Source organism: Streptomyces niveus, assembly GCF_001723055.1.
GTDB classification, from domain to species: Bacteria; Actinomycetota; Actinomycetes; order Streptomycetales; family Streptomycetaceae; genus Streptomyces; species Streptomyces niveus.
The window spans coordinates 1-55794 of record NZ_MDCR01000161.1; the positions used below are offsets into that span (position 1 = coordinate 1).

Genomic DNA, 55794 nt, shown 5'->3' on the forward strand with positions numbered 1-55794 from the left:
TGGAGCCCCACCGCCCCGACCCGCCCGGCGATCCGGTCGAGCAGGCCGAACTCCCGCTGCTCACGCACCCGTTGGGCGCGGCGGGCGCTCTCGGTGCTGACGTGTCCCAGCAGCGCGGTGTCGGCGTCGGCGACCGCCCGCCGCAGCAGGGAGCGCAGTCGCTCGTACGCGCGTACGTCCTCGTGGTCGTGGCGTGGTGCCGGCAGTGACAGGGTGTCGACGGGGCTTCCCCCGCCGAGGGCGCAGCCCACCACGACGGCGGGCGGCAGCGCTTCGCCGAGGACTTCCAGTACGCGGCCCTCCCGCTGCGCGAACAGCAGTGGCCCGCCGCCGAGCATGAGCGGGTCGGACGCCCGCTCGGCACGTACGGCGAGACGGGCGATCGTGGCGGGCGGCAGTCGCAGGCCGTACGCGTCGGCGACCGCGCGTATCGCGGCGATGACGTCGCTGCTGGACGAGCCCATACCCAGCCCCAGCGGGACGTCACCGCTGAGGGTCAACTCCCCGCCTCGGCACGGTGCCCGGCCGCGCGGGGCCGCGCACTCCTCGATCGCCAGCGCCGCCGCCCGCAGCGCCTTCGTACGGTCGGCCGGGTACACCGTGAGCTGTCCGGGCGAGTTGCCGGGCCCGGGCGTGAACTCGGCGCGGGTGCCGGGTCCTTGCATCGGGATCGTCACCAGGCCGGCGCAGGGGCGGTCGTTCTCGTCGAGGAAGACGCCTTGCAGGATCTCGCCGTGGTGGCACGCGGCGAACCCGACACCGACGCGACCGGCGCCGCCGCCACCCGTACCGCCGTACGCCGTCACGAGTCGTCCGCCGCGCGGTAGCGGTACAGCGTCGTCGGCCCGGCGTCGAACTGCGAGAACGGGAAGGGCTCCGCGGACAGGGCGGCGACCCCCGCCCCCAGGAAGGCCCGCGCCACCGCGCTGCCCGTCTGCGCGTAGACGATCAGCGGTACGCCGCGTTCGCGGCAGCGCGACAGGACGGTGTCGAACGTGCCGTTGCTCAGCGTCATCCCGGTGGCGATCACCGCGTCGGCACTCCCGAGCACGTGCTCCATGTCGTCGCTGACCGGGTCTCCCCACTGCGTCCGCCGCAGGTTGAAGTCGCACGGCAGCGGGACCCCGCCCCGCTCACGGATCGCCGCCACCAACGGGTTGACCACACCGATGAGTCCGACCTTCGCGCCGTCCGGGCTGTCCAGCAGACCGGCGATGGCGGCGTCCCGTGCCTTCGCCCGGACCTCGGGAGAGCCGGCGGGCAGCGGCACGGCCTCGGCCCGTATCGCACCCCGGTGCGGCTGGACTTCGGCGAGGTAGGCGTCAAGGGCGGCGATCCGCAACGGGCGTGGGCCCTTCCGCAGGAGGACGTGCAACGGCATGCCCGACGCGTCCCGGCACACACCAGGATCGACCTCACCCGCCTCGAAGGCGCACGCGCCGAACGCACCTCCGAGCCGGACGAGTACGTACTGGTTGAGATAGGTCGTGTCACCGCCCGCCAGCCGCGTTCCGTGGTGCAGCCAGAACGCGCTCGTGGCGACGAGTCCGGCGGGGTCGGGGCCGTGTTCCCCGGCCAGTACGGCGGCGAACAGGTCCTCGACGGAGCCGGGGCGCGGGGGAGCGCCACCCGCGGTCATGCCCGGTCTCCTCGGGCCAAGGTGCAGACATCCAGGCGCACTTCGGGGAACTCCTCGACGGTAGGGGGCAGTGAGGGGGCGGCCGTCGCCGGTCGCGCAGCCCGTACTATAACGATAATCATTTTCAAGAAGCCAGCCCCGACCGAAGGAGCACCCCGCCGTGCCGACATCGCCCCCAGCGGTCCTCGCGAGAAACGGTCCGCCCCGCCCGCCGTCCGTTCTGCGCGACACCGCCTTCCTCAGGCTGTGGACGGGCACCACGGCGTCGGGTCTGGCGACCTGGGCCCTGCCGTTCGTACTCGGCCTCGCCGTGCTCGACCGCACGCTGTCCCCCACCGGACTCGGCCTGCTGCTGGCCGCCCGGACGGCCGGATTCCTGCTGGCCGTTCCCGTCGGCGGGGTGCTGGCCGACCGGCACTCCCGCCGGGGCGTCGTCCTGTGGTCGGGCCTGGCAGCGGCCGGCGCCGCCCCGCTGATCGCGGTCGGCCTCGGCACCTCGCTTCCGCTGATGTGCGTCGCCGCCGGTGTGGCGGGCGCGGGGCAGGGGGCCTGCCGGCCGGCCTTCCAGGCGCTGACCGCCGAGGTCGTCGACGCCGACCGCAGGCAGCAGGCCAACGCCGCCATGACCCTCTCGGTCCGCGTCACCACCCTCACCGGGCCCGCGCTGACGGCCCTGCTCGGCACGGTGCTCGACATCTGGGCGCTGCTGGTCGGCATCGCGCTGCTGTGGCTCGTCGCGGCACTCGTCCCGGGCGCCGGCACCCGGGGCGCGCCTGCCGCGCCGCGCCAACACACCGCGTTCTTCGCGGAGTTCGCCGACGGGATACGCGAAGCGCGCAGGCACCCCTGGTTCCTGACGACGCTCGGCGCGCTGACGGCGGTCATCGCCACCGGCTACTCCGCGACGGGCGTCGCCCTGCCGCTGGTCAGCCGCGACCGGTACGAGACCGGTGTCCTGCTCGCCGCGGCCACCACCGCGTACACGGCGGGCGCCCTCGGCGGCGCCCTGCTCATGGCCCGCTGGCGCCCGCGCGCCCAGGGCTGGGCCGCGCTCGCCGGGCTGGCCGCGTACGGGTTCGCACCGCTGAGCCTGGTGTTCCCCGTACACCCCGTCGTGGTCGTGGCCGCCTACGTCGTCGCCGGATTCGGGATCGAACTCTTCAACGTGCCCTGGTTCACGGCGACCCAGCGCGAGGTCGCGCCGGACCGGCTGGCCCGGGTCACCTCGCTGGACTTCATGCTGTCGTACGGGCTGGCGCCGCTCGGCCTCGTCCTCATCGCCCCCGCCATCGACGCGTTCGGCCCCCGGCCGGTACTCGCCGGCTGCGCGCTGGTCTGCTTCCTCGCCCCGGCCCTGGCCGCGCTCGTCCCCAGCGCGCGCCGCTTCTCAGCCGTGCGGTGACGGGGGCTCGCCGGGCGGCGTACGGAGATGGGCCCGCGTCCCCTGCGGGCCGAACACGATGAGCAGTTCGACCGCGCCGCCGTCGGCGCTGCCCAGCCAGTGCGGCAGGGACGTGTCGAACTCGGCCGCCTCGCCGGGCGACAACGTCAGATCACGTTCACCGAGCAGCAGCCGCAGCCGGCCGTTGAGCACATAGACCCACTCGAAGCCCTCGTGCGTCTGCGGGGTCGGTTCGAGCGGCCGCGGCCGGGCCGGGATGATCATCTTGAACGCCTGGGTGCCGCCCGGCCGCCGGGACAACGGGACGAAGACCATCCCGAAGCGCCGTACCGGCTTCAGATGGATCCGGGGATCGCCGGTGCGCGGCGCGCCCACGAGGTCGTCCAGCGGCACGTCGTACATACGGGCCAGCGGCAGCAGCAACTCCAGGGTCGCCCGGCGCCGCCCGCTCTCCAGCCGGGACAGGGTGCTCTCCGAGACGCCGGTCACCGCCGCGAGGTCGGCGAGGGTGATACCGCGCTCACGACGCAGCGCCCGCAGCCGGGGCCCGACGGCGTCGAGCACGTCCTCCGATTCGCGGTCCACCCGGTCATCTTGCCGGAACCGCAAGTTTCCGTGCGAGTTCGCGGGGGCCGGACGAGACTGCGACGCATGCCCGGACACCGCCCACCACCCGCGCACTCCCCTCGAACCCGACCGGGCGACCGTCCCGCCGCACCGCCTGAACGCGGCGCGGCATCCCGCGAGGAGGCACCATGCCCACCACACCCCGCCGCACCCGCCGCGACACCCCGCCGCCCCGGACCGGGCACACCGAGGCCGAGGTGCTCCGCGGCTTCCTCGACTACCTGCGCCACTCGATCGCCGCGAAGGTCGAAGGCGCCCCGGAACCGGCGGTCCGCACCGCGGGAGTGCCCTCCGGTACGAATCTGCTCGGCCTGCTCAACCACCTCGACGGCGTCGAGCGCGCGACGTTCCTCGGGGAGCGGGTCACCGACTGGCAGTCGACCTTCCACGCCACCCCCGCCGACAGCGTGGCCGACGTCGTCGCCCGCTACCGGGAGACGGTCGAGCGCGCCAACGACGTACTCGACGGATGCGCCGACCTGGGCGCACCGCTTCCCCGCCCCCGGCCGGACACCCCTGCCCCCAGCGTCCGTTGGGCACTCACCCACCTCATCGAGGAGACCGGCCGCCATGCCGGCCACGCGGACATCCTCCGCGAACTGATCGACGGCGCGACCGGACGCTGACCCGCCGCCGCCCCGCTGCCGCGAGCGCGTCCGGCCGACCCGGTCGGCCCCCGGCCTGGCCGCTTGTGGGGCATACCAGGCACACTTCAGTCATCGCGTTCCGGCCAGCAGAAGGATGAACCATGATCACGCTTACGAAGGAAGATGGTCCCGCGGATCTGGACGGGGTGACACATCTGTCCATCGGGGTGTCCTGGGACCCGACCGTCGGAAGCAGCGGTGGAATCCTTGGCAAGCTCCGCCAGAAGGCCGGCACCGACCTCGATCTGATAGCCATCGCGGTGCAGGGCGCCGACCCCGTACGGCTGGCCGGGCTGGACTCCCTCGACCCGATGGGCAACGGCTCGCTGGTGCACAGCGGCGACAACCAGACGGGGAAGGGGGACGGGGACGACGAGACGGTGACGGTCGAGTTCTCCCGCGTACCGACCAACATCACGTCGATCGTGTTCGTCGCCGCCGCCTACAAGAAGCGCAGTTCCTTCCAGAGCGCGCGCAACATCAGCTTCAAGGTGTACGACGCGACGGGCGGCAGCGTCCAGCAGGTCGCCGACATCTGGCCGAGCCTGCTCAGCGACGACAACGGCTGCGTGGTGGCCAAGGCGGTCCGCGAGGGCGCGAACTGGAAGCTCCAGGTCATCAACGAGACGGGCAAGATCAAGCAGGGCGACGAGCAGGCCCTGATGCGCTTCGCCGTCAGCAAGTAGCGCGGGCCGTCGCGCGCGGACCGGACACCGCGTAAGCGGCGGTGCCGGTGGCGAGCAGTACCGCACCGGTCCACGCGGCGGAGCCGGACCCGGCCGGAGCCAGCAGCCAGCCGGTGACGCCGCCGGGCGGGTGCGGGACGAACAGGGTGAGCGCCAGCCAGCCGACGGGCGGCAGCCACGCGTACGTGGCGCCGAACAGGACGGCGCCGAGCGCTGCCAGCCCGGCCAGCCCGGCGCTGCCCCGCAGCAGGAACGCGGCCGTCGGCTGCTGCCCGGCCGTCTGCGCCGCCAGCAGGGTGCCCGCGACGGCGGCGGCGATCAGCACCACGTGCGCCGCCCGCCTGGGCCACCAGCGGATCGCCGCCGTACGGTCCAGGCCGGCGTCCTGGCCGCCGAGTCCGGGGGCCGCCGCCGTCACACCGGCCACGACGGCCAGCGCGATCAGCCGGGGGTCGGTGGCGCCGTCGCCTGCCGCCACGGCCGCCCCGAGCAGGGCCGCCGTGCCGAGGAGGGCGGCGGCTGCCGCCGGGAGCCCGCGCGAACGCGCGTACAGGATCGGCCAGTTCATCATCGGCCGGTTCATCATCGGCCGGTTCATCGCGCCGAACCCCCGGCGAGTTCGTCGGGATAGGTGAACTCGCAGCCGAGCGCCGCCTCGCGCACCTCGGCCGCCCGGCTCCGCCGCTCGGCCGGACTCAGCGCCATGAACCGCTCCCAGGTCTGCCGCGTGGATGCGCGGTACTCGTCGGCGTCGTACACATCGGCGTCGATGACCCGGAACTCGCCGAGCGCCCAGCTCGCCAGCACGCTCTGCACCACGAGCGTTTCGCCGCTGCCGAACTCCCGGGCGGTGCTGGCCGTACAGCTCGGCGCGATCCCCTCGCCGACCAGCCTGCGCAGCAGTTGGCCGCCCTTCGCCGCGCCGATCTGCGGGTCCTCGAAGTTGAAGAGGACGGAGTCCGCTTCGAGCCGCCGGTTCTCCATCAGGGCACGGGGCGCGGTCTCTTCGCGTACGCGGCGGGGCGCGTCGTCGCCGAGAGCCTTGTCCAGCACCCGCAGTGCCTCGGTGGCCGTGGGCGCGAGGGCGGCCAGCCGGTCGTGCCGGATCTCGCTGACGCACACGGGTCCCTCGCACGCGGGCGAGGCGGCGGCGGTGTCCACCCGGTAGCTGCCCGCCGGGTCGCCCGGCAGCACCAGCAGAGCGAGTACGGCTCCGCCCAGCGCGGGCACCACGGCGGTCAGCCGGGCCCGGGCGCGGGTGGCGGTCAGCAGCGCGAACCCGGTGGCCGACAGGCCGAGCAGCCACAGCGCCTGGCCGAGGTGTACGGCGCCGGTGAGGGTGAGCAGCACCTGCCGGGGCTGGGCCACCACGGGGGAGAGCTGCGACAGGAGGTGGGGCGCGGTGTTGGCGGCGGGCAGCCGGCCGTCGCTGTTCTGCATCAGCGTGATGTTCACCGCGAGAAGCAGGACCACGACCAACGGCGGGGTCAGCGGTGACGGCAGGGTCCGCGCCGCCCCCATACCGAGCAGCGCGGCGGCCAGGAGGGCGAGGAGCGCGACCGCCGAGATGGGCAGCCAGCCCAGGGAGGTGACGGTGGTCGTACCGAGCGCCACCTGAACGCCGCCCCACAGCAGCAGTGCGACGAATCCGGCCGTCAGCGCGAGGGTGATCGCCGTCGCGGGCGCCGCCGCACGCTGCCAGGCAGGCCGCGGGGTGGACGTCAGCAGCTCCGGCATCCGGGAGCGGTGGTCGCGCAGCGCGTACAGGGCGCCGACACCGCCGACCAGCGGCCACACGTACGCGAGTACGACGCGGGTCCACAGCGCCATCGGAGTCCACTGGTCGGTCCACTGCACGGACGTGCCCCACCAGGGTCCGTTCAGGGCGTACAGGAATCCGAGGCCGCCGGCCAGGACGACGAGGCCGGCCCAGGGGGCGGCGGAGCGCAGGAGTTCGGTGCGCAGGACGCGGAGGTTCACCAACTGCCCTTTCCCTGGTCGGAGTTGCTGAGCAGCGCGGAGTAGCCGCGTTCCAGGGGGCTGTCGCCCGGCTGGTCGGGGGTGCCGGCCGAGGCCAGCGCGTCGGGGGTGCCCTGGAAGACGAGCCGGCCCCGGTCGAAGAGCACCACGTCGGTGCAGGCGGCGGCGACGTCCTCCACCAGGTGGGTCGAGACCACGACGCAGCTCTCCCGACCGAGTTCCTGCAACAGCGCGCGGAACTGGAGGCGCTGCGCCGGGTCGAGACCGACGGTCGGCTCGTCGAGCAGCAGCACCGCGGGGTCGTTGACGACGGCCTGCGCGATACCGACGCGGCGCACCATGCCGCCCGACAGCGATTTCAGCCGGTCGTCGGCCCTGTCGGCCAGCCCCACGCGTTCCACGGCGCGCTGGACGGCGCCGGGGATGTCGCGGTCGGGCAGCTCCTTCAGCCAGGCCATGTAGGTGACGAACTCGCGGACGGTGAACCGCTTGTAGTAGCCGAACTCCTGCGGCAGGTAGCCGATGCGGCGGCGCAGCTCGCGGTGGTGGCTCCGGTCGCGTACCGAGTGGCCGAACAGTTCCAGGTCGCCGCCGGTGGGGTGGAGCACCGTGGCCAGGGCCCTGATCAGGGTGGTCTTGCCGGCGCCGTTGGGGCCGAGCAGGCCGTGGGTGCCGGTGCCGAGCGACAGGTCGAGCCCGTCGACGGCGACGCGGTCGCGGCCCACCCGGACGGTGAGGCCGGTCGCGTGGATCTCGTGGGCGTAGGTGCGTGGCGCGGTGTCGGACATGCCGCTCGGCGTGGTCGTCCTCATCCGGTGCTCCTTCCGGGAGGTGAGGGAGGTGAGTGGGGTGGGCGAGGTGAGTGGGGTCAACGCGGGGCCCCCGGGGTGGTGTACGCCCGGCGCCGGGCGAGGATGACGCCGACTCCGACGGCGAGCACCGCCGCCCAGCCGGGCAGCCGCTCGGGCTGGAGGAGGGGTGCGCGGTCCAGGGCGACCGCCGGGGCGAGGACCGCGGCCGTCCACAGCGCGCCCAGCACGGCGGTGGCGCGGCCGACGCCGATGACGCCGCCGAGGGCGAGCGCCGTCGCGGTGAGGGCGAGCGAGGGCAGCAGCCAGTGCGCGAGGGCGACACCGGTCAGCAGACCGGCGGCGAGATGGACGGGGAGCAGGACGGCGAGGACGGTCAGTGTGCGCCGCAGCAGCAGGGGCAGTCCGGCCCGGGGCGTGACGGCGGTCAGTTCGAACGCCGGGTCCAGGCCGCGCGACCAGGCCGCGGCGACCCCGGCGAGCGGGAGGGCGGGGGCGAGCAGCAGTACGGTCGGTACGGTGCGGGTCCAGTCGGCGGTGCGGTCCAGCAGCACCGCGACGACACTCACGCCGATGACCATGGCCAGCCAGGGCCCGAGCACGGGGGCGGCCCAGATCGCGGCGCGGCGCCGGCGGCGCGGGGCGGGGGCCGGGCCGTCGAGGTCCGGTTCCAGGCCGGCGCGGACGGTGGCGAGCAGGGCGGTGACGGCGGGCACCTCGGCCGCGAGGGCGGCCAGCCGCCGGCGGCAGCCGGGGCACCGCTCCAGGTGGGCCTCCACCGCCCACGCCTCGTCGGCCGACAAGTCGGCGTCGCCGTGCGCGTAACCGCGGACCAGCCTGCCGGACGGATGCTCCGTACCTCTTCCCTCACTCCTGGCCGCCCTCATGTCAGTGCCTTTCTCATCGCGATCCGGGCCCGCCGGGCACGGGTCTTGACGGTGCCCTCGGGCATGTCGAGCAGGACGGCGGTCTCGCGCACCGACAGGCCGTCGAGCACCAGGGCCCGCAGCACCAGCCGCAGTTCCGGTGCGAGGGTCCGCAGCGCGTCCCCGACGTCGCCGCCGACGGTTCCGGCCAGCGCCTCGTCCTCGGCGGCCGGGGCGGTGCCGCGTTCGGCGGCGGCGACCGGCGGTTCGGCGTGATGGGCGCGGCGCCGGAAGGCGTCGACCAGACGGTGGGCCGCGATCGTCCACAGCCAGCCGACACCGCTGCCGCCGACGGCACTTCCGGCGAAGGCGCCCGCCGCGCGCCAGACGGCGAGATAGGTCTCCTGCATGACCTCGGCGACGATCTGTTCGTCGGCGCAGCGGCGCCGCAGCCGCACCGCCAGCCAGGGCGAGGTACGCCGGTACAGCTCGTCGAACGCGCCCCGGTCGCCGGTCGCGACCCTGCGCAGGAGCTGTTCCTCGTCCAGCTCCGAGAGCTTCCTTCTACGTGGTCTCACACCCGCCAGACGTGGGACCGGCGCGCCGGGTTCTCATAAACCAGTGACCTGTGTCACATAGTGGGTCCGTGGAGAAGTCCATGAGGTGGCCACCGACAACGGCTGATAGGCGCTGTTTCCCGGCAGTTGGGTCTGCGTTAGCGTCGACGGTCGAACACGGCTTTGCCTTGCACGGCTCCGGTGACACTCGTCACCGGACACCGATGGGGAGGTACCTGTGCGCGCTCTCGTGTATCTGGAACCGGGTTCGGTCGAACTGCGGGAGCACCCCGCGCCACGCGTCGGCCACGACGACGACGTGGTGGTGAACATCGTCGGCACAGGCATCTGCGGCACCGACCGGAAGATCCTGCTCGGCCGCTTCCCCGCCCGCCCCGGTGTCGTGCTCGGCCATGAGTCGGTCGGCCTCGTCGACGAGGTGGGCGCCGGCGTGCGGTCGCTCGCACCGGGCGACCGTGTGGTGGTCAATCCCACGCTGTACTGCGGCTGGTGCGTCCCCTGCCGGCGCGGCGCGACGAACTTCTGCCGCAACAAGGCGGGTACGGAGGTCGGCGTGGACAGGGACGGCACGTACGCCGACCGTGTGGTGCTGCCGGAGCGGTTCGTGCAGCGGCTCCCCGAGGACATGCCGTTCCGGCGGGCGGTTCTCATAGAGCCGCTGGCCTGTGTCATCAACAACGTGCAGGCGGCGTCCCTGACGGTGGACGACAGCGTCGCGGTGCTCGGCGCGGGCCCCATCGGCACGCTCACCGCGATGGTCGCGGCGAGGACCGCCCGCCGGGTCACCGTCGCCGAGAAGGACGGCTACCGGCTGTCCCAGGCACGCCGGCTGTTCGAGCGCGTCGCGGAGGTGTCCGTCGTGGATGTCTCCGGTGCGGAGGTGTCCGGCGCGGACTCGGCCGAGTCCGTCGAGTCCGTGGTGAAGGCGTCCGGTGGCGAGCGCTCGTCCGTGGTCTTCGAGACGACGGGATTCGCCCTCGGGGCGGCGCTCGGCATCGTCGACGACGGCGGCCGGATCGTCGTCATGGGCTTCGACGACAGCTACAGCGTGCCGCTGTCGCCCCTCCGGCTGACCAACCGCGGGATCCGCGTCATCGGCGCGGGGGACTTCCGCGGGGACACCTTCCCCGTGGCCGTCGACCTGGCGGCCGGGCTGGAGCTGGAGCGCCTGGTGACACACGAGTTCCCGCTCGACGCGTACGACGAGGCCCTCGGCGCGCTCGGCGGCGTCAGCGGGTCCGGTGACGCCACGGCGGGCCGGCGGTACGACGCCATGAAAGTGGTCCTGCGTTCCGACACGCGCCCGAGCGGCGCCGACGGCTGGCCGGTGGTCGCGTGAGTGAGCTGCGTCTGGGATCGATGGAGTCCGGCGGTACGAAGATCGTCTGCCTGGTCGGATCGGCACCCGACCGGATCGAGGACGAGATCCGGTTCCCCACCGGGGAACCGGCCCCCACCCTGGCCAGAGCGGTGGCCTTCTTCGAAAAGGCCGCCGCCGCCGCCCCGTTGGACGCGGTGGGCGTCGCGTCCTTCGGCCCCCTCGAACTGCGTCGCTCGCATCCCGGCTACGGACGCCTGGCGCCCACCCCCAAACCCGGCTGGACCGGCGTCGACATCGTCGGCACGCTCGCGGCGGCGCTCGGCGTCCCCGTGGGAATCGACACCGACGTCAACGGCGCGGCACTGGGCGAGGGCCGCTGGGGAGCCGCGCGGGGTTACGGCACGTACGTCTATCTCACCGTCGGCACCGGCATCGGCGGCGGCGCGGTCGTCGCCGGGCGCGTCATCAACGGCCTGGTGCACACGGAGATGGGGCATCTGACGGTGCCCCGGGTCAAGGGCGACGACTTCCCCGGCACCTGCCCGTTCCACGGCGACTGCTGGGAAGGCATGGCGGGCGGTGAGGCCGTGGCCGCCCGCTGGGGAAGCCCCGCCGAGCGGCTGACGGGCGAGACCCTGGACCGCGCGCTGCGCATGGAGGTGGCCTACCTCGCCGCCGGGCTGCGCAACATCGTCTACACGATCGCGCCCGAACGCATCGTGATCGGGGGCGGGTTGGCCGTCCTGTCCGGGCTCTTCCCGATGCTGCGCGCCGAGTTGGCACGCACCCTCGCGGGCTATCCGGGGCTGGCCGAGCACTCGTCCGACGACTTCGTGGTCCCCGCCGCGCTCGGCCGACTGGCCGGTCCGGCGGGCGGTCTGGTCCTGGCGGAGCTGGCCGCCCACGGCGAAGGCTGATCCGCATGGGGAAGGGCGACCGATTCGGTCTGGACGGTCCCACCTGGCGGTGGCTGGCGGAAGAGGCACTGCCGGGCGTCGGCATCACCGGTATCAGCCCGCTCAAGGGCGGCTCCACCAACGAGATGCTGCTGCTCACCACGGTGACCGGGCGGAATGAGCCGTACGAGCGCTGCGAGCGGTACGTCCTGCGGCGCCACCGCCCGAGCGGGACCCGTACGCGCAGGAACACCTGCGCCGTGGAGGCGGCGCTGCTGCGGCGGGTGGCCGCCACCGTACCCGTGGCCGATCTGGTCGCCACCGATCCGCACGGGCACGCCACGGGAGTTCCCCTCCTGCTGTACCGCCATGTCGAAGGTGTCCCGCTCGACGCGCTGCTGGCCCGGCGTCCCGGAGCGGCCGACGCGGCCGAACTGGGCGCCGCCGTCGGCGAGACGCTGGCCCGTATCTCCCTGGTGGAGGTGGCCGGTCCCGGCCACTTCCACGACGAGACGCTGACTCCGGCCGGCCGCGCGAGCGACACGGAACTGCTCCCCTTCGTCGAGCGGTGCCTCGACAGCGCCCGGCCCGGCTGCCCGCTCACCGCGGCCGACGCCGACGCCCTGCGCGGACTCGCCGCCCGCACCGCTCACCATGTCGCGGCCGTACGCGGCCACGACCGGTTGGTGCACCACGACTTCAACCCCAAGAACGTGCTGGTCAGTCAGGAGAAGGGCCGCTGGCGGGTAGGGGCCGTACTGGACTGGGAGCAGGCGTTCAGCGGATCACCGCTGTACGACGTGGGGAACATGCTGCGCTTCGCCCATCTCTACCCGCCGCAGTTCGCCGACGGCTTCGTCGCCGGCTGCCGGAACGGTGACGCAGACGGGGGCGGTCTCCTGCGGCCGGGTTGGCGCGCACTCAGCAGGGCTCTCGATCTCTTCACCCTGGCCGACATTCTCACGGCGCCACCGGACGAGGCCTATTTCCTCCGCGCGCGCGACGCTCTGCACCGGCATCTGGCCGAGGAGTTCGGCCCCGCAATTGATAACTGAATATTCCGGTCCGCGCTTTTGGCCGGTACTCGCTCATTGATGGAGAGATGCGCTCTGTTCCTCGCATACGGGAGCGGTTACTCTTCCGTAAGACCGAATGATCCTTTGCGTAGGAGAGGATTTCCGCAGTGGATATCGAGGCGAGGCTGACTCCGACTCCGACGGTCAAGTGCAATGGAACTCCGCCCACTCCGGAGCAGCAGGAAGGGCCGTACTACAAGCCCGACACCCCGCACAAACCCAACTTCCGGGCAGACGTCGACGGGGGTACGCCGCTGCTTCTCCACGGCAGTGTCGTCACGTCCGACGGAAAGCCCGTGGGCAAGGCCCTCCTTGATTTCTGGCAGGTCGGGGACGAGGGGGAGTACGACGAGGAGGGCTTCCGTCTCCGCGGCCATCTCTTCGCGGACGACGAGGGAAAGTGGCAGCTGGAGACCGTACTGCCGGCCGTGTACCCCGGCCGGACGCGCCACGTGCACGTCAAGGTCCAGCCGCCCGGCGGAGAGGTGCTGACCACGATGCTGTATTTCCCGCAGGAACGACGTAATCACCTCGACAAGTACTACCGACCGGAATGCCTGATGGATGTGACGGACTCCCCCGAGGGGTGGAACGCTTCATTCACCTTCGTACTGGACATCTGAGCCGGTACGCGTGGTCGACGTGAGGCGCGTCCAGGATTCGATTTACTACCCGGTCAGTGACTATTTGATGGACCGCGGCGAAGGTGTCTATCTGTACGACGCCGACGGCCATCAATACATCGACTGCGCGTCCGGCACCTTCAATCTCAGCCTCGGCTACAGCCATCCCGAAGTCGTCAAGGCGCTGCGTGACCAGGTCGAAAGACTGGTCCATGTGACGTCGACCTTCCAGACCGGACCGGTCAACGAACTGGTGAGACGGCTGGTCGAAGTCACGCCCGAGAATCTCACCAAGGTGCATCTCAAGGTCTCGGGAGGATCCACCGCCAACGAAGGCGCGGTGAAGATGGCTCAACTGGCCACCGGGCGAAGGGATGTGGTCACTCTCTTCCGCAGTCATCACGGCCAGACCATGATGACGACGACCATGTCGGGCGAGTCCTTCCGCAAGGCCCCCTTCCCGCACCTCATGCCGGGCGTCCTCCACGTGCCGGACCCCTACTGTCTGCGGTGCTTCTACCGGCAGACCCCGGACAGCTGCGGACTGCTCTGCGTCGAACGCCTCCACGACTTTCTCGACCACGCCAGCTCGGGCAGTGTCGCGTGCGTCGTGGTGGAGCCGATATCGGGCAGCGGCGGGAACATCGTGCCGCCCGACGGGTATCTCGCCGCGCTCCGCGCCCTGTGCGACGAGCGGGGGATCGCGCTGATCTTCGACGAGATACAGACGGGCATCGGGCGGGTGGGCCGGATGTTCGCGGCGGAGCACTACGGTGTCCGCCCCGACATCCTGACCACCGGGAAGGGGCTGGGCGGCTCCGGTGCCCAGGTCGCCGCCATCGTCGCCGACGAGCGGATGTCCGGGCTCGACGCCGACCACCACTCCTTCACCTACGGCGGCAACACCCTGGCCGCCGCGGCCGCCGTGGCGACCCTGGACGTCATCGCCCGGCCCGGCTTCCTGGAGAACGTGCGCGACGTCGGGGCGTACGTACTGACCCGGCTCCGGGAACTCGCCGCGGCCCACCCCCACATCGTCGACGTCCGGGGCCTCGGCCTGATGATCGGCATCGAGATCGGGGACGCCGACGGCCGCCCGCACAGCGAACGGGCGCAGGCACTCGCCAAGCGGGGCATGGAGCACGGCCTGATCCTGCGGACCTCCCGCTACGGACGCGGCAACGTCATCAAGATCCGGCCACCGCTCGTGCTCACCCGGGCCGAGGCCGACCTGCTCTGCGACCGGCTCGACGCCCTCTTCACCGCGGACGCGGCATGAAGGAACGCGGCATGAAGGAACGCGCGATGAAGGAGCGCAGCATGACGGAACGTGGCATGAAGGACTATGTCGTCGCCCTCGCCTCGTGCGTACGCGAGGCGGTGCTGGCCGCGCGGGACCAGGCGGGCAGCCGGCTCGTACGAGGCCATTCGCCCGGCGGCGACGCGCAGTTCGGGCTGGACGACGTCGCGGAGGCGGCCGTCTGGAAGTACGTCGCCGACGCCGGCCTGCCGGTCGCCGTCTACTCCGAGGACCGCGGGCTCCAGTTCCACGGCGAGCGCCCCGAACACCTCCTGGTCGTCGACCCCATCGACGGCACCCGGCCGGCCGTCGCCGGGCTCGAATCGGCGACCGTCTCGGTGGCCGTCGCCCGGATGTCCGACCGCCCGCGTATCGCCGACGTCGAGCACGCGCTCCTGATGGAGCTGGGGACCGGCGCCTATCTGTACGGCGACCTGGACACCGACACCGTCCAGGCCCACGGCTACGGCCCCGCCGCCGTACCGGCCCTGACCACGAACACCGATCTGACGCGGATGTTCTGGTCCATCGAGTTCAACGGCCACCCGGCCCGGCTGATGACCGGCGCCTACGGCCATCTCATCGACCGCTCCGCCAACACCGGCGGCGTCTTCGTCTTCAACAGCGCCACGTACTCGATCTCCCGGCTGCTGACCGGTCAGCTCGACGCGTACGTCGACATCGGCAACCGGCTGCTGCGGGACACCCCGGCCCTGCTGCCCGAGTTCGAGCGCGCCGGAAACGGACGGGTGCTCCATCTCTTCCCGTACGACATCGCGGCGGCGGTGTTCCTAGCCGAGAAGGCCGGCGCGGTCATCACCGACGCGTACGGCGAACCGCTCGGTGAGACGGCGCTGACGGATCTGAGCGTCCTCAACCAGCGTTCCTGCGTGGCGGCTTCGACCCCCGAACTGCACCGGGCATTACTGGAGGGCATCACATGGCAGGTCTGACCCGGCAAGGAGGAGGGCCCGCCGACGGCACGGGCGAAGCCACCGACGACAGCGCCGAGTTCCGCGCCCTGCTGGACCGTCTCTCCGACAAGGCCACCGAGGACTACTACAACCCCTTCACCACCTTCGACTGGCCGGAGACGATCCCCACCGACGAGTTCTGGATGTCCCCGGAACTGCTGACCGTCCACGGCACCGACCTGATGGACGCGCTGACTCCCCGCCAACTGCTCGATCTGAGCCGCTGGGAGAGCGTCCACTTCTACAGCCTGAACGTGCACGGCATCCGGGACCTGCTCATCGAGGTCATGCGACGCGTCCACACCCCGGGCTTCCGGGCGCCCTCGGAGTTCTTCCACCACTTCATCGGTGAGGAGAACGACCACATGTGGTTCTTCGCGACGTTCTGCCTCACGTACGCGGACAAGATCTACCCCGACAAGAAGCTGCGCCTGCCCGAGCCCCCGCGCGACCCGGCGGTCGAGAACTTCCTGGTCTTCGTACGCATCCTGGTCTTCGAGCAGATCGTCGACCACTACAACGTGCGTCTCGCCGGTGACGAGAGGCTGCATCCCACCATCCGCCACATCAACCGCCTGCACCACCAGGACGAATCCCGGCACATCGCGTTCGGCCGGCGCCTGGTCGAGCTGCTCTGGCAGCGCCTGTGCGCGGCGGAACCGGACGAGGCCGTCCGCCGGGCCACCGGTGACTACGTCGGCCGCTACCTCACCACGATGATGGAGTCCTTCTACAGCCCGGCCGTGTACCGCGACGCGGGCATCCCCGACGGTTTCGCCGTACGGAAGCGACTGCTCGCGCACCCGGCCCGGCACACGGCCCACGCCCAAGTCCTGCGCAAGACCACGGACTTCCTCACCCGGATCGGGGTCCTCGATGCCGCGCGCTGACGCCAGGGGCCGGGGAGCGTCCTGGACCGCCGAGCACGGACTGGCCATGTTCCGCGAGCCCGCGACCGCGCTGATACGCGCGCTGGACGACGTGTTCGCGGGGTGGGGCGCGGAGGCCGGCGCCGAGCGGATGTCCTTCCCCCCGCTGCTGCGGGCGGAGGACCTGCGTACGCTCGACTACTTCGCTAACTTCCCGCATCTGGGAGCGCCGGTCTCCCGCATCCGGCCCGACCGGCTGGAGCGCCACACCACGGCGGCGACCGAGGGCCCCGTCGCGGCCGACGACCTCGTGGACGCCCACCATCTCCTGCCGTCGGCCGCCTGCTACGGCGCCTTCCTGCACCTCGCGGACACCGCGGCCGACGACCCGCTGCTGATCACGACCGTCGCCCAGTGCTTCCGCCACGAGGACCACTACGACGGACTGCGCCGCCTCTGGGGCTTCACCATGCGCGAGATCATCTGCGTCGGCTCGGCGGAGCACGCCCGCGACCACCTCGAACGACACCACAAGCGGCTCGCCCTCTTCACCGCGGCCCTCGGACTCGACCTGGCCCGCCGGCCCGCCACCGATCCCTTCTTCCAGCAGGACGGGGCGCGCGGCGTCATGCAGCGACTGGCCCCGGTCAAGGAGGAGTACGCGCATACGGACGGCACCGCCGTCGCCTCCATGAACCAGCACCGCAACTTCTTCGGGGAGCGGTGCGCCATCGGTTACGCGGGAAGGCCCGCCTACACCAGCTGTGTCGCCTTCGGACTCGAACGGTGGGTGCACACGCTCGACGAACACTTCGAAGGCGACCTGCGCGCCGCCGCCGAAGCCGTACTCCGGGCCGGGGACGCCGGATGAATCGGCTGCGGGCCCTGCTCGGCCTTCAACTCCCGCTGATCCAGGCCGGAATGGGCGGTGTCGCGGGCATCCGGCTGTGTACGGAGGTCTCCCGGGCGGGCGCCGGGGGCACCCTCGCGCTCTACAAGGAGCCGCCCGACCGGATACGCGAAGCGGTCCGCGAGATCGCCGCCGCCACGTCCCGGCCGTTCGGGGTCAACGTCATCCCCGAGGTCGCATCCCCCGAGCTGTGCCGTGCCCAACTCGACGCCGCTCTGGGCGAGTTGCCGGACAACGGCTACGTCACCACCTTCGGGCTCCCCGGCGCCGACGCCGCCCGGGACGTGACACGCACCGGCCGCCCCCTCGTGGTGCAGATCGGCACACCGGACGACGCGAGTGCCGCGCTCCGGCTGGGAGCCGACGTACTCGTCCTCCAAGGCACCGAAGCCGGCGGCCACCTGCTGGGCGAACTGCCGGTGGCCGAGCTGCTGTACGCCGTCCGGACCCGGCATCCCGACGCCGTGATCGCGATGGCGGGCGGCGTCGCGACGGGCGCGGATCTCGCGCGGGCCCGGAGCGCCGGGGCCGACGGCGCGATGGCGGGCACCGTGTTCGTGCCCACCACCGAGTCGATGGCCCACCCCCTGTTCAAACGCCGGATCGTCGAAGCCCGCGCGGACGACACCGTCGTCACCGGCCGCTACGACATCGGCTGGCCCGCCCGGCCGCACCGCGTCCTGCGCAACGCCCTGACCGAGGAGAACCGCCGCCTCCCCGCGACCTTCATCGCCACCACCCGCCTGGGCGCGGCCCGGATTCCCGTCCCGCGCTACAGCGCCACCGTGCCGGGAGTCCGAACCGAAGGCCGTATCGACGAGATGGCGATGTACTGCGGCACCTCGTGCGACCGGGTCACCGCGCAGGACACGGCAGCGGCGGTGGTCAGGAAGCTCCGCCACGAGTACGAGCACGAGCTCTCCTACGAGAGGGAAGGTGGCACATGGACAGCGCCCTCGAACCGATAACCGACTGGCTGCGCGAGAGGAACCCCGAGGCCGGGGACATCCCCCTGGACCTCGACCTCGTGGAGAGCCGGATGGTGGACTCCCTGGGGTTCATGGAGTTCATCCTGCTCCTGGAGGACCTGGTCGGGCGCGAACTGCCCCTCAGCGACCTGAACGTGGACCACTTCCGTACGCTCCGCGCCATTCAGGACAACTTCCTCTCGTCCGCGTCGAGTTCGCGGCGCCCTTCCTGAACGCCCCTCCTGAACGCGGGAGCCCCACCCATGAGGCACGGACGGATCGTCTCCCTGCACATCGCCGGCGCCCCCGGGGCGCCGACCCACTCCCCGACCCGGGCCACCGCCGTGACCGGCCGTGGTCTCGAAGGGGACCGCAACTACTGGGCGGGCCAGGGCCCCCGGCCGCGCAAGCGCGGCACCGGCCGCGCCTCGGGCGTCTGTGACATCACGCTGATCGAGTACGAGGCCCTGGACGCCCTCACGCGCGAGACGGGCATCGAGCTGTCCCCCGCCGAATGCAGACGCAACGTCGTGTGCCGGGGAGTGCGCCTCAACCCCCTTGTGGGAGCCACGTTCCAGGTGGGGGAGACGGTGCTGCTCGGGCTGCGGCTGAGCGAGCCCTGCGCCCGGCTGGAACAGCTCACCCGGCCCGGACTGATCCGCGGCCTGATCCACCGGGGCGGACTGCGCGCCGAGATCCTCCAGGGCGGGCTGATCCGCGTCGGCGACGCCGTACACCCGGCATCCGCGACTCCGCCCGACCTCCTTCAGACCGAACGGAGAAGCAGCCGGTGACCGAGACCTGGGAAGCCCGCGTCCACATCCCGGCCGCGTCCCCCGCCCCGCTGCGTAACGCGGTGGGGCACGCACTCGCCGCCGCGACCGCTGTGCGCGCCGAGATCTCCATGTCGTGGGAGGGGCCGCATCTGCGCCTCGTGGGGCCCGGGGATCTGGGCGGCTCGAAGGCCGTCGGCGCGCTGCTGGCGGACATCGCCCGACGACTCGCCGCAGCGGACGTCCTCACGCGACACAGCCCGCCCCTGCCCCCGCCTTTGACCCCCGCCGCACAAGTCGGCACAGCCGTACGGCCGTTCCCGCCCGGTGACGGCCGGCGCTCCCCGGCCGAGGCCGGGGCGCCGGCCCTGCGACGGCTGATGCGCGAACAGGGCCTGGACCCGGTGACCGACCTCGCCGTACTGATCGACAGTGGACTCGTCGGCGTCGACGGGGCGCCAACTCCGTCACACCCGAGGGTGGTTCTCGACACGACGGAGCCGCCGACGGTCCCGTACGGCTGGCTCCTCCAGTCCTGGACGTACCTGGCGGCGGACGCCGTGCACTGCGCGGTGCGCGGCACCCGCGGGCGCCGCACCCTGTGCGTGACGGCGCCGCGGGCCCTGATGCCCTTGCCACGCCTGGACCTGTACGCCGCCCTGTGGGCGGACGCCCTGTTCGGTCCCGGGACCCTCGCGTTTGTCGCCGACCCCCTGCGGGTTCGTCAGTGATCGGTAACAGACAGATCTTGCAGGGCTTTCGTATGTCTTCATGGGTGCACGGCATCGACGGGGACGGCGAAGGGGCGGGCGACATGACACGGCGTAAGGCACGGGGATGGCACGGCCGGCTTCTCGCGGCGGCACTCGGGGTGACGGCGTTGGCCGCGGCGACCTCGATGTGGACCGCGACGGCCAACCCCGCGGGCGGGCGGCCGTCGCAAGCGGGTGTCTCCGTACCGGACGGCGAGGACCGGAAGGTGACCAAGGTGGCGGCGGACATCGCGCACGCCTCGGAGGCCGGTGACCAGGGCGTCAACATCACCATCGACGACGGCCCGGACCCCAACTGGACGCCGCAGGTGCTGCGGTTGCTGAAGGACAACGACGCGAAGGCCACGTTCTGCCTGGTGGGCCCGCAGGCCGAGGCGTACCCGGACCTGGTCAAGGAGATCGTGGCGGACGGTCACCGGCTCTGCAACCACACCGTCTCCCACGACACCGCCATGGACGGCAAGTCCGAGGAGTACCAGTCCAAGCAGATCCTGGACGCCGAGCGCATGATCATGAAGGCGTCCGGCGGCGTACGGTCGCAGTACTACCGGGCCCCCGGCGGCGCCTTCACCCCGTACAGCCGTCAGCTCGCCGCGTCCCACGGGATGCGACCGCTGGGCTGGAACGTCGACTCCAGGGACTTCGAGCGCCCCGGCGCCGACACGATGGTCGCCACCGTCAAGAACGAGATCGCCAACGGGCCGACCGTCCTGTTCCACGACGCGGGCGGGGAGCGTTCCCAGACCGTGGCCGCGCTGGGCGAGGTCCTGCCGTGGCTGAAGCAGGAGGGCTACACCTTCGGCTTCCCCGTGCGGTAGTCGAGACCCGCTCCCCCCTCAGGCGGCGGTCGCCTTCCTGAGGGTGCGCAAGCAGAGGGACAGCGCGGTGTGCTTGGGAGTGTCGTACTCGCGGGTCTGCTCCCAGGCCGCGTAGAGCATCGCCCACAGGACGGTGTGCAGCCAGGTGTCGTCGACCTCGGGGTCGAGCGTGCCCTCCCGCTGCCCGCGCCGGACGAGGGCGAGCAGCTCACGGTCGGACGGGGCTTGTGCCTCGTCCTCCTCCAGACCCGACCAGGCCCAGAACTGCGGCACGTCGTCCAGCAGCATCAGCCGGTCGCCGAGTTCGAAGAACTCCAGGCACAGCCGGTCCAGGGCCGCCGGAGCGGGCCCCTCGCCGAGCCGTGCGCGGGCGGTCGCCGCCTCGATCCGCTCCCGTACGTCCGTGCCGATCGCCGCGAGCAGGTCGGACCGCTCGGGAAAGTACCGGTGGACGGTGGTACGCCCCACCCCGGCCGCCTCCGCGACATCGGCCAGTGAGGCCGTGTGGTCGGCGGAGAGCGTGGCCACGGCGGCGTCGATGATCGCGCGCCGGGTGCGGGCGCGGGTGGTGCTCTCTTGCGTCGCTGCGCGGTCGGCGCGGTCGGAACCCATGCGCGACACGGTAGTACGTCACGGCTACGGCGCGTACCGAATCGAAACCTGATTGAACTTTTCGGAACAGTCATGTTCCACTATGGATATGTCCGCCTCCGTGTCCACGTCACCCTCGTCACCCTCCGTGCCCTCCTCGCCGTCGTCACTGGCCGTACCGCGTCTGCGCATCCTGTGGTCGTTCGCCCGCCCCCACCGGCGCACCCTGGTCCTCGGCCTCTGCCTGGCCCTGTTCGTGTCCGGCCTCGGCCTCGCCACGCCCATGGTCACCAAGCAGGTTCTCGACGCGCTCGGCACCTCGGCGTCACTGACGGGCCCGGTCACGACGCTCCTCGTGCTGCTCGTGGTCGGCGGCGCGGTGTCGTTCTGGCAGTGGATCCTGCTGGGGACGCTGGGCGAGCGCGTGGTGCTCGAAGCGAGGGGGTCGCTGGTACGGCGCTTCCTGCGGGCCACCGTGCCCGCCGTCACTTCGCGCCCGACCGGCGAGCTGGTCACCCGCGTCACCTCCGACACGGTGCTGCTGCGCGAGGCCACGTCGGAATCGCTGATCGGCCTGATCAACGGGGCGGTCATGCTGGTGGGCAGCCTCGCGCTGATGGGTTACCTCGACCCGGTGCTGCTCGGCACGACGCTCGCCGCCATCGCGGTCACCGGCCTGCTCTTCGCGTTCCTGATGCCCGGCATCGCGCAGGCGCAGCAGCGGGCCCAGGAGCATGTGGGGCGGCTCGGCGGCGTACTGGAAGGCACGCTGCGCGCGATCCGTACGGTGAAGGTCAACCGGGCCGAGGACCGGATGGAAGACCGGATCATGACCGACGCGCGCGCCTCGGCCGAGCAGGGCACCCGCGTGGTCCGCCGCGAGGCACTGGCCTGGACGATCGCCTGGTCCGGCATCCAGCTGGCCATCATCGCGATCCTCGGTGTGGGGGCCTGGCGGGTGGCGGAGGGCCAGCTCCCGGTGTCGAGCCTGATCGCGTTCCTGCTGTACGCGTTCGCGCTGATGGATCCCGTCACCGAACTCAGCCAGAACGTCACCACGCTCCAGGCCGGCATCGCGGCGGCCGAACGCATCCGGCAGGCCGACGAGCTGTCCACCGAGGCCCCCACGGCGACTCCGGGCGCCGTCCACCGTGCCCGCGCCTCCGACGAGACTCCCGTCCTGCGCCTGAGCAAGGTCACCGCGGCGTACGGCCCCGGCCGGGCACCCGCCGTACGGGACATCGACCTCGCGATCCCCCGGCGCGGTCACACCGCCATCGTCGGCCCCTCGGGCGCGGGCAAGACCACCCTGCTCTCCCTCGTCCTGCGCTTCCTCGAACCGACCCACGGCGAGCTGCTCCTGGACGGCCGCCCGTACCGCGACCACACCCACGACGGCATCCGCGCCCGCCTCGCGTACGTCGAGCAGGACACCCCCGTCGTCCCCGGCACGATCCGCGACAACCTCCTGCTCGCCCGCCCCGACGCCACCACGGACCAGCTCCGCCGGGTGCTGCGGGACGTACGGCTCGTCGACCGGATCGACGCACTCGACGACGGCCTCGACACCCACCTCTCGTCCACGAGCGTCTCGGGCGGCGAACGCCAGCGCATCGCCCTGGCCCGCGCCCTGCTCGCCACCCCCGACGTCCTGCTCCTGGACGAGGCCACCGCCCAGCTGGACGGACTGACCGAGGCCGCCGTGCACCACTGCGTCCGCGCCCGCGCGGCCACCGGCGCGGTCGTCACGATCGCCCACCGTCTGTCGACCGTCATCGACGCGGACACCATCGTCGTCATGGAGGCGGGCCGCATCCGCGCCCAGGGCCGCCACGACGACCTCCTGGCGTCGGACACGCTCTACCGCGACCTGGTGAGCTCCCTGCGCATCTCCACGGCCCGGGAGGGCGAAGTTGCGGGGGCCGAGAAGGCTGCGCAAGGTGGACGGGTCGGGTACTGACCCGTATCGCACGCCCGTACCCCACGCACGTCCGTTGCCGTCGCCGATGCCGCCGAGCGGAGGACCGCGCACATGGCTATGACGGAATCATCCCTGGCCGGGACGGTGTGGCCACGGCTGCGCGTCGACGACTGGACCGAGACCCGCGACACGCTCCACATGTGGGTCCAGATCGTGGGCAAGGTCCGGCTGGCACACGCCCCCCTGCTCAACCACTGGTGGCAGGTGGCCCTCTACGTCACTCCGCGCGGGCTGACCACCTCCGCCGTGCCGTACGGCACCGGGGCCTTCGACGTCGAGTTCGACTTCGTGGACCACGTGCTCCGGCTGCGTACCAGCGACGGCGGCGCCCGCCGTATCGCCCTGGAGTCGATGCCGGTGGCCGTCTTCCACGCCCGGGTCGGGCAGGCGCTGGAGGAGCTGGGCGTCCCCACCACCATCCAGGACCACCCGAACGAGGTCGAGCAGGCGGTCCCGTTCTCCGAGGACTACGAGCACCACACCTACGACCCGCGTGCGGCCTGGCTGTTCTGGCGGCAACTCCTCCAGGCCGACCGGGTGTTGGGCGCCTTCCGCGCGCACTTCGTCGGCAAGGTGAGCCCGGTGCACTTCTTCTGGGGTGCCATGGATCTGGCGTGCACCCGGTTCTCCGGCCGCCGCGCCCCCCGGCACCCCGGCGGCGCGCCGAACTGCGGCGACTGGGTCATGGAGGAGGGGTACTCGCACGAGCTGAGCAGCTGCGGATTCTGGCCGGGCGGCGGGGAGGAGGGGGCGTTCTACGCGTACGCCTACCCCGAGCCGGCCGGGTTCGCCGACAGCCGGGTCACCCCGTCCGAGGCGTTCTACAGCCGGCCCAACGGCCAGTTCCTGCTGCCGTACGAGGCGGTACGCACCGCCGCCGACCCGGACCGTGCGCTCGCCGGCTTCCTGCGGAGCACGTACGTGGCCGCGGCGGACGGGGCCGGCTGGGACCGGGCGGCGCTGGAGACGGACCCGGGCCGCTGGTCCGACCGATGAGGGGTCCGCACAGACCACCCCCACCAACTGGAAGGACGACACCATGACTTCCCGTGACGACTGGCCGACGCCCGCGCAGGGCCTGGTGCTGACCCACTTCCTGACCGTGCGGGACGTCGCGGTCTCACGCCGCTTCTACGCCGACGTGTTCGGCGGCCAGGTGGTGCTGGAGGAGAACCCCTGCATCGTGAAGATCGCCAACGGCTGGATCATCATGAACCCGGGCGGCGGCCCCACCCCCGACAAGCCCGACGTCATCCTCACCGCCCCCGAACCCGGAGACCCGGTGTCCTCCTTCCTCAACGTCCGGGTGGCCGACATCGCGGCCTTCCACGAACAGGCGGTCGCCAAGGGCGCGCGATTTCTCACCGAACCACTCGACCGCAAGGCCGAGATCCGCTGCTACGTCAAGGACCCGGACGGCTATCTGATCGAAGTCGGCCAGGCCACCGGCATGTTGGAGGGCATCTTCGCGGACCGCGCCACCCCGCCGGAGAGCGCGTCGTGACCTCCTGAAGGACCGTCGTCCAGGACGGTACCGGGTGGCCGATTTGTGTGGGGTGGAGGTGATCCGGGCGGGGAAAGGTGGAGGTGTGTCCATCACCAGCGATGCCTTGCACGAGGCCCAGGAGCGCGTCCGGGTCTGCCGGGAAGCCGGCGACCGCCCAGGACTGGCGCACGCCCTCGTCATCCTCTCCTCGGAACTCCAGAACGTGGCCCGTCACGACGAGGGCGTGGCGGCGGCGCGCGAGGGCGCCGCTCTCTACCGCGAACTGGGCAACAGCGGCGGCCTGGTGTGGGCCCTGGAGAACGTCGCCGGCCGCTGCACCGCCGCCGGCCGGCACCCGGAGGCGGTGGAGGCCACCCAGGAACGGGTCGACATCCAGCGCGCCGCCCCGGACCCGCCCGGTCTCGCCCACGCCCTCGTCACCCTCGGTTCGAACCTCGAAGCCGCCGGGCGACTGGACGACGCCATCGCGGCGGCCCTCGAAGGCACCGCCGTGTACCGGGAGTTGGGCGGGCCGGGCGGAATCGCGTGGGCGCTTCAGAACCTGGCCCGCCGCTACCAGACGGCGGGCCGGCACGCGCAGGCGGCGGAGGCCACCGGCGAGGAGGCCGCCATCCACCGGGCCGCCCAGGACCGTCCCGCGCTGGCGCACGCCCTGGTCACCCTCGGTTCGAACCTGCTGAACGCGGGTGAGCCCGAGCGGGCTGTCGTCCCCGCGCGGGAGTCCGTCGAGCTGTACCAGGCGCTGAAGAACCTCGGCGGGTTCAACTGGGCGCTCCAGAGCCTGGAGCGGATCGGCGTCGTGCTGTCGGCCCGGCAGCCCTTCGAGTACACGGTGCCCCGCCCGTACACCGTCGAGGCGTCCTTCCCGCCTGGCGGGCCGTTGGCCACGCTCTCGCGCAACGACAACCACATGGAAGTGTTCGCGGTCGACACCGACGGCCGGATGTGGACCTCCTGGTGGTGGCACGGCACGTGGGAGGGCAGCTTCCCGCTCGCGGGGCATACCTTCCTGCCCGGCGCCCATGTCGCCGCCCTGACGCGCAACGACGACCACATGGAGGTCTTCGCCGTCGACGGCACGGGTCGGGTGTGGGGCAACTACTGGCACGGCGAGTGGCGCGGCTGGTTCGAGATCCCCGGCCACCTCTTCCCGCCGGGCGCGCCGCTGGCCGTCATGTCGCGCAACGAGGACCACATGGAGGTGTGGGGCGTCGACGGCGACGGCAAGGTGTGGGGCAACTACTGGAACGGCGAGTGGCAGGGCTGGTTCGAGATCCCCGGCCATCTCTTCCCGGCCGCGGCCCATCTGGTCTCGCTGACGCGCAACGACGACCACATGGAGCTGTACGCGGTCGACGGGCAGCGGAGGCTGTACGCCAGCGCCTGGGGCGGCGAGTGGGGGCAGTGGGCGGCCATCGGGTCGTACGAGTTCCCGCCCGGCTCCCCGCTGGGCGGCATCTCCCGGCACGAGGAGCACCTGGAGGTCTTCGGGATCGACAAGGACGGCCAGTTCCGCGCCAATTGGTGGGACGGCGACAACTGGCACGAGTGGGTGCCCATCGGCACCCGTCTCTTCGAGCCCGGTTCGCCGCTGACCACTGTCTCGCGCCACGAGGACCACATGGAGGTCTTCGTCGTCGACACGCAGGGCCAGACCTGGGGGAACTACTGGGACTCCGAGGACTGGCACGAGTGGTACGAGATCAGGGCCCAGCGCCCCTTCGCCGGCCCCGCCCATCTGGCCACCCTGACCCGCGACGACGACCACATGGAGGTCTTCGGCATCGGCGGCTCGGGGAAGCGGACGGCCGGGTGGTACATGGACGGCAACTGGAACGACTGGTTCCTGCTGCCCGCGGCCACCACACCGCTCCCGGACGAGGAGATCCCGCCCGGCGAGGAGCGGATCTTCACGCTCGGCAAGGAGATCTGGGTCTACAGCACCGTCGGCATGCGCCTGCCGCTCTACTGCTCCGAGGCGCGGCTGGTCTGCCGGCAGGACGGCAGTTGGCAGTTCAACGCCTTCATGCGCAACACCGAGACCGACGGCGACTGCAGCTTCGATCTCTACCTGCGGCTCCACGACGTGTCGCGCCCGTTCGACTTCCGCCTCTCGGGCGAGCTGGGCGCCCCCGGCGACAAGGAGGCCGCGCAACTGGGCCGCCTGACCCAGGGCTTCCTCCCGGAGGCGCGCTTCCAGGAGGAGGGCCACTACGACGCACTGACCGACCAGGCCTTCTTCCGCGAGGTGTTCACCTGCTCGGCGACCTTCACGATTCCCCCGCCGGGCTGGAGCAGCTACATCACACCCCCGACGGAGGATCCCGAGTAGCGGTGTCGGGCATCCGGCCCCACCGGGCTCGTCGCCCTCCCTGCTTCGCTCCCGGAGTCTCTCTTCTACTCTGTTGACCCTGACTGCCGTACGCGCGGGGGGATTTGAGCGATGGTGCTCAGCAAGGACGATCCGCGGTCGATCGGCGGGTACAAGCTGGTCGACCGTCTCGGTTCCGGGGGCATGGGCGTTGTCTACCTCGGCAGGGCCCGCTCCGGGCGTGAGGTCGCGGTCAAAGTGGTCCACGCCCAGTACGCCGAGGACCAGGTCTTCCGTACCCGCTTCCGGCGGGAGATCACGGCCGTGCGCGGGGTGAGCGGAGCCTTCACCGCGCCGGTCATCGACGCGGACCCGGAGGCGGCGCGGCCGTGGATGGCCACGCAGTACGTGCCCGGCCCGGATCTGGCCGACCGGATCCGTGTGGACGGTCCTCTGGGCGGCACCGAATTGCGGCGGCTCGCGCTGGGGCTCGTCGAGGCGCTGCGCGATATCCACCGCGTCGGGGTGGTGCACAGGGATCTCAAGCCGGCGAACGTGCTGATGGCCCACGACGGACCTCGCGTCATCGACTTCGGGATCTCGCGTGCGGCGGAGAACCAGACCCTGACCGGGACGGGGGACCTCTTCGGCACGCCGCCGTTCATGTCTCCCGAGCAGTTGCAGGACCCCCGCTCGGTAGGACCGGCCTCGGACGTCTTCTCGCTGGCGGCCTTGCTGGTGTACGCGGCGACCGGATCCGGGCCGTTCGACGCGGACAGCCCGTACATGACGGCGCACCGGGTGATCAACGAGGAACCGGTGCTGGAGGAGGTGGAGCCGCCGCTGCGGGACATCGTGGCGCTCTGCCTGGCCAAGGAGCCGGCCGCCCGGCCGGAACTCGGCGAGCTGGCACAGCTGCTCGCCACCCTGCCCGAACCGGCAACGGACGACGTACCGGAGCCGGGCGACGTACCGGACGACGTACCGGACGACGTAACGAGCACCACTCTCAACGGCGGGCGACCCTCAACTTCTCGGGCCGTGGACGCCGCGGCGGCACGCGACGGACGTCGGCGATGGCTACGCCCGGCGATGGCCGCGACCGCTGGTGTCCTGGCGCTCGGCATCACCGCCTACGTCACCCTTGAGCAGCACGGCGAGGACGTGGCGGACGGGACAGGGGTACGGCAGTCCGCCGATCCGTCGCCGTCCGCGAGTTCGAGTCCGCGATGGAAGCCCGTGTCCAGCGGCTGGCAGCCCTGGCAGACGACCGTGCACGAACCCGCGGCGAACGGCGTCCCCAAGGCGGTCAACAGCTACGAGACGGGGGGCGGTGCGAACTGCGTGACGGACGACGGCTCTGTCTACTGCGGTGGCGATGGCGCGCTCCCGGTGCGTATCGACGCGACGACCGGTGAGACCGTCTGGCGTGCCACCTCCGTGCTGTCCGGAGAGGAAACCACTGTGGGCACCTACATGATCGGTGTTCGGGACGGCGCGCTGATCGTGCTGGAATCAACATTCGAGGGCGGCGTCGGCCAGGGCAACGTCGCCGGTCTTGACGCCGAGAACGGCAAACGGCTCTGGACCCACCCGGCGGAACCGGGCGGCAACACCGGGCTCCTGTCCGGGGACCTCGTCCTGATCGTGGACAAGGGCGGCCGGTCGGTGACGGCCAGGGAGCCCCGCACGGGGGTCAAGCGCTGGACGGGACAGCTGCCCGCGGACCACATCTGCGATCCCTTCAAGACCGAGGGTGACCCGTACGTGGTCTGTGAGCCGGTCTTCGAGGGCTCCACCAAGCCGATGCTTCTCGTCTTCGACCTGGACGACGGCAGTTCGCACCGCGTGACCAACCTGCCCGACGGGAGCCCGGCCGGAACTCACGACGGTCAACTGGTGTTCCTCGACTGGCGTTCGGACGGTACCGGCACCTCGCTGGAGGACATGATCTACACCCAGGCGGCCCTGTTCGACCCCGATGCCGGCTCCGCGAAGACGAAGGCCGTGCGGTTCCCGGACGAGCATCGGGGAACAGCGACGCTGCTGAACGGCACGCTCTACTTCGTGGCGTCGAAGGGCGAGGTGACGGCCGTGTCGCTGGAGACCGGCAAGCAGCTGTGGGTGACTCGGACGACCGTGGAACGGCTGGGCGAGCCCTTGCTCGACGAAGGCGGACGCACCCTCTACCTGACCAGCGGGAGCGGGCGCGTCCTGGCGCTCGACGCCCGTACCGGCAAGGAGTTGTGGCAGACCCAGCCGCGCGCCAGTGCGGTCGACGACGGAAGCGACCCCGTGCTTCTGCTCAACAACGGGGCGCTGATCGTCGGCACCCTGGACGCGACTGTCTTCACGCTCGACCCCAGTCGGCCTCAAATGAAGGCGGTGCCCGCCGTGTCGCCCTCGTGACTCCCCCTTCCCGGCAGCGCCGTTGCCACGTACCGCCGTCAGCGGCGCCGGCCGGTCTCAGCGGAACGCGGCCACATGACGGGCGGCCCAGTCCGCGAAGGGCCGTGGGGCGCGGCCGAGGACGCGCTCGACGTCAGGGCTGACGCGCGACTCGGCCGGGCTCGGGGAGCCGAGGATGTCCAGGGTGTCGTCGGCGAGTTCCGCCGGCATGCTCCGGCTCATGGCCGCCTTGGCCTCCTCGCGGGTGAGCTGGTGGAACCTCACCGGCGTGCCCAGCGCGGCGGCGATGGCCTCCGTCTGCCGGCGCGGGGTGATCACCTCCGGGCCGGTCAGCTCGTACGCGGCCCCGGTGTGCCGGTCCTCCAGCAGGCAGGCCGCCGCGACGGCGGCGATGTCCGCCGGGTCGACGACCGGCACCCCGATGTCGCCGAAGGGCGCGGCGACGGCCTGTCGCGCGCGGACCGACTCGGCCCACCACAGGGCGTTGGAGGCGAAGCCGCCCGGCCGCAGGATGGCCCACTCCAGGCCGGACTCCCGCAGTGTGTCCTCCAGCGCGCGCATAGCTATCCGTGTTTCGCCGAAGGGCCTGGTCACCACGCCCAGCGTGGAGAGCAGGACGACTCGGCGGACCCCGGCGGACGCGGCTTCGCCGATGATGTCGGCGGGGGCGGCCCCGGTGGCGTGCAGGTCGCCGGAGAGCAAGAGGAACAGCGCCTTCGCACCGTCCAGCGCGGGCCTGAGTCCGGCCGGCTCGGCCAGGTCGGCCACCACGTGGCGGACGCCGTCCGGCACCGCCGCCGTATGCCGTGACACGGCGGTCACCTGCTCGCCGGCCTCGGCCAGCGCCTGTGTCAACGGTCGGCCGATGTTGCCGGTAGCTCCGGTCACCACGATCATGATCAGCTCCTTGTCGGTTGTCCCCGGTCGTTCTCGGTGCCCGTCACGCTAGGAGCACCGGCTAACTTTTGGTAAGGACATACCTTGAGGTAAGCTCCTGGCATGGTGGGAGGCGTGCAGTTCAGAGAGGCCGAGTCGGGCAAGCGCTATGACGTGTTTCACACCGACTGCGCCGCGCGCGATGTGGTCGACCATGTGACCAGCAGGTGGGGCATCTGGGTGCTGATCTCCTTGCGGAGCAACGACCTTCGGTTCTACGAGCTGCGCGAGAGCATCCAGGGCATCAGCGAGAAGATGCTCGCCCAGACCCTGCGCGCGCTGGTCCAGGACGGCCTGGTCCGGCGGGAGGTCGAGCCGACGACACCGCCCCAAGTCACCTACGGGCTTACCGAGTTCGGCCGGGACATCGGCGAGCCGCTGAAGGAGCTGTTCGACCGCATCACGGGGCGGCTGTCGACGCACGGGGCGGCGGCGCGGGATGGCGACGGTCAACCGCGCCGGACGTCGTCCCGGTAGCGCGGGGCGAACTCCTCCTCGACGAACCGTTCGATGGACGTCGGGGTGGATGTGCGGCCGGTACGCGGCTGCTCCATCCGCGTGTGCCGGGAGTTAACGGCTTCGCCGACCTCGGCCATCATGTCCGCGACGTCGACGGACACACCGCTGTCGCGGAGTTCCGCGTGGAAGTCGGCGATGCCGCTCTGCTCGTACGTCAAGTCGTCGGCGCCCACGGCCTTCGCGATCACGGCCACGGCTTCCCGCATGCTCACGTCGCGCTCGCCCTGGAGCTCCAGGATCTCCGTACCGTGCCAGGTCCCCGTGGCGAGTTCGTCCCCGGCCCGGGCCCCGATGTCGGAGGTCGAGACGAAGGGCAGAGGAAGGTCGGGGTCGAAGGGAGCGCTGATGCGGCGGTGGGTCGCGGCGTTGTGTACGTGGCTGAGCAGGTTCTCCATGAAGTAGCCGGCCCGCAGCCACAGCGTGTCGACTCCGGGAACAGCCGAGAGGCGCTGCTCGAAGCGGTACAGCCCCTTGACGGGACCGGTGCCCTCGGGGTGCCCGGCCCCCCAGCTGCTGAGCCCGACGACACGGGTCACGCCGGACTCGGTGACCGCCCTGGTCAGGGAGGCCGCCACCCGGTCCTGGAACGCGCCGAAGTCCGGGTGATCGGGAAGGTAGTTGGGCTGGATCACCGCGTAGATCCCCTCCGCACCACGGAAGGCATCCGTCAGCGCGACCGGGTCGAGCGGGTCAGCCTCCCAGACCTCGGCGCCCTGTGCGGCAAGGTCGGCGAGACGCTGGGTGGAGCGGCCGACGGCGCGGACGCGGTGGCCGGCCGTGAGCAGGCGCAGTGCGGTGGCCCGTCCGGTGCGGCCACCGGCGCCGGTGATGACGAACATCGAGGTATCTCTCTTCCGTGGGGGTTGATGTGCTGGTGCTGCCGGGCCTTTCGGCAGGCGTTCGGCACGCTAGTCATCCGCCGAAGCGGGCGGGTAGGAGTGACACACCCACCCCGGTCCGCATGAGCACTCTGTTGCTTAGGCTGGTGGCATGAAGGTTTCAAGTGCGCACAAGAGCGGCGAACCGCTTGCGGCCTTCCTGCGTGCCAGACGGGACCGGGTGCGGCCCGAACATCACCGGCTGGCTCCGGGGCCGCAGCGCCAGGTGCCCGGACTGCGACGGGACGAAGTGGCGTTGCTGGCCGGTATCAGCACCGACTACTACGTGCGCCTCGAACAGGGGAGGGAACGCCGGCCGTCCCCCGCGGTGGTGAAGGGCCTGAGCCGGGCGTTGCTGCTGGACGCCGCGGCGGAGCGTTATCTGCGTGAACTCTCCGACACGGAGACTGTCCGGGGCGGCGAGGACGACGAGGCCGGCGACGCGTCCGGCATGGCGGCGGACCGCCTGGACGCCGTGCACCAACTGCTCGGCTCCATGACCGTGCCCGCCCTGCTGGTGAACCGATGGCTCGACATCGTGGACAGCAACGCACTCGGCGATCTTCTCCACGAGGGGCTGGAACCCCGGGACAACTACGCCCGCATGGTCTTCCTCGCCCCCGGAGCGCAGGAGTTCTTCACCGACTGGCCCGAACTCGCCCGCTGCGTGGTGGCGGCCCTGCGCGCCCAGGTCGGCTCCGAAGCGGGTTCGGCCCGCCTGGCACAGCTCCTGCCGGAACTGCTCGCGCACAGCGCGGTCTTCAAAGCCGCCTGGGGCGAGCACCACCTCTACGAGAAGGCGATCGACCACAAACAGTTCCAACACCCCAGGGCCGGATCGCTCGCGCTCGATCAGCATGTCCTGGAGCTGCCGGGAAGCGAAGGCCACCGAATCTGGGCCTTCCACCCGGCGGACGACGCGACCTCGAAGGCCCTGCTCCGCCTGACGACCGTCAGGCCGCGTCGGCGCGCTGGATGACGCGCCACGACTGCCATCCGCGGCAGGCGACGTAGGCGAAGATCGTGAGTGCGGCGACGGAGGTGTCGGTGATGGAGGACTGCATGCCTTCGGTGGTGTCCAGGATGGTGAAGGCGAGCACGGTCGCGGCGACCTTGTGGAAGATGACCATCTCCCAGATCGCGGGTACGTGCCGGGGCCGGTAGGCGAGCATCGCCCACATCGCGCTGAACACCAGATACCCGAACGTCCGCCAGCCCTCCACCATCATCCGGTCGTCACTGGCCGCGGCCATCAGGAACAGCCCGTTGACGAACACCGCGAACGTCACCGCGGAGTTCAGGCCCATCAGACCGCGCCCGACGAGATCCCAGCGCCGGGAAGGGGCGTCGTGGACCGTGACGGTGGGTGTGGTGGTCGCTGCGCTCATGACGAGACTCCTCTGACTTGGGAAGATCCGGAAGGTCCGGAAACTGAGAACACTGTTCTCTGTCGAGGGAGACGATGCCCCACCCCCTGGGTAAAGTCAAGAACAGTGTTCTCGTTTACGGTGCGACCTGACCGCCGCCCCGAAACCACGACGTCAGGGCCCTGCCCCTTAGGCTGAGGCCGTTGGCCGGTGCATCAAGTGGGGGGAGCGGGCCGATGGACGAGATGAGGGATGTCTTCCAGCCTCTTCAGGCGGCTGACCCGGCCGAGGTGGCGGGTTACCGGCTCGCCGCCCGGCTGGGGGCCGGTGGCATGGGGCGGGTCTACCTCGCGCATACCCAGGGCGGCCGGCCCGTGGCGATCAAGGTGGTGCGGCCCGAGCTGGCGGACGACCCGGACTTCCGGCGACGGTTCGGCCGGGAGATCAGGGCGGCCCAGCGCGTACGCGGGGCGTACACCGCCGAGTTGATCGACGCCGACGCCGACGGTGTACCGCCCTGGCTGGCCACGTTGTACGTGCCCGGGCCCTCCTTGGCGGAGGCCGTGGCACGTCAGGGTCCGCTGTCGGTGACCGCCGTGCTGTGGCTGATGGCGGGGATGGCCGAGGCGTTGCAGGCCATCCATGCCGAGGGCATCGTGCACCGGGACCTCAAGCCGTCGAACGTGCTGCTCGCCGCCGACGGGCCGCGCGTGATCGACTTCGGCATCGCACTCGCCGCGGCCGACGCCACTTCGTACACGGCGACGGGGCACACGGTCGGCACGCCCGCGTACATGGCACCGGAGCAGGCATCCGGACAAGAGGTCACGGCGGCGGCCGATGTCTTCGCTCTCGCCCAGACGGCGGCGTTCGCGGCGCTGGGCAGGCCGCTGTACGGCGACGGCCCGGGTGTCTACGTGCTGTACCGGATCGTGCACTCCGGCCCGGACCTGTCCCTGTTGCCCGAGGCTCTGCGTCCGCTCTTCGCCCGTTGCCTCGCCGCCGATCCGGCGGAGCGGGCGACACCGGCGGAGATCGTGGAGTGGTGCCGGCAGCGGTTGGGGGCGGACGCCGACGCGGGCGGGGCACCGGCCGTGTGGCGGGAGATCAGCGGACCGGAGGTCGCAGTTCCGCCACCGGTGCCCGACCCCACCCCGGTACAGCCACAGCCGCTGATCGCGCCTCCGCACCCCCCGGCCGGCTCGCTGCGGCCGACGCGGGCGGGTGGGCAGGCCGGCAGACGGCGTACCGCGCGGATCATGGTGATCGCTTCGGCGGTGGGCGCGCTGCTCCTGACGGTGCTGGCCTGGCGGGTCCTGGACGCGGAGGGCCGGAACGACCACCGGGACACCGCCGGCCCGTCGGCGTCCGTGACGGGCCCGGAGTCGCGGCCGTCGGACGCCTCGGACGCCCCGAACTCGGGGGGCTCCTCGGACTCGGGCGGCTCAGCGGCTCCGGGCGCCGGAGAACCCGTGGCCGAGGCGTCGTCCCAGGAGCCACAGCCCGAGCCGTACCCCTTGGTGATGCTGGACCGGAAGAACTCGATGAACCTCGAAGACCCGCACGCGGATGCGAAGCGAGGCGCGGGGGACATCCGCTTCGACTGCCCGACGGTCGGCTGCCAACTGGAGAGCGACACAAGCGTGTTCGTCCAGTTGCACCGCAAGCCGGGCGGCACTCTCGAAGATTGCCGCCTGCTGCTCAAGAACGCGAAGGACAACAGCCTCCCGCTCGCCGGCGCGGCGAACGGCAGCGAGATCTGCGTCAAAGGCCCCTCAGGGGACATCGGGCTGCTCGTGATCTCGACGAAGTCGACCGCGATGCCGGACATCGCCTTTCTCCAGGGTGACCTGACGATCTGGCGAGACGCGGCCTAGAGCCGTTGTTCAGGCCGTGCGAGCGGCTTTCTCGACGGCGGACCGCAGCTCGTCCACGCCGATCCCGACGGCTGCGGCGTGTTCCGCGAAGGCGTTCTCGACGGCGGCCGCAGCTTCCACCCACGGTCGCCACTCCTGCGGCGACGAGCCGCGCGACCGTGCCTCCTCGGCCGCGGCGTTCAGCGTCCGCTGAAGGTCGATCAGTGATTCCGGAGGTCCGCTTTCGTTGCTCACGGGGGCATCGTAGGCGGCGCCGCCACGGCAGCGGCGGTTATCCATCGTTCTCTTCTCTGCCGCCGAAGTGCTTCTGTCGCGCGGCGACAGCGGCCCGCCGTTCATCAAGCCGACGTACGGTATTCCATAACCCGTAATCTTCAATTCTCCATTGGTTACCGGAAGTTGCCTATTGGCTGCCGGCGGCGGGCTCCGTAATGGCCCGCACTAAACGCGTACGGGAAAAGACTTCACGGAATCGTGCAACCATTCACCGATTCTCCATGTCTGATCAGTGGAGTCAGCGGACTTCAGAGACTGACTGGATCGGGCGTCCCGTGCGCCCCTTTTGCAGACGTGGGGAAACACATGCGCATTCGTGCCTCTGTCGCGGTAATGACAGGCGCCCTGGCCCTTTCCGCTCTCGCCGTCCCGGCGGCGCAGGCGGATGACAGCAACTCCGTCTCCAAGTTCACGCGGAGCGTCAAGGCCGACGCGGCGGTCGGCCCGTCCGACGACGTCAGCGGAGACACCACCATCTCGAACGTGGTCGTGAACGGCGGCAAGCCCGTCGTCATGGGCGCGACCACCAAGAACACCTTCACGGTCAGCTTCACCGCCGCGGACGACTCGGGCATCGACTGGGCCGCCGCGGTGGTCTGGCGCGGTTCGACCTTCGACGACCTCGACGGCGGCATGGTGCCCAACGAGGAAGAGGCCGTCTGCACCAAGGTCAACACCACGACCTCCACCTGCAAGCAGACCTTCACCTTCGACGCCAACTACGACCTGGTGAACAGCCTGGCCGGCGGCTGGAAGGTCTGGGCGCTCGCTCAGGGCACGGACTTCGACTTCGTCCAGAAGGACAACGCCAAGGGCTTCAGCCTCCAGCGCATGTCGAAGCTGACGGTCAACGCGTCGCCCGAGCCGGTGGTGAAGGGCAAGACCATCACCGTCACCGGCGCGCTGACCCGTGCCGACTGGGAGACGAACAAGTACGCGGGACTCAGCGGCCAGTCGGTGGTTCTCCAGTTCCGCAAGGCGGGCACCACCAACTACACCAACGTCAAGGGCATCAAGTCGGCCACGGGCGGCGCGCTGAAGACCACGGTCACGGCGTCCACCGACGGCTACTACCGCTTCACCTACGCGGGCATCGCGTCCACGGCGGCGGTCAGCGCCGCGGGTGACTACGTCGACGTGAAGTAGCCCGTAGCCCCGCAGACCACTGAACCCCCGGGCCGTCGGCCCGGGGGTTCGTCGTGGAGCCCGTGAGACAGACCTCGCGCGGTTATCCGGCGAGGACGTCGCCGAAGTACGACAGGCCCGAGGGTCCGCCGACCGAGGCGGCGCCGAAGGAGGTCGAACCGGTGGCGGTGACGCCGCTCGTACCGGACTTGAAGAGCCAGACCGAACCCGCGCCCCCGTTCTCGGCGAAGGCGCCGGCGATCAGCTCCGCGCGGCCGTCGTTGTTGCTGTCCGTGAGTTCGACGGAGGAGCCGAACTGGTCGTCGGCCTCGGCCGCACCCGGTACGCCCGCCGTGTCCTGCGTGAAGCTCTTGGAACCCGTGCCGGTCAGGCCCTTGGCGGAGCCCCGCAGCACGGTGACCGTACCCGTGGCCCGCTTGCTTCCCGTCGCCTCGGCCGGTGCGCCGATCGCGATGTCCGCGTAGCCGTCGCGGTTGGTGTCACCCGCGGCCAGACTCCACCCAAAGCGGTCACCCTTCTTGGCGGTGCCGGGAACCGCGGTGGTGTCCTGGGTGATACGGACCGGGGTACGGGTGGACAGCCCGGCCGCGCTGCCGTACGTCACGGTGACCGCGCCTCCGAGACCGCCGTTGGGTTCGTCGGTGGACTTCTCCATGAAGTTGCCGGTGACGATGTCGCCGTAACCGTCCTTGTCGACATCGGAGATGACCGCCGCGTAGCCCCCGGCGACCTTGCTCGACGCCTTGAGACCGGTCGTGCTCCCCTTGTAGAGGACGCTGCGGGTCCGGTACGCGCTACCGCTCTCCTCCTGGCCCATGACCAGGAGGTCGGTCGCGCCGTCGCCGTTGACGTTCCCCGCGACGATCCTGTCGGCGTTGATGCCGGTCTGGCTCATCGTGTCGATTCCGACGAGGCCCGCCGCCTTGCCGGTCCGGGAGATGGGTCCCTTGAAGATGTTCAGCTCGGGTGCGGCGATGTTGACGGCGGCCAGGTCGGTGCGGCCGTCCCCGTCGAAGTCACCGGAAGCAAGGCCCCAGCCGAGCTCGTTGCGGTACTTGGGCAGCGGCGCCGAGATGTCGACGGCGGACTTCAGCCCGCTCGCGCCGCCCCAGACGACGGTGATGACGCCGGAGGAGTCTGTGCTGCCGATCCGCTCGCCGTGCACGCCGACGACCAGGTCGGTGTATCCGTCACCGTCGAGGTCACCGGTGGTGAGACGGTCGCCGAAGTAGTCACTGGTCTCCGGCGTTCCCGGAATGCCGGTGGTGGCCTGGCTGATGATGGTGCGCTTGGACTTGTCGAGCCCGTTCTTGGTGCCGTAGACGACGGCCACGTACCCGGCCCCCGCCTTCCCACTGATCTTCCCGAGGGGCGCGGCGATCGCGAGATCGCGGTAACCGTCGCCGTTGAAGTCGCCCTGCATCCCGGACGGCGCCGCGACGGCGCTGCCCCCGGCGGCGAGAAGCAGCCCGCTGACGAGGGCGGCCGATGCGGTGGTCGCGAGGATGGTGCGGAGGTTCTGCTGCATGCGTGTCTTTTTCTCCTACGGCACGCCGGACGCCGTGACGGCTGTCCGATTCGGTGTTCCGATCCGACGACGTGCCGAGGGGGCCGGCTCCTGCCAAGCTCCCGACCCCGTACACACGCATCGCTCGATGCAGGTGTGACCACCGAAGGGGCCCGGGGGTTGTACGGGCTCCGCCGCTGCTAGCCCGCCGGTTCCGGGGAGGGGCGGAAGCCGTTGGGGGCGGTGGGGGACGTGTAACCCTGTTCCATCGAGAGCGTGCGGGCCGCTCGCAGGGCCGTTTCGGTGGCGCGGGTGCGGGCCAGGGGGTCGCGCATGCGGCGGCCCGCCGCGGCCAGGGTGATGCTGGACGTCGTCTGTCCGGTGGAGCCGAACACCGGGGCGGACACGGCCCAGACGTCGTCGTCCAGTTCGTTCTCGCACACGTCGAAACCCTGCATCCGTACCTGCACGAGATGCGCGGTCACGTGCTCCTCCGTGTGCGGGGTGTCCGCCGTGTAGGCCGTCAACTCCTGTGCGCGCAGCACCCTGGCGACGGTCTCGGGGGTCTGGTACGCGAGGATGCTGCGCGCCGAGGCGGCGGCGTGCGGTGGCATGTCCTGGCCGACGCGGACGAACAGGCGCAGCGGGTGTATGCCCTCGACCAGGGCCACGCAGAGCAGGCGGGTGCCGGTGAGTTCGGTGAGGAACACCGTCTCGCCGCTCTCCCTCGCGGCCTCCTCCATGGGGCGCGGTGGGCTGACCGCCGTGCCCTGGGAGGCGACGGCCATCGTGGACAGTTCGGTGAAGGCCGGTCCGAGGAAGTAGCGGCGGTTGGTGGGGGAGCGGGTCACGTAGCGTTCTTCGACGAGCGCGGCCATCACCCGGTGCAGGCTGCCTATCGGGATGCCCAACTCCTCGTGCAGCTGTTGCAACGACATACCGCGCGAGTGGGCCGCGATGGCCCGCAGGACGCGCAGCGTTCTGGTGTAACTGTCGGTACTCAGCGGTCTGTCCGTTCGTTGAGGCCAAGGAACCACCCGGCGCCTGCCGGGCGCTGTTCAGGACGTGACCGCGGAGTCACGTGACCGCGGAGTCCGCCTGCGGAGCGTCGTCGTTCGAGAGTAGCTCCGCGGCGCTCACGGCCACCCGCAGCATGGCGAGTTGGGCGGGACGGTAGTCCTCCAGCCAGTCGTCGGTGGCCCGGTTGGCGTGCGCGACCAGGACGGCGCCCGCCCGTACGCCGAGGGCCCCGGCCACCGCCAGCACCGTCTCGGTCTCCATCTCCACTCCGTCGACGCCCAGTCCGCGCAGGACGTCCATCCGCGCGGCGGCACGTTCCTCGTGTCCGGGGAGCGGTCGTCCCTGCCCGAGGTAGTACGAGTCGACCGTGGCGACGGTGATCTCGGTGAGCGGTACGTCGAGGCCGAGCGCCGCCCGCCGGAGCGCGGTCAGTACGGCCGGATGGGCCGCCGGTCCTGCCGGGCCGGCGGGATAGTGCGAGGCGGCGCCGCTGCCCGGCACCGCCCTGGTGGCCGCGCAGACGGTGCCTGGCGGTATACGGCCCGTCAGGGCGCCCATGCCGCCGGTGCGCAGCACGGTCCTGACGCCGAGCCGGGCGAGTTCGACGACGGCGATCTCGGTGGAGGGCCCTCCGATGCCGGTCGAGCAGACCGCGATCCGCCGGCCGCCGGGCGCCCGGCCGACGCCGACCCTGAACTCCCGGTTCTGGCCGAGGATCCGGAAGTCGTCGAGCACCTCGGCGGTCAGGTCGACCCGGGCGGGGTCTCCCGGGAGCAGGCAGACCGGTGGGAGGGCTTCGGCGGCGGCGCCGGCCGGGAGATGCGGCGGCGCCCCCCTGTGCCATGGATCCTGCGCGCTTCTCGCCATCGGCGACAACCTCCGTATGAGTTGGTGGGTTCAACAGGTGGAAAAGGGATGTGACGGGGTCATAACTTTTCGGCATCCGGGCCGTGATCGCACGGGCTCGTACGGGCCTCCGTGCGGCCGTGTGCCGCGAGTTGCCGCGAAAAAATCGAACCAGCATCACGGTATACACCGAATTGCGGGCCAGATCTAGGTCTTGACTGTGGCCGGAAAACAGCTCAACCTGCTGAACAGCGCAGTGGAAACGCCATTTCCAGATACGGAAGCTGCGAGGCGGTGGTGTGCCGGTGCCCGGAACGATCCCGCCGGGCTCCGTACGGCCACCGAGCCGCCGTGACTATTGAGGAGATCTTCATGCCAGACCACCCCATATCCGCCGATGGCAGGTGTCACCGCGGCGCCGGCGTCCTGGTCCGCACGACCGCGTGGGCGTGGTCCGCATGAGCCCCCTCCTGTCGGTGCGCGGTGTCCACAAGACCTACGCCGCCGCCAAGCGCTCGAAGGTGGTGGCTCTGGAGGACGTCGACCTGGACGTGGGCGAGGGCGAGATCGTCGCGCTCATCGGCCCCTCGGGCTGTGGCAAGTCGACGCTGCTGAGGATGATGGCCGGCCTGGACACGGACTTCGAAGGTGACCTGAGCTGGAGCGTCCCGCCCCGCCCGGGAAAGGACATCGGCTTCGTCTTCCAGGAGCCGGCGCTGCTTCCCTGGCGTACGGTGCGGCGCAACGTCTCCCTGGGTCTGGAGGCGCAGCGCGACACCTCGGAGCAGGGGCGCGAACAGGTGACGACCCTGCTCGACCTGGTCGGTCTCACCGACTTCGCCGACTCGTTCCCCAAGGAGCTGTCCGGCGGCATGCGCCAGCGCACCGCCATCGCGCGGGCGTTGGCCTACAACCCCCGGATCCTGCTCATGGACGAGCCCTTCGGGGCGCTGGACGCGATCACCAGGGACCGGCTCCACGACGACCTGCTGCGCATCTGGGAGACGACCCACAAGACGATCGTCCTGGTCACCCACAGCGTCGAGGAGGCCACCTACCTCGCCGACCGCGTGGCCGTGATGTCGGCGCGGCCGGGCCGTATCAAGGCCGTCCACACCGTCCCCCTGAGCCGTGAACGCACCCCCGAGACCCGGCAGTTGCCCGAGTTCGCGAAGTTCGCCGGCATGCTCCGTCAGGAGCTGGTGTGAGCATGGAGACCCTCACCCGCCGCCGGGGCACCGACCGGGATGTGAAGGGTTCCGCCGCGTCCGGCCCCGGTGACAGCGGCACGGCCCGCACGGTGGCCGTACGCGTACTGACACCGCTTGCCTATGTGGCGGCCGTGCTGGCCGCCTGGAGCGCGTACGTCTCGCTGGCCGACGTACCGTCCTATCTGCTGCCCGCGCCCGGTGACGTGCTGGACGCGGGGGTGAAGCTCGTACAGGACGGCACGCTCTGGCCCAACCTCACGTACACCCTGCGCAACATCGTGCTGGGGTTCGTCGGCGGCTCGCTGATCGGTATCGCCCTGGGCTGGGTCCTGTGGGCCTCCCGCACCGTACGGGAGATCCTCGCCCCCTACATGGTGCTGCTCCAGGCGGCTCCCAAGATCGCCGTCGCGCCCCTGCTGGTGCTGTGGTTCGGTCTCAGCCTGACCTCGCAGTACGCGCTCATCCTGCTGCTGGTCTTCTTCCCGATGGCCATGGCCACGGTGCTCGGGCTGAAGGACGTTCCCGCGGACATCGGCACGTTGGGCCGGCTGCTGCATCTGTCCCGCTGGCAGTACCTGCGGATGATCCAGCTCCCGGCGGCCGTGCCCGCGCTGCTGGCCGGCGCCAAGATCGCCGTCATCGACGCCATGACCGGCGCGTTCCTGGCGGAGTACCTCGCCTCCGAACGCGGCCTCGGCTACCTCATGGTGCTCGGCAACACCTCCAGTGACACCCCCCTGTTGATCGCCGCGGTCCTCATCACGGTCGCCGTCGGGCTCCTCGGCTTCGGCCTCGTCTCCCTGGCCGAGCGCAGGCTGCTGCGCGGACGCCGCTGAGTCCCACTCCCACCTCGCCCTAAGGAAAGATCATGAACAGAAGGCCCCTGAAGCTGGCCGGCATCCCCGCCGTCGCCGTCGCCGCCGCTCTCCTCGCCGCGTGCAGCCCCGGCTCCTCCGAGTCGGCGAAGACATCGGCCGACGGCACCAAGAAGGTCACCATCCAGATCGACGGCGCCGCGGTGCCGTACTACGCACCGCTGTACGCGGCCAAGGAGCAGGGGTACTTCTCCGACGCGGGCCTGGACGTCGAGTTCACCTACGCCCAGGGCTCCGACATCGTGAAGAACGTGGCGTCGGGCAACGTCGACTTCGGCTTCCCGAACGGCGACTCGGTCGTCACCGCGTACGGCAAGGGCATCAAGACCAAGGTCGTGCACACCACGTACCAGCAGGGCATCGGCGCGCTGCTGTCGCAGCCCTCGGCGAACATCAAGTCCCCCGCCGACCTGAAGGGCAAGACCGTCGCGGTCACCGACCTCGGCAGCCCGAACTACATCCAGCTCCAGGCGATGCTGGAGAGCGCCGGACTGAAGCTGTCCGACGTCAAGGTCCGCACCCTGGGCACCGGCGTCATCGTGGACGCGCTGAAGAACGGGCAGGTCGACGCGATCGTCTTCTCGCGCCTGCGCTACTACGCGCTCCAGTCCGCCGGGGTCGACGTGAACCAGATACTCAGCGACAAGTACCTGCCCTCCTTCGGCAACGTCGTCATCGCCGGCGAGGACAAGGTGAAGAACGACCCGGACACGGTCAAGGCGTTCGACAAGGCGCTGAACAGCGGCATCGAGTACACCGTCAAGAACCCGCGCGCGGCCGTCGACATGTCCGTCCAGAAGTACGCCACCTCCTTCAAGGGCCAGGAGAAGGAGATCACCACGATCGTCGAGGACCTCTTCGCCAAGAGCCTGTGGCAGTCGGCCAACACCGAGAAGAACGGCCTGGGCTCCCCGGACCTCGCCCGCTGGCAGCAGGCCATCGACTCCCAGAAGGAGTTCAAGCTCCTCGACTCGTCCTTCGACGCCGGTGACCTGGTGGTGAAGCCGAATGACCTCGGCTGAGGCGCCCGCCCGTACCGGCCGGACGGCCGACGCCGTCCGGCCGGTGGTGGTCGGCACGCTGTCCCTGCTGGCCGGCGTCGGGCTCTGGTGGCTGGTCACGGTGGCCTTCGGGATACCGGCCTACAAGCTGCCGAGCCCGGTCGCGGTGGCCGAGCACGCCTGGCAGCTGACCGCGGACGACGTGCTCACGGTGCACGTCCAGCAGACGCTGGCCGAGGTCGCGCAGGGTGTACTGATCGGCGCGGTGGCCGGGGTCGTCCTGGCGATCCTCTTCACCCGCGTGCCGCTGGTCGAACGGCTGCTGATGCCGCTCGTCATCGTGGCGCAGGTGACCCCGAAGATCTCGATCGCTCCGCTGATCGTGCTCTGGCTGGGCCTGGGCGTCGGCTCCAAGATCGCCCTCGTGGCCCTGGTGTCGTTCTACCCCGTCATGATCAACATGGTGACGCGGCTGCGGTCCGTGCCCAAGGGCGTCGACGACCTGGCCCGCCTGCTGCGTATCGGACCGGTCGCCAGAGCCGTGAAGATCGACCTGCCGTACAGCCTGCCGGCCATCGCCGTGGGTCTGCGCCTGGGGGTTCTCCAGGCGGTGACGGCGGCGGTCATCGGCGAGTTCATCGGGGCGCAGTCGGGGCTGGGCTACCTGGAGAAGCAGGCACAGGACAACGACGACATCAAGCTCGTGATCATCTGCCTCGGGCTGCTCTGTCTCATGGCGTGGGTGATGTACGCGCTGATCGGCTGGGCCGAGCGCAAGCTCACCGAGCGATTCGGCGGCTGACACGCGGCGACCACGGCACACTCCCCGCCCCCTTTCCTCGATCCCTCTGACGCAGAAGGCAGGCCCCATGACGGAGGTTCAGGACCACAGTCCCGCGGCGCTCGACGACCGCGACCGGCATTTCGCGGACCACGCCGCGTACGGGACCGATCTCGGGGTCTCGCTGGGCGCGCTGCGGCTGGCCAATCCCGTCATGCCCGCGTCCGGCTGCTTCGGTCCCGAACTGGCCGGTCTCCTGCCGGTGCACGAGCTGGGCGCGGTGGTCACCAAGACCCTGTTCTCACAGCGGCGTTCCGGCAACCCCTCGCACCGGCTCACCGAGAGCGCCCAGGGGATGCTGAACAGCGTCGGCATCCCCAGTCCGGGCTCGGCGGAGTTCATCCGTACGGTGCTGCCCCGCTACCGGTCCTTCGGGGTCCCCGTCGTGGTGAGCGTCGGGGGTCTTGCCGTGGAGGAGTACCTGCGGATCACGGAGGAACTCGCCGACGTCCGCTGCGAGGCGCTGGAGGTGAACGTCTCCTGCCCGAACCTTGAGCACGGCGGGCTCGCCATCGGAACGGACGCGGCGACCGTGGAGCGCGTCGTCTCCGGTGTCGTGGCACGGACCTCGCTGCCCGTCATCGTCAAACTGACGCCGAACGTGACGTCGATCGGCGACATCGCGCGGGCCGCCGAGCAGGCGGGCGCGACCGCCGTGACCGTCGCCAACACCTTCCCCGGCATGGCCATCGACCTGGAGGGGCGGAGCGCGGTGCTGGGCAACGGGGTGGGGGGACTGTCCGGCCCCGCGGTACGGCCCATGGTGCTGCGGCTGGTGTGGCAGGCCGCCGCGGCCGTCCGGATACCCGTCGTCGGATGCGGCGGCGTCAGCACCGCGCGGGACGTCCTGGAGTTCGTACTGGCCGGGGCCACCGCCGTACAGATGGGCACCGCGACGTTCACCCGCCCGTACGCGATGACCCAGGTCCTGCGGGACCTCGACGCCCTGTGCCACGAACTCGGCATCGCCCGCCTCGCGGACGTACGGGGCACGGTGCGGATCTGACCTCGTACGTCCCGACCACGCGCGCTCTCCACAGACCGTCGTCCCATCCACGGAGCCCCCATGAACCTCGCCCAGGTCCTGCGTACGGCACCTGACGCCCCCAGCGCCTTCCAGAGCGCCCGGCAACGAAGCGCCGAACTGTACGCCGACATAATCGCGGTGGCCCCCGGCGGCGACGGCCGCGTCGACATCGAAGCCGTCCAGAGCAGGCCCTCGATCCTGCGCCGAACCGCCGCGCTGCTGTCCGAAGCGCTCCCGCCCGGCACCGACCGGTTGGTGTGCGCGGCCCCCGACGGCATCGCCGTCACCACCGCCCTGGCCCTGCACACGGGGCTGCCGTTCGCGACGGTCACCGGTACCGGGGACGACGCCCGGCTGACCGGCGAGGCGCACGCGGGCGAACACGCGGTCGTCGTCGTGCCGTTGGTGGGCGCGGCTCCGGGCGCGCCGCAGGACGCGGCTCCGGGCCCGGCCCAGGACGCGGCTCCGGGCCCGGCACAGGGCGCGGCGCCAGTGGTACGCGCCGCCCTCGACGCCGGGATGCGGGTCTCCCACGTCCTCAGCGTGCTCGACAGCGGCAGTGGGAGCGGCGACCGCAGCGTGGCGGACGTACTCCGGGAACAGTACGAAGTACGGTTCCACGCGCTCTTCCCCGCCCACTCCGCCCCGCCCACCTTCTCCGCGTTCTCCACCACCGACCAGAAAGAGGTGGATCCCCGATGACCGAAAGCACCTCCGCGATTCTCTCCGGCGTCCGTGAACTCGGCGCGGCCACGGACGCGTACGGCACCACCCTGAACACGCAGGTCTCCCCGGCCGCGGCCGACCTCATCGGGCGGGCCGTCGCCGACGCCGTACGCGACCTGGCGCCGGACCGCGTCTCGGTGTGGGAGAGCGGCGACGAAGCCGTGCTCGCCCACATCGTGGCCCTCGCGACGGGCGCGACCGTCGTACGGGTCGCCGACGAGTCCGGCATCACCTCCGTCACCCCGGCGATCACCCCCGGCGACCGGGTCGTGCTGCTGGCGACCGCCTGGGAACCGCGCCGGCTCCAGACGATGCTCGGCCTGCTGCGCGGCGGTGGCGCCGAGGTGACGGCGGTGGCCGCCGTCCTGCACACGCCGGCGCTCGACGCGGCGGGTTCCGTACCCGTGGTGTCGCTGCTCTCCGAGGCGGAAGCCTCATCGGCCGGGCTCTGATGAGCGCACCGATACCCGCCGCTCTCGACCGCGCCGACGCCGACCGGCTCCGAACGCACCTGGACACCTTCGCCGGAATGTCGGAGCCGGGCGGGGGCGCCGGCGTCACCCGCCTCGCCTACACGCCGCTGGAGCGCGCGGCCCATGACGTATACGCGTCGCACATGCGGGCGCTCGGCCTCGGCGTACATACGGACACGGCCGGCAACACGATCGCCGAACTGCCCGGTACGAACCCCGGACTGCCGGGCCTGGGCACCGGTTCCCATCTCGACAGCGTGCCGGGAGCCGGCGCGTACGACGGCATAGCCGGGGTGGTCGCGGCGATGGAGGTGGCACGGCTGTTCGTCTCCGGCGGGGTCCGGCTCACCCGGCCGGTCCGCTTCGTGGCCTTCGCCGCCGAGGAGGGAGCCCGCTTCGGGCAGGCGTGCACGGGCAGCCGGATCGTCGCGGGGCTGACCGGCCCCGCCGACCTGGCGGCCAAACAGGACGCCGACGGCGTATCGCTGGCGCGGGCCATGACCGCCGTGGGCCTCGACCCGAACGACACCGAGGCGGCCCGCTGGCGCGGCGAGGACTGGGCCGCCTTCCTCGAACTGCACATCGAGCAGGGCTCCTTGCTGGCTTCCGAGTCCGTGCCCGTCGGACTGGTCGACCTGATCTCGGGCAGTACCCGGCTGCGCCTCGATCTCACCGGACGGGCCTCGCACACCGGGGGAACGCCGATGCGGATGAGGGCCGACGCGATGGCCGCGGCGGCGGAGGTCATCCTGATGATCGAGACCCTCGCCAACGACAGCCGTCATCACGGCACCCGCGCGACCGTCGGACGCATGCACGCCTCGCCCGGGTCCCTGACCACGATCGCCGGGAGCGCGGAGGTGTATGTCGACGTCCGGGACGTCGACAACGACCGGCAGCGGCTGACCGCGGCGGAGATCGTCGACAGCGCGCAGAACATCTGCTCGCGGCGCGGGATCGGCTGCGAGTCCCGGCTGCTGGCCGACGCCTCCCCCGTCATCCTCCCCAGATGGCTCCGGGACACGGTCGCGGAGGCCGCGACGGCGGCCGGGATCGCGCACCGGGTCATGCCCAGCGGGGCCAGCCACGACGCGCAGATGATCAACCACGTGGTGCCCACCGGCATGATCTTCGTGCCCAGTCACAACGGAGGGGTCAGCCACAGTCCCGAGGAACTGACGCGTCCGGCCGAACTCGCCGTAGGCACCGACATCCTGGCATCGGGTCTTCTGCGACTCGACGCCCGGCTGTCCGCACAGGAGGCCACCGCAGCATGAACACCCCCCTCGACACGGAGGCCGGCATACCGGTCCGGGACAGCGTGACACCGCTGTCCGACGGCGGGACCAGGACCGGGGCCGGACTGCCCGCCCCGACCTGGCACCGTGCCCGGGTCCTCGTCTCCACCCCGTACGGCCGGGGCTATCACTTTCTGCGCCTGGAGGCACCGAGCATCGCCCGGACGTGCCAGGCGGGACAGTTCGTGATGCTGACGGCCGCCCGGGACGGCGACGACGGCCCGGTCCTGCCGCGCCCCATGGCCGTGTACGGCCGCGACCCGCGGGCCGGCACCATCGACATCCTCCTCGGAGTGGTCGGCGACGGCACCCGCCGGCTGGCCTCCTTCGGGCCGGACGAGCGCATGCTGGTCGTGGGGCCGCTGGGCCAGGGCTTCCGGCTTGCCCCGCGAACGCGGCGTGTCCTGCTGGTCGGACGGGGCATCGGGACCTGCTCGCTGACCACGGTCGCCCAGGAGTGCGCCGGGACGGACGTCGAGATCGTCGCCGTGGCCAGCGGCAGAAGCGCGGACAGGGTCGTGGGCGCGGACGTCTACCGGGCGGCCGGGGTGACACGGCTGCACGAGGTCACCGACGACACCGGCGCCAGCGACGTGGCCCGGCTCCGGGACCTGCTGACGGCGGACCTCGACCAGGCACCTCCGCAGCAGATCATGACGTGCGGTTCGGAGCGGCTGGCCCGGCTCTGCGAGGAGCTCGGCCGGCGCTGGTCGGCGGACGTCCAGGTGTCACTGGAAGCCCATATGGCCTGCGGCCTGGGGTACTGCCACGGCTGCGCCACCGGGACCAGAAGCGGCCCCGAGGAGTCCCCGCTGATCTGCGCGGACGGCCCGGTCTTCCGCCTCTCACGGCAGGACGCGGAGCGGTGAACGGCCCTGCCGGGACGACGATCCTGCGAGGCGTACGGCCGCTGGGCGGCGCGCCGCGGGACGTGACCGTACGCGGCAGCCGTATCGCCGCCGTGACGCCACCCGGGAACGGGTCCTCCGACGGCACGGCGGCCGACTGCGACGGGCTGATCATGCTGCCCGCCCTGGTGGATCTCCACACCCACCTGCGCGAGCCCGGTGACACGCCCTCGGAGACCATCGCGAGCGGCACGAGGGCGGCGGCGCACGGCGGCTACTCCGACGTGCTCGCCATGGCCAACTGCGTACCGGTGACCGACAGTCCGGAGCGCGTACGGCACATCGTCGAGCGGGCGGCGCGCACCGCGTCCTGCCGGGTGCATCCGGTGGGGGCCGTCACCGGCGGGCTCGCCGGCCGCGAGCTCGCGCCGCTCGACGCCATGGCCGCGGCGGGCGCCGTGATGTTCTCCGACGACGGCGTCTGTGTCGACGATCCCGCCCTGCTGGTACGGGCGTTGGAGGCGGCCCGCCGTACCGGAACCCTCGTCGCCCAGCACGCGCAGTGCCCGCGCCTCGTGGAGCGGGGCCAGGTCAACGCCGGCGCGGCGGCGCGGGCCACCGGTCTGCCGCCCTGGCCGGCGACGGGCGAGGAGACGATCGTCGCCCGTGACGTGGTGCTGGCCGGGGCCACCGGCGGACGTCTGCACATCTGTCACGTCTCCACGGCGGGCACCGTCGAGATCGTCAGGTGGGCCAAGTCGCGCGGCTGGCCCGTAACGGCCGAGGTGACACCCCACCACCTGCTGCTCACCGATCTGATGACGCGCGACGCCGACCCTCTGCACAAGGTGAACCCGCCGCTGCGCGGCGCGCGGGACGTGGCGGCGCTGCGCGCGGCCCTGCGCGACGGGACCATCGACGCCGTCGCCACCGACCACGCCCCGCACACCGCGTCGAGCAAGGACAACCACTGGTGCGAGGCGCCCTTCGGCATGCTGGGCCTGGAGACAGCGCTCCCGGTGGTCGCGGAGGCCCTGGGCGCCGGGGGCGAACCGGACTGGGACCTCGTGGCCGCGGTGATGTCGACACGTCCCGCCCGTATCGCGGGCCTCGCCGACGTGGCGGGGCGACCGTTGCGGGCGGGGGAGCCGGCGACGTTCACCCTGGTGGATCCCCGGGCCGACTGGCGGGTGGACCGGACCGAGTCGGTCAGCGCGTCCGACAACACCCCGTTCCACGGCATGACGTTCCGCCATCGCGTGGTCGCGACCGTGGTCGAGGGCCGCGTCACCGCCGACATCGACCACAGACTGGCCTCCGCCACCGGCTGAGCCGATGCCCCGCTTCAGGGCTTTCTGGCAACCGCCCCGTACATGGCGATGTCGCGGCCGTCGACCCCGGCCTGTTCAGGACCCGGGTGCCAGGTGTGCACCTGGGTGACTCCGGGCTCCTCCAGTTCCAGCCCGTCGAAGAACGACGTCGCGGTCGGGAGATCGCGGAGCGCCATGGGCATGTTCTGCTGCCGGTACTCCTGCGCCACCCGGTTGACCTCCTCCGGCGCGAAGTCGGCGGTGCCGATGGTCATCGCCAGATAGCTGCCGGACGGCAGCGGGTCCAGCAGCCGCTTGACCAGGCGCCGGTCGTCCGGAGGCAGGATGAAGTGCAGGATGCCGATCAGCATCAGGCCGACGGGCCGGCTCAGATCGATGAGGTCGCGGAACTCGGGGCTCTCCAGAATGGTGTCGGGGTCGTGCATGTCGGCGTCGACGTACGCGGTGGCCCCTTCGGGCGTGCTCTGGAGCAGGGCGCGGGCGTGGGCGAGGACGACGGGGTCGTTGTCGACGTAGACCACGTGCGATTCCGGCGCCACCTCCTGCACGACCTCGTGCAGGTTGGGCGAGGTCGGCAGACCGGTCCCGACGTCGAGGAACTGGCGGATGCCGCGCTCCTGGGCGAGGAAGCGGCCGGCGCGGTGCATGAACCGGCGGTTCTCCATCATGTGGACGGGCAGGGCGGGCCAGTGCCGGCACATGGCCTTGCCCGCTTCGACGTCGACGGGGTAGTGATCCTTGCCGCCGAGGATGTAGTCGTACACCCGGGCCGAGTGGGCGCGCGAGGTGGCGAGTCCGCTCTGTCGATCCTGCGGAGCATTCATGCGGCGCCTCTTTCGGGTCAAGGACGGCTCACCAACGGTACAAACGTGTCATTACGGGCGCAAGTGAGGCGGCGTTCGGCCGGTTGGAGAAGCCGGGGCGTCACCGCTCCCGCCGGGCTTGCAGGGCGATGACGGCGATGTCGTCCCAGCGGTTCTGGACGGGCGGCAGCAGCGCCCGGATCAGGCTCAGCTGCGACACCCCCTTCCGGACCAGGGCGTCGGTCTGCTCCCGCAGGTGCCGCAGACCGTCACCGATGTCCGTGCCCGGCACCTCCACGAGTCCGTCGGTGTAGAGCACCAGGGTGTCGCCTTCCCGGATGACCGCGTGGAGGTCGTTGCGGGGGAGTGCCTCGCCGACGCACAGGGGCGGGTCCGCGGCCGTGAGGTCGTGCAGGTACCGCGACGGCGCGTCGGCCGGGATCAGCAGGGGTGGCGGGTGGCCGGCGTTGGACAGGGCGATGCGCCAGGCGTTGTCCGCCTGCCGGTGCAGGACCGCGTGCACCGCCGTGACCATCGACGGGCTGTCGAGCGCCTGCACGATGCGGTCGAGCCGGCTCAGGGTGACCGCCGGGCTGGCGGCCGGGCCGCTGTCGTACGCGAGCCCCCGCAGGATGCTGTTGACACGCCCCATCGCGGTGGCCGCGTCCAGGTCGTGCCCCGCGATGTCGCCGATGGACAGGGCGAGCGAGTCGTCCGAGAGCCTGACGGCGTCGTACCAGTCCCCGCCGACCTCGGCGGCCGAGTCGGCCGGGTGGTAGAGCGCCGTGATGGCGAGACCGTCGACGGACGGCGGGACGGCCAGGAAGGACTGCTGGAGCACGAGGGCCATGTCGCGGATGCCCTGGAGTTCGATCGTCCGGCGCAGGGGCCCGCTCATCTGCTGGAAGACGTCCTGGAGCAGGTACACGTCCGCCTCGTCCGAGGGCGGGTTCCCCCGGCAGGTCGCCGTGGTCGCCAGCGCGACGGTCCGGCCGTCCACCACGACGGGCAGCAGGGCCACGCTCGTCGCGCCGGCCTCCCGCAGCCACCGTACGGAGACCCTGGACAGACTGTCCTCGGGCGGCCCCCCGGGCGGGAAGGTCAGCAGCCCCGCCTCCTGGCTCCGGATGACCTCCTGTACGGCCGGCCCCAGCAGGAAGTCCGCGTCCAGCGGATGCATGGGAGGCAGCCCGGGGGCCAGCCCCACCCGCTCCGGCGACGCCGGGATGCTCTCGGCAGGCCGGAACGCGGTCTCGGCGTCGCCCGGTACGTGGAAGACGGCGACGGCGTCGGCGAGTTCGGGCACGACGGCCGCCGCGGTGGTCAGAAAGGCCTCGGACAGGTTGTGCGCGGCCGGTACGGGCGCCATACGGGCCAGCAGCTTCTCCCGCATACGGGTGCGCCAGTGGTCCTCGGCGTCGGTGGCGGTACCGACCCACTCCAGTTCCCCGTTCCCGTCCAGGACCGGTGCGGCGATGATCTTGATGTGGCGGAAACGGTCGGGGGCTTCCTCAAGCCGTACTCGTACGATCGTGTCGAGGGGTGTCCGCTCCTGATTGGCCCTGCGCCACGCCCGCTGGAACCAGTCCCGGTCCTTCGGATGCACGGCGTCCATCCACGAGCTCTCACCGTCGGGGTGCCACAGCCTCTCCGGCATCCCGCCGTCCCTCAGGAGACTGACGACCCCGTCGGCCGACAACACCCACACGGACTGCGGCACGGCGCCCAGGAGCGCTTCGTACTGTTTGAGAAGACGCCCTTCATTCACCGCCCCCTCCCCGCCGCCGACCCGCCACCGGACACGGCTGCCTCCGCCACCGCCTCCTCAAAGCCCGGTAGCCCCGGCTCGGCACCGAACATCAGAGGATCATCGCCTCTCATGCTCCGATCATCCCCCGCATCCGGAACAACAGCACGCCCTGACCCTTCGCCCACCTGCCCATACCCGGCTACGGGCGATCGGGCTGACGAGCAAGGGCAGGGTCGGCGATCCGGTGCGGCGCGTGCCGGCCGGGCGGGATGGATCAGCGCAGGCCGGCGAAGAGGTCGTTCTCAGGCAGGGCCGCTCCGGTGGCGTCCTTGACGCGTACGAACGTCTCCATGCCCATCCACTCGCCGAACTTCTCCTTGCCCATCTTGAGGAAGAAGATGTTCTCGCCCTGACTGGCGTGCGCGGCCAGCGCGTCGAACTTCTGGCCGCTGAACGCGGTGGTGTCCACCCATGTGGTGATCTCGTCGTCCGGGAGGCCGATCTCCGCCATCGCGGCGGTCTCGGCGGGATCCGGCTCCGGCATGTCCTCCTGGAACTCGCGCATGGTCTCCCAGAATCGCTGCATCAGCGAGCGGGGCATCGTCGTCCAGTACACCTTGGGTGTCAGCTCGGTCATCTCCAGCGCCGCCATCGTGATGCGGTTGGCCTGGATGTGGTCGGGGTGGCCGTAGAAGCCGTTCTCGTCGTAGGTGACGACGACGTCGGGCCGGTAGTGCCGCATGAGTTCCGCGAGCCGGGCCGCGCCTTGCTCCACGGGGGTCTGCCAGAAGGATCCGGGGGCGTCGTTGCTGGGCCAGCCCGCCATCCCGGAGTCGGCGTAGTCCAGCATCTCCAGATCACTGATCTTCAGGACGTCACGGCTCGCCTCGAGTTCCTGACGGCGCATCGAGGCGACGGCCGCCGGATCGTGCCCGGGTTCGCCCGGCTTGACCCCTCCCGGCCCGTCACCGCAACCGCCGTCGGTACAGGTCACGAGAACGGTGCGGATGCCCTCCGCCGCGTACCGCGCGAGGATCCCTCCGGTTCCGGTGGCCTCGTCGTCGGGGTGGGCGTGTACTGCCATGAGCGTCAAGGGCCGGTCAGTCATGAAACAAGTCCTCCTGCGGAAATACGTCTTGGTCCGAGTACGCGGCGCCGTACCGCGCTCCGGTGGTGGGGGCGCCCTCGTAGTCTCCGTGTTTCCCCGCCCGCGCCACGCCGGTCCCTCGCTCGATGCAACCGTGCGCGCCGGACCGGTTGTTCCCGGCGCGGCCGCCCGGCCTTCACTCCGACGGCGCCGGCGGCCTGACTCGAACAGCCGCGCGGCTCACGCAACCGGCTCTTTCCGGCGTGCGCCGGGCCGCATGGTTCGTTTGTGTAATGACTAGCAACTCTCTGTAACCGTTGATGAGGTCGCAGGACGGCCGCACGACGCCCCCAAGATAGGACTCTGATGAGGCTTGATTTCGGATCGCGTCTCGCCGCGGTGGCCATCACCGCGCTGACAGCGGTCGTGACGGTGGGCCAGACGGCATCGGCCGCGCCGGCGGGCGGGGACGGGAAGTCGTTCCTCGGGCCGCTGCACAAGGTCTCCACCATCGCGTCGACGGTTCCGGCGAACGGTGACGTGAACCCGTACGGCACCGCCCTGGTCGACAAGAGCACCGGTCAGCTGCGCCGCGGCGACGTGCTGGTCAGCAACTTCAACAACGCCGCGAACCTACAGGGCACGGGAACCACGCTCGTGCGGATCAGCCCCAAGGGCGAGACCAGACTGTTCGCCCAGATCAACCCGAAGAAGCTGCCGGGCCCGTGCCCGGGCGGCGTGGGACTGACGACCGCGCTGTCCATCCTGCCGGGCGGCTGGGTGGTGGTGGGGAGCCTGCCCACGGCCGACGGCACGTCCGCCACGGCGAAGGCCGGGTGCCTGATCGTGCTGGACAAGCACGGCAAGGTCCGCGAGACCATCAGCGGCAAGGGGATCAACGGTCCCTGGGACATGACCGCGAAGAGCCACGGCGACAAGACCGAGCTGTTCGTCACCAACGTGCTCAACGGTACGGTCGCGGGCGGCGGCGACGTCGTACGCCGGGGCACCGTGCTGCGCATCACCCTGCACCGCCACGACGACCGGCCGCCGACCCGTGTGGCCACGACCGTGATCGGTTCGGGCTTCGCGCAGAAGACCGACCCGGCGGCCCTCGTGATCGGCCCGACGGGCGTCGGCCTGCGGGACGGGACGCTCTACGTGGCGGACACCGAGAACAACCGCGTCACCGCGATCCCGGACGCCCTGAAGCGCGACAACAGCGCCGGTCCGGGCCGAGTGGTCACCACCAACGAGCACCTCAACGGCCCGCTCGGGTTGGCCATCGCGCCGAACGGCCACATCCTCACCGTCAACGCCGGTGACGGCAACATCGTCGAGACCACCCCGCGCGGCCACCAGGTGGCGGTACGCACGCTCGACAGCAGCGGCACGCCGCCGGGAGCGGGTGCGCTGTTCGGTCTCGCGGTCGCCGAGAACCCCGACCGCGTCTACTTCGTCGACGACGCGACCAACACCCTGAACCTGCTCAGCCGCCACTGAACCGAAGGCCCAAGTCGCCGACTTGGGCCTTCGTCGTGGAGCGGGTGACGCCGATCGGGTCAGCCGGTGAGGGTGCAGCTCCGGCGGGACAGGTCCAGCTTCGACCCCTTGGCCAGACACCCCGCGATCATGTGAACCTGCTGGCCGTAGCCACGGCCCTGCACGGAGGTGACTTTCCCGTCCCGGTCCACTTCGCAGGGGTTGTTGTCGGTGCACTGCTCGCCCGCGTCATTGCGGGTGTTGTGGATTCCCACGACCGTGGTGCTGCCAGGGGCCAGCAGCGCCGAGCCGGAATCACCGTGCCAGGGGGCGCAGTCCTCGCCGGCGGTGTAGCGGATCGAGTTGTTCATCCGGTAGCCGCCCTCCAGCAGGTGCGGGACCACGGCTTCGGCGGTGCATTGGTGGCGGCTGCCGACGGACGCCACGGTCAGTGGGTCACCCGCGCGCACGGGGGCGGTGGCGAGCTGGAAGATCTTCGCGCCTTCGCCCTTCAACCGCGCGTAGGACTTGTCCAGGCGGTAGAGCGCGATGTCGGTGCCGGTCATGGTCGCGTAGACCAGCCGGTTCGCACGGGCGGTGGTCTGGACGTAGCCCTGACGGTCGGCGATCGGTACCTTGCGGTCGGCCGGCTGGTCCACCAGCGCGGCTCCGGGCGCGGGCCACTGCCCTTGCACACAGTGCCCGTTGGTCAGCAACAGCGCCGGGTCTTGCGGCCTGGAGGTGGGGGTACGGACCACCGAGCCCGCACAGCCGCTCAGGTCCACCGAGCCTTCCACGTCCGGGATCTGATCATCGGGGGGCACGTCGGTGCCCGAGATGATGCCGTTGATCCAGTCGCGGTGCCGGGTGACATCGGTGTACAGCGTCTTGCCGCTCTCGTCGGGGCCACTGACCACACCGGCCACGGCCCACCGGTCGCCGTCGCGGACCAGAGCGGGCCCACCGGAGTCCATGTTCGACGCGGCGACGCTGCCGTCGGGGCTGCCGATGCACAACTCCCCGCCGGGCACGGCCGACGGACACGTCGAGACCGGCTGCACCACGGTGTCGGCCTCCCGCAGCCGCCTGGGGAAACACGCCGCGTTGCCGGTGTCGTCGCAGGTCATGCCCCAGCCCATGATGCGGACGGGCGAACTGTCCGGCGGGGTGGTCGAGGCGATCCGTACGGGATCGGCCTCGACGGGGGTCCGCAGGTGCATCAACGCGAGATCGCGGCCCCAGAACCCCCCCTCGTCGTGACTGGTCGCCAGCCGGTAGTAGTGGTCGACCTCGGCGACCTCGCCCCCGGCATTGGTGTCCAGCGACCCGACCCGT

The 55794-nt window shown here is 71.2% G+C and carries 56 protein-coding genes (1 of these 56 only partly in view); 36 read left to right on the forward strand and 20 right to left on the reverse strand.

The genetic code is table 11. The features are described 5' to 3' along the window. Both BHU15_RS19635 and BHU15_RS19640 read right to left on the reverse strand, forming a co-directional pair. The coding region (locus BHU15_RS19635) for a GHMP family kinase ATP-binding protein (protein WP_069628438.1) at positions 1–806 on the reverse strand (806 nt) is incomplete at its 3' end. Further along, a complete protein-coding gene (locus BHU15_RS19640; RefSeq protein WP_069628382.1) occupies positions 803–1639 on the reverse strand; it encodes a Rossmann-like domain-containing protein in 837 nt (278 codons plus the stop codon). The genes BHU15_RS19640 and BHU15_RS19635, both read right to left, overlap by 4 nt. 160 nt (positions 1640–1799) lie before the next feature. Between BHU15_RS19640 and BHU15_RS19645 the strand changes: the two genes are divergently transcribed. Next, entirely contained in the window at positions 1800–3041 is a 1242-nt protein-coding gene (locus tag BHU15_RS19645) for an MFS transporter (RefSeq protein ID WP_069628383.1), read from the forward strand. Here the strand turns inward: BHU15_RS19645 and BHU15_RS19650 are convergent. Continuing rightward, positions 3027–3626 (reverse strand): helix-turn-helix domain-containing protein, encoded by a 600-nt coding sequence (locus BHU15_RS19650; RefSeq protein ID WP_069628384.1) that lies wholly within the window; start codon positions 3624–3626, stop codon positions 3027–3029. The genes BHU15_RS19645 and BHU15_RS19650 overlap by 15 nt on opposite strands. A 170-nt stretch (positions 3627–3796) precedes the next feature. On the opposite strand from BHU15_RS19650, the gene BHU15_RS19655 reads away from it, so the two are divergent. Then, entirely contained in the window at positions 3797–4294 is a 498-nt protein-coding gene (locus BHU15_RS19655; protein WP_069628385.1) for a DinB family protein, read from the forward strand. Between the two features lie 122 nt (positions 4295–4416). Further along, positions 4417–5001, forward strand: coding sequence for a TerD family protein (locus tag BHU15_RS19660; RefSeq protein ID WP_023539964.1), 585 nt, complete (start codon positions 4417–4419; stop codon positions 4999–5001). Here the strand turns inward: BHU15_RS19660 and BHU15_RS19665 are convergent. Genes BHU15_RS19665 through BHU15_RS19685 form a run of 5 tightly spaced genes read right to left on the reverse strand, consistent with a single transcriptional unit; the run spans position 4991 to position 9234 of the window. Further along, entirely contained in the window at positions 4991–5599 is a 609-nt protein-coding gene (locus BHU15_RS19665) for a hypothetical protein (RefSeq protein ID WP_438284970.1), read from the reverse strand. The genes BHU15_RS19660 and BHU15_RS19665 overlap by 11 nt on opposite strands. Further along, on the reverse strand, positions 5596–6981 hold the full coding sequence (locus tag BHU15_RS19670; RefSeq protein ID WP_069628386.1) for a hypothetical protein: 1386 nt from the start codon (positions 6979–6981) through the stop codon (positions 5596–5598). Before BHU15_RS19670 ends, BHU15_RS19665 begins: the two co-directional genes overlap by 4 nt. After that, positions 6978–7793, reverse strand: coding sequence for an ABC transporter ATP-binding protein (locus tag BHU15_RS19675; protein ID WP_069628387.1), 816 nt, complete (start codon positions 7791–7793; stop codon positions 6978–6980). The genes BHU15_RS19670 and BHU15_RS19675 overlap by 4 nt, the downstream gene beginning before the upstream one ends. Positions 7794–7849: 56 nt before the next feature. Beyond that, a complete protein-coding gene (locus tag BHU15_RS19680; protein WP_079128252.1) occupies positions 7850–8677 on the reverse strand; it encodes a zf-HC2 domain-containing protein in 828 nt (275 codons plus the stop codon). Further along, on the reverse strand, positions 8674–9234 hold the full coding sequence (locus tag BHU15_RS19685; RefSeq protein ID WP_069628388.1) for an RNA polymerase sigma factor: 561 nt from the start codon (positions 9232–9234) through the stop codon (positions 8674–8676). Before BHU15_RS19685 ends, BHU15_RS19680 begins: the two co-directional genes overlap by 4 nt. Positions 9235–9451: 217 nt before the next feature. On the opposite strand from BHU15_RS19685, the gene BHU15_RS19690 reads away from it, so the two are divergent. The 13 genes from BHU15_RS19690 to BHU15_RS19750 all read left to right on the forward strand — a co-directional run bounded on the left by BHU15_RS19690 (position 9452) and on the right by BHU15_RS19750 (position 20535). Continuing rightward, positions 9452–10573 carry a zinc-dependent alcohol dehydrogenase gene (locus BHU15_RS19690; RefSeq protein ID WP_069628389.1) on the forward strand — a complete coding sequence of 374 codons (1122 nt, stop codon included), beginning with the start codon at positions 9452–9454 and terminating at the stop codon, positions 10571–10573. Next, positions 10570–11472: an ROK family protein gene (locus tag BHU15_RS19695; protein ID WP_069628390.1), complete on the forward strand. Its 903-nt coding sequence runs from the start codon at positions 10570–10572 to the stop codon at positions 11470–11472. The genes BHU15_RS19690 and BHU15_RS19695 overlap by 4 nt, the downstream gene beginning before the upstream one ends. A gap of 5 nt (positions 11473–11477) precedes the next feature. Then, positions 11478–12506 (forward strand): phosphotransferase family protein, encoded by a 1029-nt coding sequence (locus BHU15_RS19700; RefSeq protein ID WP_069628391.1) that lies wholly within the window; start codon positions 11478–11480, stop codon positions 12504–12506. A 128-nt stretch (positions 12507–12634) separates the two neighbouring features. Next, positions 12635–13150: a dioxygenase family protein gene (locus BHU15_RS19705; RefSeq protein ID WP_209269145.1), complete on the forward strand. Its 516-nt coding sequence runs from the start codon at positions 12635–12637 to the stop codon at positions 13148–13150. 67 nt (positions 13151–13217) lie between these two features. Continuing rightward, positions 13218–14429: an aspartate aminotransferase family protein gene (locus BHU15_RS19710; RefSeq protein WP_069628393.1), complete on the forward strand. Its 1212-nt coding sequence runs from the start codon at positions 13218–13220 to the stop codon at positions 14427–14429. An 11-nt stretch (positions 14430–14440) separates the two neighbouring features. Beyond that, on the forward strand, positions 14441–15403 hold the full coding sequence (locus BHU15_RS19715) for an inositol monophosphatase family protein (RefSeq protein WP_247748642.1): 963 nt from the start codon (positions 14441–14443) through the stop codon (positions 15401–15403). Further along, entirely contained in the window at positions 15391–16314 is a 924-nt protein-coding gene (locus BHU15_RS19720; protein WP_079128253.1) for a diiron oxygenase, read from the forward strand. Before BHU15_RS19715 ends, BHU15_RS19720 begins: the two co-directional genes overlap by 13 nt. Then, a complete protein-coding gene (locus tag BHU15_RS19725) occupies positions 16301–17164 on the forward strand; it encodes a class-II aminoacyl-tRNA synthetase family protein (RefSeq protein ID WP_218028068.1) in 864 nt (287 codons plus the stop codon). The genes BHU15_RS19720 and BHU15_RS19725 overlap by 14 nt, the downstream gene beginning before the upstream one ends. Further along, positions 17161–18171, forward strand: coding sequence for an NAD(P)H-dependent flavin oxidoreductase (locus tag BHU15_RS19730; protein ID WP_069628394.1), 1011 nt, complete (start codon positions 17161–17163; stop codon positions 18169–18171). Before BHU15_RS19725 ends, BHU15_RS19730 begins: the two co-directional genes overlap by 4 nt. Beyond that, positions 18147–18404, forward strand: coding sequence for an acyl carrier protein (locus BHU15_RS19735; RefSeq protein WP_069628395.1), 258 nt, complete (start codon positions 18147–18149; stop codon positions 18402–18404). The genes BHU15_RS19730 and BHU15_RS19735 overlap by 25 nt, the downstream gene beginning before the upstream one ends. Before the next feature lie 30 nt (positions 18405–18434). Then, entirely contained in the window at positions 18435–18965 is a 531-nt protein-coding gene (locus tag BHU15_RS39310; protein WP_069628396.1) for an MOSC domain-containing protein, read from the forward strand. Beyond that, entirely contained in the window at positions 18962–19675 is a 714-nt protein-coding gene (locus BHU15_RS19745; RefSeq protein WP_069628397.1) for a hypothetical protein, read from the forward strand. Before BHU15_RS39310 ends, BHU15_RS19745 begins: the two co-directional genes overlap by 4 nt. Before the next feature lie 83 nt (positions 19676–19758). Further along, positions 19759–20535: a polysaccharide deacetylase family protein gene (locus BHU15_RS19750; protein ID WP_069628444.1), complete on the forward strand. Its 777-nt coding sequence runs from the start codon at positions 19759–19761 to the stop codon at positions 20533–20535. 18 nt (positions 20536–20553) lie between these two features. Here BHU15_RS19750 and BHU15_RS19755 read toward each other — a convergent pair whose 3' ends face one another. Beyond that, positions 20554–21147 (reverse strand): TetR/AcrR family transcriptional regulator, encoded by a 594-nt coding sequence (locus BHU15_RS19755; RefSeq protein WP_069628398.1) that lies wholly within the window; start codon positions 21145–21147, stop codon positions 20554–20556. Between the two features lie 88 nt (positions 21148–21235). Here BHU15_RS19755 and BHU15_RS19760 point away from each other — a divergent pair, with 88 nt between their 5' ends. The 5 genes from BHU15_RS19760 (at position 21236) to BHU15_RS19780 (ending at position 29334) form a co-directional block, all read left to right on the forward strand. After that, entirely contained in the window at positions 21236–23086 is a 1851-nt protein-coding gene (locus BHU15_RS19760; protein ID WP_069628399.1) for an ABC transporter ATP-binding protein, read from the forward strand. Between the two features lie 78 nt (positions 23087–23164). After that, positions 23165–24103: a DUF5996 family protein gene (locus BHU15_RS19765; protein ID WP_069628400.1), complete on the forward strand. Its 939-nt coding sequence runs from the start codon at positions 23165–23167 to the stop codon at positions 24101–24103. 43 nt (positions 24104–24146) lie between these two features. Beyond that, positions 24147–24611, forward strand: coding sequence for a VOC family protein (locus BHU15_RS19770; protein WP_069628401.1), 465 nt, complete (start codon positions 24147–24149; stop codon positions 24609–24611). 85 nt (positions 24612–24696) lie between these two features. Next, complete coding sequence (locus tag BHU15_RS19775; protein WP_069628402.1) at positions 24697–26946, forward strand: tetratricopeptide repeat protein; 2250 nt, start codon at positions 24697–24699, stop codon at positions 26944–26946. A 111-nt stretch (positions 26947–27057) separates the two neighbouring features. Further along, entirely contained in the window at positions 27058–29334 is a 2277-nt protein-coding gene (locus BHU15_RS19780) for a protein kinase domain-containing protein (protein WP_069628403.1), read from the forward strand. 57 nt (positions 29335–29391) lie between these two features. Here BHU15_RS19780 and BHU15_RS19785 read toward each other — a convergent pair whose 3' ends face one another. Continuing rightward, positions 29392–30231 carry an SDR family oxidoreductase gene (locus BHU15_RS19785; RefSeq protein ID WP_069628404.1) on the reverse strand — a complete coding sequence of 280 codons (840 nt, stop codon included), beginning with the start codon at positions 30229–30231 and terminating at the stop codon, positions 29392–29394. Between the two features lie 102 nt (positions 30232–30333). Between BHU15_RS19785 and BHU15_RS19790 the strand changes: the two genes are divergently transcribed. Further along, positions 30334–30747 carry a winged helix-turn-helix transcriptional regulator gene (locus BHU15_RS19790; RefSeq protein WP_069628405.1) on the forward strand — a complete coding sequence of 138 codons (414 nt, stop codon included), beginning with the start codon at positions 30334–30336 and terminating at the stop codon, positions 30745–30747. On the opposite strand, the gene BHU15_RS19795 is transcribed toward BHU15_RS19790, so the two are convergent. Next, a complete protein-coding gene (locus BHU15_RS19795; protein WP_069628406.1) occupies positions 30720–31628 on the reverse strand; it encodes an NmrA family NAD(P)-binding protein in 909 nt (302 codons plus the stop codon). The two genes, BHU15_RS19790 and BHU15_RS19795, sit on opposite strands and share 28 nt — an antisense overlap. Positions 31629–31779: 151 nt before the next feature. Here BHU15_RS19795 and BHU15_RS19800 point away from each other — a divergent pair, with 151 nt between their 5' ends. Then, a complete protein-coding gene (locus BHU15_RS19800) occupies positions 31780–32646 on the forward strand; it encodes a helix-turn-helix domain-containing protein (protein WP_079128255.1) in 867 nt (288 codons plus the stop codon). Here BHU15_RS19800 and BHU15_RS19805 read toward each other — a convergent pair. After that, on the reverse strand, positions 32621–33055 hold the full coding sequence (locus tag BHU15_RS19805) for a hypothetical protein (protein WP_069628408.1): 435 nt from the start codon (positions 33053–33055) through the stop codon (positions 32621–32623). The two genes, BHU15_RS19800 and BHU15_RS19805, sit on opposite strands and share 26 nt — an antisense overlap. A gap of 215 nt (positions 33056–33270) precedes the next feature. Between BHU15_RS19805 and BHU15_RS19810 the strand changes: the two genes are divergently transcribed. After that, on the forward strand, positions 33271–34911 hold the full coding sequence (locus BHU15_RS19810) for a serine/threonine-protein kinase (protein WP_069628409.1): 1641 nt from the start codon (positions 33271–33273) through the stop codon (positions 34909–34911). 9 nt (positions 34912–34920) lie between these two features. On the opposite strand, the gene BHU15_RS19815 is transcribed toward BHU15_RS19810, so the two are convergent. Continuing rightward, positions 34921–35145 carry a hypothetical protein gene (locus BHU15_RS19815; RefSeq protein ID WP_069628410.1) on the reverse strand — a complete coding sequence of 75 codons (225 nt, stop codon included), beginning with the start codon at positions 35143–35145 and terminating at the stop codon, positions 34921–34923. Positions 35146–35520: 375 nt separating this feature from the next. On the opposite strand from BHU15_RS19815, the gene BHU15_RS19820 reads away from it, so the two are divergent. Further along, positions 35521–36333, forward strand: a complete 813-nt coding sequence (locus BHU15_RS19820; RefSeq protein WP_348538501.1) for a DUF5707 domain-containing protein — start codon at positions 35521–35523, stop codon at positions 36331–36333. Between the two features lie 82 nt (positions 36334–36415). Here the strand turns inward: BHU15_RS19820 and BHU15_RS19825 are convergent, their stop codons facing one another. From BHU15_RS19825 to BHU15_RS19835, 3 genes are all read right to left on the reverse strand, one after another. Then, positions 36416–37861 (reverse strand): FG-GAP and VCBS repeat-containing protein, encoded by a 1446-nt coding sequence (locus BHU15_RS19825; RefSeq protein ID WP_069628412.1) that lies wholly within the window; start codon positions 37859–37861, stop codon positions 36416–36418. 179 nt (positions 37862–38040) lie between these two features. Further along, a complete protein-coding gene (locus BHU15_RS19830; RefSeq protein ID WP_255293153.1) occupies positions 38041–38877 on the reverse strand; it encodes an IclR family transcriptional regulator in 837 nt (278 codons plus the stop codon). Between the two features lie 40 nt (positions 38878–38917). Beyond that, on the reverse strand, positions 38918–39727 hold the full coding sequence (locus BHU15_RS19835; protein WP_079128256.1) for a nucleoside phosphorylase: 810 nt from the start codon (positions 39725–39727) through the stop codon (positions 38918–38920). A 437-nt stretch (positions 39728–40164) separates the two neighbouring features. Between BHU15_RS19835 and BHU15_RS19840 the strand changes: the two genes are divergently transcribed. The 10 genes from BHU15_RS19840 (at position 40165) to BHU15_RS19885 (ending at position 49337) form a co-directional block, all read left to right on the forward strand. Then, positions 40165–40914, forward strand: coding sequence for an ABC transporter ATP-binding protein (locus tag BHU15_RS19840; RefSeq protein ID WP_069628446.1), 750 nt, complete (start codon positions 40165–40167; stop codon positions 40912–40914). Positions 40915–40916: 2 nt separating this feature from the next. Beyond that, positions 40917–41753 carry an ABC transporter permease gene (locus tag BHU15_RS19845; RefSeq protein ID WP_245685975.1) on the forward strand — a complete coding sequence of 279 codons (837 nt, stop codon included), beginning with the start codon at positions 40917–40919 and terminating at the stop codon, positions 41751–41753. A 32-nt stretch (positions 41754–41785) separates the two neighbouring features. Continuing rightward, the gene (locus BHU15_RS19850) at positions 41786–42814 is read left to right on the forward strand and encodes an ABC transporter substrate-binding protein (protein WP_069628413.1); all 1029 of its coding nucleotides are present in this window, start codon (positions 41786–41788) and stop codon (positions 42812–42814) included. After that, on the forward strand, positions 42801–43595 hold the full coding sequence (locus tag BHU15_RS19855; protein WP_069628414.1) for an ABC transporter permease: 795 nt from the start codon (positions 42801–42803) through the stop codon (positions 43593–43595). The genes BHU15_RS19850 and BHU15_RS19855 overlap by 14 nt, the downstream gene beginning before the upstream one ends. Before the next feature lie 67 nt (positions 43596–43662). After that, positions 43663–44640, forward strand: a complete 978-nt coding sequence (locus tag BHU15_RS19860; RefSeq protein WP_069628415.1) for a dihydroorotate dehydrogenase — start codon at positions 43663–43665, stop codon at positions 44638–44640. A 60-nt stretch (positions 44641–44700) separates the two neighbouring features. Beyond that, positions 44701–45363, forward strand: coding sequence for a hypothetical protein (locus BHU15_RS19865; protein ID WP_069628416.1), 663 nt, complete (start codon positions 44701–44703; stop codon positions 45361–45363). Then, the gene (locus tag BHU15_RS19870; protein ID WP_069628417.1) at positions 45360–45839 is read left to right on the forward strand and encodes a hypothetical protein; all 480 of its coding nucleotides are present in this window, start codon (positions 45360–45362) and stop codon (positions 45837–45839) included. The genes BHU15_RS19865 and BHU15_RS19870 overlap by 4 nt, the downstream gene beginning before the upstream one ends. Continuing rightward, the gene (locus tag BHU15_RS19875; RefSeq protein ID WP_069628418.1) at positions 45839–47137 is read left to right on the forward strand and encodes a Zn-dependent hydrolase; all 1299 of its coding nucleotides are present in this window, start codon (positions 45839–45841) and stop codon (positions 47135–47137) included. Before BHU15_RS19870 ends, BHU15_RS19875 begins: the two co-directional genes overlap by 1 nt. After that, on the forward strand, positions 47134–48027 hold the full coding sequence (locus BHU15_RS19880; protein WP_069628419.1) for an iron-sulfur cluster-binding protein: 894 nt from the start codon (positions 47134–47136) through the stop codon (positions 48025–48027). Before BHU15_RS19875 ends, BHU15_RS19880 begins: the two co-directional genes overlap by 4 nt. Beyond that, positions 48024–49337 carry a dihydroorotase gene (locus BHU15_RS19885; RefSeq protein ID WP_069628420.1) on the forward strand — a complete coding sequence of 438 codons (1314 nt, stop codon included), beginning with the start codon at positions 48024–48026 and terminating at the stop codon, positions 49335–49337. The genes BHU15_RS19880 and BHU15_RS19885 overlap by 4 nt, the downstream gene beginning before the upstream one ends. Before the next feature lie 14 nt (positions 49338–49351). Here BHU15_RS19885 and BHU15_RS19890 read toward each other — a convergent pair whose 3' ends face one another. The 3 genes from BHU15_RS19890 to BHU15_RS19900 all read right to left on the reverse strand — a co-directional run bounded on the left by BHU15_RS19890 (position 49352) and on the right by BHU15_RS19900 (position 52998). Further along, positions 49352–50161, reverse strand: a complete 810-nt coding sequence (locus BHU15_RS19890) for an SAM-dependent methyltransferase (RefSeq protein WP_069628421.1) — start codon at positions 50159–50161, stop codon at positions 49352–49354. 100 nt (positions 50162–50261) lie between these two features. Beyond that, entirely contained in the window at positions 50262–51908 is a 1647-nt protein-coding gene (locus BHU15_RS19895; protein WP_069628422.1) for a PP2C family protein-serine/threonine phosphatase, read from the reverse strand. A gap of 256 nt (positions 51909–52164) precedes the next feature. Continuing rightward, positions 52165–52998 carry a PIG-L family deacetylase gene (locus tag BHU15_RS19900; RefSeq protein WP_069628423.1) on the reverse strand — a complete coding sequence of 278 codons (834 nt, stop codon included), beginning with the start codon at positions 52996–52998 and terminating at the stop codon, positions 52165–52167. A gap of 345 nt (positions 52999–53343) precedes the next feature. Here BHU15_RS19900 and BHU15_RS19905 point away from each other — a divergent pair, with 345 nt between their 5' ends. Further along, positions 53344–54480, forward strand: a complete 1137-nt coding sequence (locus tag BHU15_RS19905) for an NHL repeat-containing protein (protein ID WP_069628424.1) — start codon at positions 53344–53346, stop codon at positions 54478–54480. A 59-nt stretch (positions 54481–54539) separates the two neighbouring features. Here the strand turns inward: BHU15_RS19905 and BHU15_RS19910 are convergent, their stop codons facing one another. Further along, positions 54540–55794 carry the 3' portion of a S1 family serine peptidase gene (locus tag BHU15_RS19910; protein WP_069628425.1) on the reverse strand. 290 nt of this gene lie beyond the right edge of the window, so only the last 1255 of its 1545 coding nucleotides appear in the window; its start codon lies beyond the right edge, outside the window — the gene reads right to left on this strand; the stop codon is at positions 54540–54542.

What these genes read in the sequence shown, in the direction of transcription:
- BHU15_RS19755 (WP_069628398.1), bottom strand. Translation starts at nt 21,147, where the DNA reads ATGGGTTCCGACCGCGCCGACCGCGCAGCGACGCAAGAGAGCACCACC.
- BHU15_RS19890 (WP_069628421.1), bottom strand. Translation starts at nt 50,161, where the DNA reads ATGAATGCTCCGCAGGATCGACAGAGCGGACTCGCCACCTCGCGCGCC.
- BHU15_RS19880 (WP_069628419.1), top strand. Translation starts at nt 47,134, where the DNA reads ATGAACACCCCCCTCGACACGGAGGCCGGCATACCGGTCCGGGACAGC.
- BHU15_RS19785 (WP_069628404.1), bottom strand. Translation starts at nt 30,231, where the DNA reads ATGATCGTGGTGACCGGAGCTACCGGCAACATCGGCCGACCGTTGACA.
- BHU15_RS19795 (WP_069628406.1), bottom strand. Translation starts at nt 31,628, where the DNA reads ATGTTCGTCATCACCGGCGCCGGTGGCCGCACCGGACGGGCCACCGCA.
- BHU15_RS19765 (WP_069628400.1), top strand. Translation starts at nt 23,165, where the DNA reads ATGACGGAATCATCCCTGGCCGGGACGGTGTGGCCACGGCTGCGCGTC.
- BHU15_RS19680 (WP_079128252.1), bottom strand. Translation starts at nt 8,677, where the DNA reads ATGAGGGCGGCCAGGAGTGAGGGAAGAGGTACGGAGCATCCGTCCGGC.
- BHU15_RS19760 (WP_069628399.1), top strand. Translation starts at nt 21,236, where the DNA reads ATGTCCGCCTCCGTGTCCACGTCACCCTCGTCACCCTCCGTGCCCTCC.
- BHU15_RS19870 (WP_069628417.1), top strand. Translation starts at nt 45,360, where the DNA reads ATGACCGAAAGCACCTCCGCGATTCTCTCCGGCGTCCGTGAACTCGGC.
- BHU15_RS19840 (WP_069628446.1), top strand. Translation starts at nt 40,165, where the DNA reads ATGAGCCCCCTCCTGTCGGTGCGCGGTGTCCACAAGACCTACGCCGCC.
- BHU15_RS19820 (WP_348538501.1), top strand. Translation starts at nt 35,521, where the DNA reads ATGACAGGCGCCCTGGCCCTTTCCGCTCTCGCCGTCCCGGCGGCGCAG.
- BHU15_RS19780 (WP_069628403.1), top strand. Translation starts at nt 27,058, where the DNA reads ATGGTGCTCAGCAAGGACGATCCGCGGTCGATCGGCGGGTACAAGCTG.
- BHU15_RS19700 (WP_069628391.1), top strand. Translation starts at nt 11,478, where the DNA reads ATGGGGAAGGGCGACCGATTCGGTCTGGACGGTCCCACCTGGCGGTGG.
- BHU15_RS19660 (WP_023539964.1), top strand. Translation starts at nt 4,417, where the DNA reads ATGATCACGCTTACGAAGGAAGATGGTCCCGCGGATCTGGACGGGGTG.
- BHU15_RS19640 (WP_069628382.1), bottom strand. Translation starts at nt 1,639, where the DNA reads ATGACCGCGGGTGGCGCTCCCCCGCGCCCCGGCTCCGTCGAGGACCTG.
- BHU15_RS19810 (WP_069628409.1), top strand. Translation starts at nt 33,271, where the DNA reads ATGGACGAGATGAGGGATGTCTTCCAGCCTCTTCAGGCGGCTGACCCG.
- BHU15_RS19875 (WP_069628418.1), top strand. Translation starts at nt 45,839, where the DNA reads ATGAGCGCACCGATACCCGCCGCTCTCGACCGCGCCGACGCCGACCGG.
- BHU15_RS19790 (WP_069628405.1), top strand. Translation starts at nt 30,334, where the DNA reads ATGGTGGGAGGCGTGCAGTTCAGAGAGGCCGAGTCGGGCAAGCGCTAT.
- BHU15_RS19825 (WP_069628412.1), bottom strand. Translation starts at nt 37,861, where the DNA reads ATGCAGCAGAACCTCCGCACCATCCTCGCGACCACCGCATCGGCCGCC.
- BHU15_RS19715 (WP_247748642.1), top strand. Translation starts at nt 14,441, where the DNA reads ATGAAGGAACGCGCGATGAAGGAGCGCAGCATGACGGAACGTGGCATG.
- BHU15_RS19805 (WP_069628408.1), bottom strand. Translation starts at nt 33,055, where the DNA reads ATGAGCGCAGCGACCACCACACCCACCGTCACGGTCCACGACGCCCCT.
- BHU15_RS19665 (WP_438284970.1), bottom strand. Translation starts at nt 5,599, where the DNA reads ATGAACCGGCCGATGATGAACCGGCCGATGATGAACTGGCCGATCCTG.
- BHU15_RS19725 (WP_218028068.1), top strand. Translation starts at nt 16,301, where the DNA reads ATGCCGCGCGCTGACGCCAGGGGCCGGGGAGCGTCCTGGACCGCCGAG.
- BHU15_RS19900 (WP_069628423.1), bottom strand. Translation starts at nt 52,998, where the DNA reads ATGACTGACCGGCCCTTGACGCTCATGGCAGTACACGCCCACCCCGAC.
- BHU15_RS19770 (WP_069628401.1), top strand. Translation starts at nt 24,147, where the DNA reads ATGACTTCCCGTGACGACTGGCCGACGCCCGCGCAGGGCCTGGTGCTG.
- BHU15_RS19675 (WP_069628387.1), bottom strand. Translation starts at nt 7,793, where the DNA reads ATGAGGACGACCACGCCGAGCGGCATGTCCGACACCGCGCCACGCACC.
- BHU15_RS19835 (WP_079128256.1), bottom strand. Translation starts at nt 39,727, where the DNA reads ATGGCGAGAAGCGCGCAGGATCCATGGCACAGGGGGGCGCCGCCGCAT.
- BHU15_RS19860 (WP_069628415.1), top strand. Translation starts at nt 43,663, where the DNA reads ATGACGGAGGTTCAGGACCACAGTCCCGCGGCGCTCGACGACCGCGAC.
- BHU15_RS19720 (WP_079128253.1), top strand. Translation starts at nt 15,391, where the DNA reads ATGGCAGGTCTGACCCGGCAAGGAGGAGGGCCCGCCGACGGCACGGGC.
- BHU15_RS19845 (WP_245685975.1), top strand. Translation starts at nt 40,917, where the DNA reads ATGGAGACCCTCACCCGCCGCCGGGGCACCGACCGGGATGTGAAGGGT.
- BHU15_RS19865 (WP_069628416.1), top strand. Translation starts at nt 44,701, where the DNA reads ATGAACCTCGCCCAGGTCCTGCGTACGGCACCTGACGCCCCCAGCGCC.
- BHU15_RS19850 (WP_069628413.1), top strand. Translation starts at nt 41,786, where the DNA reads ATGAACAGAAGGCCCCTGAAGCTGGCCGGCATCCCCGCCGTCGCCGTC.
- BHU15_RS19710 (WP_069628393.1), top strand. Translation starts at nt 13,218, where the DNA reads ATGGACCGCGGCGAAGGTGTCTATCTGTACGACGCCGACGGCCATCAA.
- BHU15_RS19855 (WP_069628414.1), top strand. Translation starts at nt 42,801, where the DNA reads ATGACCTCGGCTGAGGCGCCCGCCCGTACCGGCCGGACGGCCGACGCC.
- BHU15_RS19735 (WP_069628395.1), top strand. Translation starts at nt 18,147, where the DNA reads ATGGACAGCGCCCTCGAACCGATAACCGACTGGCTGCGCGAGAGGAAC.
- BHU15_RS19730 (WP_069628394.1), top strand. Translation starts at nt 17,161, where the DNA reads ATGAATCGGCTGCGGGCCCTGCTCGGCCTTCAACTCCCGCTGATCCAG.
- BHU15_RS19655 (WP_069628385.1), top strand. Translation starts at nt 3,797, where the DNA reads ATGCCCACCACACCCCGCCGCACCCGCCGCGACACCCCGCCGCCCCGG.
- BHU15_RS19905 (WP_069628424.1), top strand. Translation starts at nt 53,344, where the DNA reads ATGAGGCTTGATTTCGGATCGCGTCTCGCCGCGGTGGCCATCACCGCG.
- BHU15_RS19750 (WP_069628444.1), top strand. Translation starts at nt 19,759, where the DNA reads ATGACACGGCGTAAGGCACGGGGATGGCACGGCCGGCTTCTCGCGGCG.
- BHU15_RS19800 (WP_079128255.1), top strand. Translation starts at nt 31,780, where the DNA reads ATGAAGGTTTCAAGTGCGCACAAGAGCGGCGAACCGCTTGCGGCCTTC.
- BHU15_RS39310 (WP_069628396.1), top strand. Translation starts at nt 18,435, where the DNA reads ATGAGGCACGGACGGATCGTCTCCCTGCACATCGCCGGCGCCCCCGGG.